The sequence below is a fragment of the Chromobacterium sp. Panama genome (genome assembly GCF_003052555.1).
Classification (GTDB): Bacteria; Pseudomonadota; Gammaproteobacteria; order Burkholderiales; family Chromobacteriaceae; genus Chromobacterium.
The window spans coordinates 2,487,564-2,544,318 of sequence record NZ_QARX01000001.1 but is presented as its reverse complement, the minus strand read 5'-3'; the positions used below and the strand labels follow the sequence as shown (position 1 = coordinate 2,544,318).

The window sequence follows — 56,755 nt, the reverse complement described above, 5'->3', positions numbered from 1 at the left end:
ACGGCGTGCCCTGGGCCTACGGCACCGACGGCCTGGGCTATAACCTGAACAAGGTCAAGGCGGCGCTGGGCAAGGACACGCCGCTGGACAGCTGGGACATCCTGTTCGATCCCAAATACGTGTCCAAGCTGAAAGGCTGCGGCGTGTCGGTGCTGGACCAGGCCAACGACGTGTTCGCCGTCGCCTTGCACCATCTGGGCAAGGACCCGAACAGCAAGAACCCCGCCGACTACCAGGCCGCCTTCGCCGCGCTGAAGAAAATCCGGCCCTACATCACCCAGTTCAACTCCTCGGGCTACATCAACGACCTGGCCAACGGCGACATCTGCCTGGCGCTGGGCTTCTCCGGCGACATCAATATCGCCAAGCACCGCGCCCGCGAGGCCAAGCGGCCTTACCAGCTGGCTTATGTAATCCCCAAGAGCGGCGCGCCGCTCTGGTTCGACGTGATGGTGGTGCCCAAGGACGCGCCGCATCCGGAGGCGGCGCACAAATGGATCAATTACATCCAGTCGCCGGAAGTCAACGCCGCGATCACCAATGAAGTGTTCTATCCCACCGCCAACGCCGCCGCGCGCAAATTCGTGAAGCCGGAAATCGCCAACGATCCGGCGGTGTATCCGCCGGAGGCGGTGGTGAAGACGCTGTTTCTGCTCAAGCCCTTGCCGGCGGACATCATGCGCCTGCAAAACCGGCTGTGGACACAGCTTAAGACCGGTCATTGACCACAAGACCGGACCTGACGAACCCATGCCGATCCGCCACCCCGGGCCCGCGCCGCGCGGCCCGCGGGCGGCCGCGTCCGGCGCAGCGTGGAGAATAGTCCCGGGCCATCCAGCCGTCGGCTGTGGGTGGCCTGGAGCCGGCTTTCCGGCCTAGCGAGCAGCGGGCCGGACCGGACTCCGAGGAGAGATCAAGAGGAAGCCGCCCAGTCACCGCCCGCGTCAGACGGGAGGGGCCGCCGGCAAAACAAGCAATGCAAGCCAAGCCGGAACGCGCCGGCCACGTGGTGCTGACATGAAAAGTTTAAAATTAAAACAATGGTTGCCCAGCGGACGGACCACCGTCATCGGCATCCCGTTCATCTTCCTGTTCGTGTTTTTCCTGCTGCCCTTCCTGCTGGTGGTGGGCATCAGTTTCTCGCAGCAGCAACTGGGCATCCCGCCCTACACCCCGCTCACCAAGCTGGAAGACGACGTCTTCTCCATCGCGCTGAACATCAGCCACTACAAGTTCATGTTGAGCGACGACTTGTACTTCGCCACCTACATCAGTTCGGTGAAGATGGCCTTCGTCTCCACGCTGCTCTGTCTGTTGATCGGCTATCCGATGGCTTATTACATCGCCCGGGCCTCAGACCGCGCGCGCGACACCCTGATGATGCTGGTGATTCTGCCGTTCTGGACCTCTTACCTGATCCGGGTTTACGCCTGGATTGGCATTTTGAAGAACGACGGCTTTCTTAATCAGTTCCTGTTGTGGCTGGGGGTGATCGACACGCCGCTGAGGCTGTATCACACCAATTGGGCGGTGTATATCGGCATGGTGTTCTCCTACCTGCCGTTCATGATCATGCCCTTGTACGCCCATCTGGTGAAAATGGACCTGCGCTTGCTGGAGGCGGCCTACGATCTGGGCGCCAAGCCGTGGAAGGCCTTTGTCCAGGTGACCTTGCCGCTGTCCAAGAACGGCATCATCGCCGGCAGCCTGCTGGTGTTCATTCCGGCGGTGGGCGAGTACGTGATTCCGGAGCTGCTGGGCGGTTCCGACACGCTGATGATAGGCCGCGTGATGTGGGATGAGTTCTTCAACAATATGGACTGGCCGATGGCGGCGACGGTGACTTGCGCGATGGTGCTGCTGTTGCTGGTGCCGATGGCGCTGTTCCAGCACTACCAGGTCAAGAATATGGAGGCCGCGAAATGATCAAGCCGAACAAGCCGCTGTCCTTCCTGGTGCTGGGCCTGGGCTACGCCTTTCTCTATCTGCCCATCGCGTTGCTGATTCTGTTCTCTTTCAACGAATCCAAGCTGGTGACGGTGTGGTCCGGGTTCTCCACCAAGTGGTACGCCGCGCTGCTGGAGGACGAGGAGTTGATCAACGCGGCCTGGCTCAGCGTCAAGATCGCCCTGATGACCGCCACCGCCTCGGTGGTGATCGGCACCTGGGCCGGTTTCGTGCTGGCGCGTTTTGGCCGCTTCCGCATGTTTCCCTTGTTCGCCGGCATGGTCAACGCGCCACTGGTGATTCCGGAGGTGATTCAGGGCATCTCGTTGTTGCTGCTCTTCGTCGCCATGGAGCAGGCTTTTGGCTGGCCGGAGGGCCGAGGGGTGTTCACCATCTGGATCGGTCATGTGATGTTGTGCGTGTCCTATGTCGCCATCGTGGTGCAGTCGCGGGTGAGAGAGCTCAATCTGTCGCTGGAAGAGGCGGCGATGGACTTGGGGGCGCGGCCTTTGAAGGTGTTCTTCGTGATCACACTGCCGCTGATCTCCCAGGCGCTGATTTCCGGCTGGCTGCTGTCGTTCACGCTGTCGCTGGACGATCTGGTGCTGACCGCCTTCCTGTCCGGCCCCGGCTCCACCACCTTGCCCATGGTGATCTTCTCGCGGGTGAGGCTGGGCTTGAACCCGGAAATGAACGCGCTGGCCACCTTGTTCATTCTCTTCGTCTCCGTCGGTGTCATCGCCGCCAACTTCTATATGCGCGCGGCGGAACGCAAGCGCGAGCGCGAAATGAAGCTGGCCTTCGCCCAAGGCTGACCGCGGGGGAGGCGGGCCGGCGCCGTCGGCGAGACGGCGGCGCCGGCCGTCTTTTGTTTTCCTCTTTCATCGGCGACAATGCCGGAATTCTTTCGGTATGGTGACGTCATGTCGCGATTGAAGTCCTGGCTGCAAGACCGCTGGCCGCTGCCCGTCTACCGGCCGGACCCGCGGCAGCCGCATCATCAGGCGGACGGCTACCGCAATCTGTTTCCGTTTCGGCAACCAAGCCTGGCCGACGTGTTGCGCTGGGAGTGGCAGCGCAGCCGCATGCCGGCGGTGAAGCACAGGCTGGAGCGCATCCCGCGCCAGGCGCCGGAGCTGGCCGCGCTGAACGCCAACCGGGACCGGCCGTCGCTGACCTGGGTCGCCCACGCCACCAGCTTCATCCAGCTGTGCGGCAAGAATATTCTGATCGACCCGATCTGGTCGCAACGCGCTTCTCCGTTTCAGTGGGCGGGGCCGGCGCGGCAGTCGCCGCCGCCGATGGCTTTGCGGGAGCTGCCGGCCATCGATCTGGTGCTGATCACCCACAACCATTACGATCATCTCGATTTCAACACCGTGCGCAGTCTGGCGCGCCAGCCGGCCGGCTGCCCGCAGTTCGCCGCGCCGCTGGGCGTGGGCGCGACCCTGCGGCGCGCCGGCGTGCCGGCGTCGCGGATTCAGGAGTTGGACTGGTGGCAGCGTTGCCGTCTGGGCGGCGTGGAGGCGGAACTGACGCCGGCTCATCATTGGAGCAAGCGCTGGATGATGGGCGATGAAAACCGCGCGCTGTGGGGCGGCTTTGCCGTGCGCGGCGACGGGCTTCAGTTCTGGTATCCGGGCGACACCGGTTATCAGGAGTCCTTGTTCCGGCTGATCGGCGAGCGCATCGGCGCCGCGGATCTTGCCTTGCTGCCGATAGGCGCTTACGAGCCGCGCTGGTTTCTTCATCCTCAGCATGTGAATCCGGAAGAGGCGGTGCGCATTCTGCTGGACACCGGCGCGCGCGCCGCCTGGGCGGTGCATTGGGGCAGCTTCATTCTGACCGACGAGCCGCTGGACCAACCACAGGACGATCTCGCCGCCGCGCTAGCGCAATGGAATATCCCCGCATCGAGGTTCCAACTGCCGGCCATGGGCGAAACCCGCTGGTTTTAAGCCCTATCTTGGCAGGAAATCCCAAACGCCGCCGTTTGAGGCTTATTTTACCGACGCGGCTTGGTTGCAAGCATTGCCCCTGATGGCAAGCGGGAATACAATCAACAAGTAGTTTTTTTCAGAAGCGAAGACTAATTTTCGTTTTCGCGGCAATTCTTGGGGCTCTAATGACTATTCTTCAACTCATCAATCAACGGGTGCAGGCCGCTCTGGCGGCAGCCGGCGCGCCGGACGCGCCCGCCGTGGTGCAGCCGGCGTCCAAGCCGGAATTCGGCGACTATCAGGCCAACGGCGTCATGAGCGCCGCCAAACTGCTGAAAACCAACCCGCGCGAACTGGCCCAGAAAGTGGTCGCCGCGCTGGATCTTGCCGGCATCGCCGACAAGGTGGAAATCGCCGGCCCGGGTTTCATCAATATTCATCTAGCCCCTGAATATCTTGCCCGACGAAGCGAAGCCGCCCTGAAAGACGACAAGCTTGGCATCAGCCGCGTTGCGCCGCAGCGCGTGATGGTGGAGTACTCCTCGCCCAACCTGGCCAAGGAAATGCACGTTGGCCATCTGCGTTCCAGCATCATCGGCGACGCGCTGGCCCGGGTGATGGAGTTTGTCGGCCACGACGTGGTGCGCGCCAACCACGTGGGCGACTGGGGCACCCAGTTCGGCATGCTGACCGCCTACCTGGTGGAAACCAGCCACGCCGGCGACGCCGAATTGCAGCTGTCTGACCTGGAAACCTTCTACCGTAACGCCAAAGTGCGTTTCGACGAAAGCGAAGACTTCGCCAACCGCGCCCGCGACTACGTGGTCAAGCTGCAAGGCGGTGACCAGGACGTGCTGAAACTGTGGGAGCAGTTCGTCGACGTGTCGCTGAAGCATTGCGAGGCGGTGTATCAGAAGCTCAACGTCGGTCTCAAGCGCGAGCACGTGCGCGGCGAGTCCTCGTACAACGACGACCTGCCGGTCATCGTCGACGAATTGCGCGCGGCCAGCCTGCTGAGCGAGGACGACGGCGCCCAAGTGGTGTTCCTGGAAGAGTTCCGCACCCAGGAAGACAAGCCCATGGGCGTGATCATCCAGAAAAAGGACGGCGGCTATCTGTACACCACCACCGATCTGGGCGCGGTGCGTTATCGCCATAAGACCCTGAACCTGGACCGCGTCATCTATGTGGTGGACGCGCGCCAGAGCCAGCATTTCGCCCAGATGTTCTCCATCTGCCGCAAGGCCGGCTTCGCGCCGGAGAGCATGAAGCTGGAGCACGTCGGATTCGGCGTGATGATGGGCGACGACGGCAAGCCGTTCAAGACCCGTTCCGGCGGCACGGTCAAGCTGATCGAGCTGTTGCAGGAAGCGGAAGAGCGCGCCTTCGCGCTGGTGACGGAGAAGAATCCGGATCTGCCGGAAGCGGAGCGCCGCGATATCGCCGCCGCCGTGGGCATCGGCGCGGTCAAGTACGCCGATCTGTCCAAGAACCGCATGAGCGACTACATCTTCAACTGGGACACCATGCTGGCCTTCGAGGGCAATACCGCGCCCTATCTGCAATACGCCTACACTCGCGTACAGAGCGTGTTCCGCAAGGCCGACGGTTACGACGCCAACGCCGCCATCGTCATCACCGAGCCGGCGGAGAAGCATCTGGCCGCCGCGCTGGCTCAGTTCGAAGACACTTTGCAGGCGGTGGTGGACGGTTGCTATCCGCACTACCTGTCCCAGTATCTGTACAACATCGCCACGCTGTTCTCGCGCTTCTACGAGGCTTGCCCCATTCTCAAGAGCGAGGGCGAAGTTCGCGCCAGCCGTCTGCAGCTGGCCGCTTTGACCGGCAAGACGCTGAAAACCGGTCTGGATCTGTTGGGCATCAAGGTGTTGGCCTCGATGTAAACCGGTCTTCCCGCTTCAAGCATGCCGCCCGCGCTTTGCGCCGGCGGCATTTTTCTTGCGCGTCGGGCGTTCAGCGCGCCGGGGGCGGTTCGCCGGTGCCGGCTTCCGCGTTTGCGTCCGCCACCGGCTCAGCCTCTTTGGCGCGCGTCGCGTCGCTGAGCATATCCAGTACCTTGGACAGGCCCGCCGGCAGGGGCGGGGTTGAGGTTTCAGGTTTGATCTGATATTTGGGCGGCGGCATTTGCTCTTTCATCTTCACATCCTTGGCGTTGGGGGTGGCGGGCGCGGTCAGCGCCGGGCGGAATCTCTTTGTCATGATTCGGCCGGGCCAATGGCTCACTTTTAATGCGATCCGTCCGTGGTGTCCAGCGCAACCTGGTTGCGGCCGTTGGCCTTGGCGCGGTACAGGGCCTGATCGGCGCGTTTGACCACCGTTTCAGGCTGGGCGTCGGCGGGCCGGGCCATGGCCAGGCCGATGCTGAGGGTGACCTTACCGGCGTCCGGCGCCGGCGAGTGTTCGACGGCGGCGCGGATTTTTTCGGCCAGAACCGCGGCGCCCTTGTCGTCGGTGTCGGGCAGCAGCAGCAGGAACTCTTCGCCGCCGTAGCGGGCGGTGAAGTCCGTGAGGCGGGCGGTGGCTTGCAGGAGTCGGGCGATGTGGCATAGCACGCGGTCGCCGGCGTCGTGTCCAAAATGATCGTTGACGCGCTTGAAGTGGTCGACGTCCAGCAACAACACCGAGTAGGGCGCGCCGCTGCGCCCGTAGCGCAGATGCTCTTCCCTGAGCTGTTCGTTGCAGGCCATGCGGTTGTTCAGTCCGGTGAGCGCGTCGCTGCGCGCCTGCTGCGCCAATCGCGTGGCGGTGCGCACCAGCTCGTGGTTGACCTCGCGCAGGGACTCGGTGCGCTCCTCCACGAGCTGCTCCAGCTTGGCGTTGATGTCGGTCAGTTCCTGTTTGCGGGCCAGCAGGGCGGTGGCCATGCTTCGCATCGCCTGCGACAGCTGGCGCAGTTCCTGAGCGCCGCTGGGCAGCGTCCAATCGGCGTGTTCCTCTCCCTGGCCGATGCGTCGGGCGATGCCGGCCAATTGTTCCAGCGGTGTGCTGAACAGGGCGGCCAGCCGATAAACGGCGACCATCAGCAGCAAGGTGGCGACCAGGCCCAGCAGGATCAGGCTGGCGCGCAACTGGTTCAAGGCCGCCAAGGCCTGCCCTTGCGGCTGCCGGACGACCACGCGCCAGTCCAGCCCGGCCTCGCGCACCCAGGCCTCGCTATACAGGTAATTCTTGCCGTCGGGCCAGACGCCGAGCTGAAAATCCCGGCCGGAAGGCAGGGGCGCGGGCGGGCGCTCCTTGCCTATCGCCTCGAAGGGCGACAGCGTATTGTCGCGCTTGTCGATGATGAAGACTTGCTGAGACGTCTTGGCGGGCAGGCGTTCCCGTATCGTTTCCTCCACCCAGGCCCAGAGCGCGTGCGTGGCCAGCACCCCGCGCAATTTGCCGGCGGGGTCGTAAATCGGCGAGGCGAAGTCGACGAAGCGCAGCGGCTCTCCATGATTCGCGGCGGAGGGCATGAGCTTGGCCAAGAGCACGGCCTGGTGTACGTCGCCGACAAAGGGAGCCTGGCGGCCGTGGATGAACCAGGGGCGCTTGGCCGCGCTCTGGCCCTGCAGCATGCCGCTGGTGGCGGAAACGATGTTGCCGTCCGGGTCGGTGATGCCAATCCAGGCGTAGTAGCGGTAGGCCCGCTTGGTGCGTTCCAGGCTTTGGCGCAGGTCGTCGCCGTCCAGCGGCGCGCGGACGTAGGCGGGCGTCTGCGCCAGCAGCAAGACTTCGCGATGGCGTTCCTGCAGATTGGTGGAGATGGCCTTGGCGATGTTGTCGGCCAGCGCATGCATGGCCACGCCCTGGTTCTGCACGATGCGGCTGCTCAGCACTTGATCCAGGAAGAGCGCGGCCAGCAGCGCCGAGGCGAGAAACAGCCCGCCGAACAGCGCGGTCAGCCGTAGCCGGAAACTGTCCGGCAAAGTGGGCAACAGGCGAGGCATGGTCGCTTTGCGGAGATGGGGATGACTGGATTATAGATGGGCGGCGGGGCGGGGGCCGCCTTGCCGAGGCTGAGGCGACAAAAAACCCCGAAAGCTTTGAGCTATCGGGGTTTCCGAGTCTTCATGACGGATCATGAAGCGGTGTGGTGGTGGAGGCGGCGGGAATCGAACCCGCGTCCGAAAGTCCTCTACAGTGAGTTCTACATACTTAGTCGTGTCATTTGGATTTAACCGCTGCCACGCCGACGGACAGGCTGGACTTTGGCGAGTTACCTATTGTTTCGCACTATGCCAAGTAACCCGACATAGCACTAGCAGATGTAAAGTGACACTACAGGGTTTTGACGCCCCCGGCCCATCTGCGAACCGTTGTAGTGTCTAGCTAGCCCTTAGGCTGCCAGAGCGTAAGTTTCGTCGTTTGCGACTAAATAAACTCAGTGTTTTACGGGGTGACTGAAATCCCGGTATGCCCTCATCTGCTTCGCAACCCTCGTCGAAACCAGGTCGCCCCCAGATAAGAATCCAGATTATATAGACAATGCGCGGCCAAGGCTAGTTCCGCGGCGCTTTTCGTACGAATTCAAGCGCCGTCGGGGGCCGGAGCCGGGCGCGGCGTCGGCGAGAGACGACGATTGTCATAGGGTTCCGCTTGAAACAGATTCAGGATTTCCCTTGCAAGCGTCGCCGCGCGGAAAGGGGGAAATCAGACTTTCGGGAATCAAGACCGTGGTCTAGATTGATAGATTTATCGATGCGCCTTTGAGCGGGGCGTCCCGGATTTTCACTTTTCGCTTTTCTGGGACGCGCCGGGTCTTCCGGGAAATTTCAGTTTTTAAGCGTTGTTCCTTCAAGCGTCGAATTCGGCCAGGGCCATTTCAAATTAATGGGCTTTTTACGCGTCAATATTTGCAACTTCAGTTGGATTGACTATGTTGACTTCATGACTGGCCGCAAATGCGTACTTCTCAGCGAGGAGGAAATATGATGGATAAAGAGGCGCTCAGGCAGGAAGCCATGAGATGGCGAAACTGGTTTAGCAAAGGTCAGCGGCTTTGGAGCTTCGCCCATCATACGGCCATTTTCGGATCGATTCTCTGCAGCGTGGTGGTGGGCGGCTTGCTGCAGGTGCAAGGGCATGACCTGAAGGGTTATTCCACGGTGTTGACCTCGATCGCCGCGGCCTTGTCCAGCCTGGCCGCCGCGGGCGGCTTCGAGCGCAAGTGGAAAAGCAACCGCATGAGCCGCAGCCGGGTGGACGGTTTGCTGATCGATATTGAAGCGGGCTCGTACAGCATGTCGGAATTGGCTTGCCAATTGAAGGAAATCATTTCCAAGCATGATCTGGACGTGACTAAAAGAGACAGTATGGAGCCCTTGCTGGTGGAGCATAAAACCAGCAGCACCGTTAAATCTCTGCTTTCCTAAACGGCGTCCCCGCAAATGAAAAAGCGCTGATGGCGGCCATGGCGCTTTGATTGGAATGTAAAAACAGCCTTCGCCGTTTATCCGGCGCGGGCTGTTTTTTTATTGCTGTTGCGGAATACGGCGCGGTCTTGGCGCGGTGCTTGGTTGGGAGGCGGTTCTTAGTCGGTATAGCGCAGGGCGATGGCGCGGAAGGTTTCCGTCATGCTCAGGAAGGCGGCGACGATGTCCGGGTCAAAATGCTTGCCGCTGCCTTCGCGGATGATGGCGACCGCCTGCTCATGGGGGAAGGGGGGCTTGTAGACGCGGCGGGATATCAGGGCGTCGTAGACGTCCGCCACCGCCATCAGCCGGGCGGACACCGGAATGTCGTCGCCGGTCAGGCCCTGGGGGTAGCCGCTGCCGTCCCATTTTTCCTGATGACTGTAGGCGATCTCCTTGGCGTGGCGCAGAAAGCTGCTGGGGGAGTCCAGCAGCCGCTCCGCCGCGGCGATGGTGTCGCGTCCCAGCGTGGTGTGGGTTTTCATGATTTCGAACTCTTCCGGCGTCAGCTTGCCCGGTTTGAGCAGGATGTCGTCCGGAATGCCCACCTTGCCGATATCGTGCAAGGGCGCGGATTTGAACAGTTCCTGGATGGTCTCCTCTTCCAGCACGGCCTGGAAGCGCGGGTGATTGCGCAGTTGGGTGCACAGGGCGAGCACGTAGTTCTGCGTCCGGCGCAGATGGTTGCCGGTTTCATGGTCGCGGGTTTCCGCCAGCGAGGCCAGCGCCAGGATGGTGACGTCCTGAACCACTTGCACTTCGTGGATGCGGCGTTCCACTTCGGTTTGCAGGAAGGCGGCCTTGTCTTCCAGAAAGTCGGCGGCGGCCTTGAGCCTCAGATGGGTTTTGACCCGGGCCAGCACGATGGGCGGCGAGATGGGCTTGATGATGTAATCCACCGCGCCGGCGTCGAAGCCGGCCTGTTCGTTCTCGTTCTCGCCCATCGCGGTCAGAAAGATCACCGGGATGCGCGCGGTGCGCGGGTTGGCCTTGACCTGGCGGCACGTCTCGAAGCCGCCGATGCCGGGCATCATCACATCCAAGAGCAGCAGGTCCGGCAGCGCGTCGCCTTCCAGCAGTTCCAGCGCGCGCTCGCCGCTGTTGGCGATTTGGGTCCGATAATGGTCTTTCAGCAAGCCATACAGCAAGGTGAGGTTTTCCGGGGTGTCGTCCACGATCAGAACGGTCTGACGCGGGGCCGCCGGGGCGGAGTCCGTCATCTTATGTCCTCCGGCAAGGGGATGCGCTGGGCGGCCGCGGCGTGGCGCAACAGTGTCAGCGCGTTGACGAAGTCAAAGTGGTTCAGCGCTTTTTCGAAGTCGGCGAATTCATCGGGGCCGAACAGGGCACGCAGCGCCGGCGTCTGTTGCAGGAACAGTTCCAGCGCGTCGCCGTCGCTGGCGGCCAGCAGGGCGGCCAGTTGTTGCAGCAGCGCCGGGCCGGCCGGCGCGTCCGCCGTCGGCGCGCCGGCGCCGGATAAGCGGTCTTCCGCTTCCAGACCGGCGCGCAGCGCCGTCATCACCTGTTCCAGCGCCTGTTCCAGCGGCGCCAGATGAATGGCGCCGCGCGCGCGCAAATCCCGCTCCAGCACGGTGGCCGCCTCCTGCAACTGCACGCAGCCCACATTGCCGCTGACGCCTTTGAGCGTGTGCACGGTGCGTTCGGCCTGGACGTAGTCGCCGATTTCCAGCGCCGCGGACAGCCGCGCGGCGGCGTCCGCTTCCTCGGCGATGAATTGGCGCAGCAGGTGCAGATACAGCTCGCGCTTGCCGGCCACGCGTTTCAAGCCGGCCTGTTGATCCAGGCCGGGGATGTCCGGCAGCGCCAGCGCGGACGAGGCGGCGCGGTGGATCTCCGCGCCCGGCGGTATCGGCTTCACCCAGCGCAGCAGGGTCTGGAACATCGTATGCGGGTCTATCGGCTTGGCGATGTAGTCGTCCATGCCGGCGCTCATGCAGTCCTCCCGCTCCTCAGACAGCGCGTCGGCCGTCATCGCCAGCACCGGCAAGGAGGCGAACTGGGGATCGGCCTTGATCTGCCGGGTGGCCGAGATGCCGTCCAGCACCGGCATCTGCACATCCATCAATACCGCGTCGAAGCCTTGCGGCCCCATCGCGGCCAGACGCGCCAGCGCTTCGCCGCCGTGATTGGCCAAGGTCACCAGCGCGCCCGCGTCGCCCAGTAGTTCCACGGCGATCTGCTGATTCACCAGATTGTCTTCCACCAAGAGCAGGCGCACGCCGTCCAGCCGCGGCAATTCCTCGGTTAGCGCCACCAGACCGTGGTCCCGCTGCGGTCCGAACATCGCCAGCACCACGTCGTAGAGCGAGGACAGGCTGACGGGCTTGATCAGGACCGCGTCGCAGCCGCTCAGCTCGCCCTGGGCGCGCACGTCGTCGCGGCCGAAGGCGGTGGCCAGCACCACCTTGATGCTGCGGCTGATGCTGCGAATCTGGGAGATGGTTTCCACCCCGTTCATGCCCGGCATCATCCAGTCCACGAAGACCGCGTCGAAAGGCCGGTCCAGATTGGCCTGGGCGATCGCCGCCACCGCCTTCGGCCCGGAGGCGCAAGCGTGGGCGTAGAAGCCCAGCGAGCGCAGCTGGTCGGACAGGATGTCCCGCGCCGAGGCGTTGTCGTCCACCACCAGCACGCGCAGGCCCTTGATCTCTCCGGGCAGGCCCTGGCGGCGGGTGTCCACGGCGGAGGACACGCCCAGCCAGGCGTTGAACATGAACAGGCTGCCCCAGCCGGGGGCGGATTCCACCCGGATGGAGCCGCCCATCAGCTCCACCAGCCGCTTGGCGATGGTCAGGCCCAGGCCGGTGCCGCCAAAACGGCGGGTGGTGGAGCCGTCCGCCTGGCTGAACGGCTGGAACAGCCGCGCCGCCTGTTCCTCGCTCATGCCGATGCCGGTGTCGTGCACGCAGAAACGCAGCTGGACCTTGTCGCCCACTTGTTCCAGCCGGCTGATGATGATGGCGACTTGGCCCTTTTCCGTGAACTTGATCGCGTTATTGCTCAAATTGATCAGCACCTGGCTGAGCCGCAGGGCGTCGCCCACCAGCCCCTTGGGCACGTCCGACCCCACTTCGAACAGCAATTCCAGCGATTTGTCCGTCGCCTTTTGCGCCACCAGCGAGGACACCGCCTCCAGCACATCGTCCAGCCAGAACGGTTCGGCCTCCATTTCCAGCTTGCCGGCCTCCACCTTGGAGAAGTCCAGGATGTCGTTGATGATGCCCAGCAGGGAGGTGCCGGCGTTGTGGATTTTGTTGACGTAGTCGCGCTGTTGCCCGCTCAGCTTGGTTTTAAGCGCCAGATAGGACATGCCGATGATGGCGTTCATCGGCGTGCGGATTTCATGGCTCATATTGGCCAGGAACATCGATTTGGCCTGGGTGGCGTCTTCCGCCTGCTGCTTGGCCACGCGCAATTGTCCGGCGGTGTCCGCCAGCCGCGCGTAAAGCAGGCCGTTTTCCAGCAGCAGGATGATCAGCACGAAGCTGGCGGACAAGAGGCCGTAGCCGCGGCCGGCGTAAAAGCCCAGGTCGAAGCGGCTGGCGTTGAGCATGGCGGACAGGGCGATGTCGCACAGCCAGGCCGTCATCACCACCGCCAGCCAGACATCCAGCAAGGTGCGCGTCCAGCGCCGCAGCAAGAGCAGCAGCGCCAGCGCGCTGAAGCCCCAAACCGCGGACACCACGCCGAACATGATGGGGGTGTAGCGGCTGCCTTGCATGATGGGGGGAAACCAGGGGTGGCCCAGCGTGGCCAGCGCCGTCAGCGCCGCCATCAGCGCCAGCGAGCCGGCGACGCAGCCCAGCACCGCCGGCAGCGCGCTGGCGAAGCGCTTGGGGCCGTCGTTGCGCTGGGCGAGCAGCGCGTAGGCCAGCACCATCAGCGGAAAGCCGCCGTGCCAGAACATATACATCCAGGCCGTGGTCTGCGGCCCGGCGCCCAGCAGGCCGCCCGGCGCGAACACGCCGGGGAAGGTCAGCGAATGCGCCATCGCCATCAGCGCGGTGAACAAATAGCCCGTCGCCAAGGCCAGCAAGGCGCGAGCGCGCAAGATCGCGTACTGGCCGAACAGCAGCGCCGCGGTGACCAGATCGCAGACCGCCATCGCCGCCTGATAGGCGGGAATGAAGGCGGGCACCTTGGGCAGGGGCAGCTTGGCGAAGGGCAGCGCGCAGACGAAGACCAGCATGGACACCACGATGGCGGCCAGGGCCAGCCGGCGCTGCGCGCGGCTGGGCGGCAGCGTGGACAGAAACTCGAAGGCGTCGTTGCCGGAGGCGGGAGTTTGCTGCATGCGCCAAAGCTCCATTGATCAACGGATTTGGTGTTTATGAATTAATCATATTTTGCTGTTTTATAGCATATGCACTCGTAAGCAGGGAGTGGAATGTCCATTGCGTATCCACGCATGCCGGAGACGCCGCGGGGACCGCGGGCATGGGGGCGCGCCGCCGGATCGGCGCTGTCGCGGAGCGCGGACTTTGAGCGGCGGGCTCAGGGCGCCAGCGGCGCCACGCCGGCGTAGACCTTGCGCAGCGCGGCGCGGACGTCGTCCAGCCGCTGCTCGCCCTTGGGCGTTTTGGCGGTTTGCATGCAGAGCCGTTTGGGCGCGCCGTCCACGGTCAGCGCGTCGCAATCGGCGCGGCCGGCCGCCGCCATCGCGTCGCTGTCGCCGTAAAGCAGCCGGCCGTCCACCAGTACCGCGGCCACGTCGCGCAGCCTGGCGTCCAGCAGCGCCTGGCCGGGGGCGGCGGCGCGGCTGGACAGGATGACGACGTCGGCTTTCAGGCCGGCGCGCAGTTCGCCGATGTAGTCGTCCAGGGCCAGCGCCCGCGCCGGGTGGCGGGTGATCATGGCCACCCAGTCCCGTTCCCGGATCGCGCTTTGGAATTGCTGGCGGTTGACGCTTTCCGCCACGCGCAGTTCGTCGAACAGATTGTCGCTGCCGGTGGGGTTCCAATCCACGCCCAGCGAGACCGGCACGCCGTGGCGCAAGGCGAGGTCGACGCGGGTGGTGCGGCCGTACAGGGCCAGATTGCTTTGCGGGGACCAGATCAGCTTGCTGCCCGCCGCGCCCATCTGGCGGAACTCCTCGTCGCCGAAGGCGGTGCCGTGGATGACGGCGGTGCCGGGGGCGAGCAGGCCCTTGGCCTTGAGCGTGGAGAATTCCGCCAGCGCGTCGGCGTCCACGCCTTCGGCGACGTGGATCAGGAAGGCGTCGGTCGCGTTCCAGTCGATCTTGGGCGCGCCGCCGACGTCCAGGATGAAGGTGCGGACGTGGGCGGAGGAGACCGGCAGGCCGGACTGGGGGTTCTCCGCATTGCGGATCAGCCCTTGCAGGCAGCGGCCGGCGGGCGAGCCCTGTATGGTGGTGACGCCGCTGATCAGCGCCTTGGCCTCGCCGTATTTCACCATTTCGCAGATCAGGCCGCTTTTCTTCAATTGATCGTAGGGGCGTTTGAAGGTTTTGTAGGCGGCGGCGCGCTGCCATTGCCCGCGGTTCTGGTAGAGCTTGGGCGGCGTCCACTTGGGCAGCGCGTTGTAGGCCACGTGATTGTGGGCGTCGATGAAGCCGGGAAAGACGTAGCCCTCGCTCACGTCCAGCACGGTGGCGCCGGGGGGCTCGGCGCAGTCCGCGCCGGCGCAGACGATGCGGTCGCCGGCCAGCACCAGCCGGCCGTCGCTCTCTTGTTCCGCCAGCACCAGGCGGCCGCGTATCACCAGATGTTCGTCGTCGCCCGGCGTCACCGTCACCCCGGCGTGGGCCGGCAACAGCGCGGCGGCGCACAGCAGCCATCCCAGGCTTTTCATTTGCTTCTCCCGCCGGTTCAGCCCTGGTCCGCCTGCGCCGTCCACAGAATGGAGGCGTTGGCGGCCGGGGTTTTCAGTTTGGCCTGGCCCTTGATCACCCGCGTGGCCATATCGCCCTGGCCCAGCCAGGCCGGCATGCCGAAGGGCAGGTCCGCGGCGGGAATCCGCGCCAGATCCTGCTCGCGAAAGCCCGTCAGCTCATAGGGGGTGGGGTCCGGCGCAAGGCCGGGGTCCGGGTTCAGCAAGGGCGCCAGCGCGGCCAGGGTCTGGTTCCAGGATTTGAGCAGCGCGCCGGGCGAGCGCGCGGTGGGATGCTGCGGCTGGAACAGCCGCTGCGCGGCCTTGAAGGACGCCGCGCCGGGCCAGTCGTCCAGCACCTTGGCCGCCGCCTTGCCAAAGCCGATCACCGCTTGCAGGCCGGGTTGCTTGAGCTGGTCCAGCAATTGATTGCGCCAGGCGCGCACCGCGGCCTGATCCATGAAGCCGGCCATCTCGGCGTCGAACTGGCCGTAAATGCTATACAGGCTGGCGTTGACGATCACGTAGGAACGGTCCAGGCCCAGCTTGCGCAAAAAGCCCTGCACCCGCTGGCCGGCGGTGCCGACCATGGCGCGGCGCGTCAGGTTTTCATCGGCGGACGGGTCCTGTCCCACGATCAGCACCTTGGCGCTGCCGTCCAGGCGGCCGCGGTAGTAGACGGGGCCCCATTCCAGGCGGAATTTGGCCGGGAGAGCCTGATAGCTTGCCAGCGGAGCGTGCTCGAACAGCGAGGAGAAAGGCGGGGGCGGCCCGGGGTCCCAGAGCATGTGCTTTCCTTTGAACCTGTTGGCGGAGCCCGTTGACTGCGGGCCGGCTCGGAGGGCCGCGCGGCGGGTGTTTGAGGTATATGCGATCAAGCGCGCGAATGAAATACGTAAAACCCGCTAGCGGGACATCCTGGCGTCATCTTGCCGCGGCAAGATCGGCGTTTTGACTGTCTTGATCAACACCGGAGAACGCCATGGATCGCCGCCGTTTTTTGAAAACCTCGCTTGCCGGAGGCGGCCTGTTGCTGGCCGGGCCGGCGCTGGCCGCGCCGGCCGTCGTCACCTCGGACCGTTTGCGCCCGTTGATGAATTCCGGCATCCAGATCGGCGACGCGAGCGCGGACCGCGCCATTGTCTGGGCGCGCTCCGACCGGACCGCGCGCCTGGTGGTGGAGTGGGACCGCAGCGAGCGCTTCGCCAGCCCGCGCCAGGTGCGGGGCCCCTGGGCGACCGAGGCCGGCGACTTCACCGCGCGCGTGGATCTGAGCGGCCTGCCGGCCGGCGAGCGGCTGTATGTGAGAGCGCGTTTTGAAGACGCGGTCCATCCGCGGGCCTGGTCCGAGCCGGTGACAGGGAGCTTTCGCACTGTGGCGGAAACGGCGCGCGATCTGCGCTTCGTCTGGTCCGGCGACACCGCCGGCCAGGGCTACGGCATCAATCCGGACTGGGGCGGCATGCGCATTTACGAAACCATGCGCCGGCAGCGGCCGGATTTCTTCGTGCATTGCGGCGACACCATTTACGCAGACGGCCCGATGGCGGCCGAGACGGCGGTGGAGGGCGGCAAGATCTGGCGCAATCTGCTGACGCCGGAAGTGAGCAAGGTGGCGGAGACGCTGGACGAATACCGCGGCCGCTACCGCTACAACCTGATGGACGCCAATGTGAGGCGCTTTGCCGCCGAGGTGCCGCAGATCTGGCAATGGGACGACCACGAGGTGGTCAACAACTGGTCCGACGGCAAGGACTTGTCCGCCGACCCGCGTTACCGCGAGAAAAACATAGGCGTGTTGCAGGCGCGCGCCACCCGCGCCTTTCTGGAGTACGCGCCGCTGCGGCTTCACGGCAACGGCGAGGACGAGTGGGTGTATCGCCATCTGCCGCAAGGGCCGTTGCTGGATGTCTTCGTGCTGGACATGCGCAGCTATCGCGACGCCAACGGCGCCAATCTGCAGCGGGAGAGCGAGCCGGGCGCGAACTTCATGGGCCGGGCGCAGCTGCAATGGCTGTTGGAAGGCTTGCAGGCTTCCAAGGGCGTCTGGAAGGCGGTGATGGCGGACATGCCGCTGGGCCTGCAGGTGGCCGACGGCAAGAACGCGGACGGCAGCGCGCGCTGGGAGGCGATGGCCAACGGCGACCACGGCCGGCCGCTGGGGCGCGAACTGGAGCTGGCCTGGCTGCTGGGCGAGATCAAGCGCCGCGATATCCGCAACGTGGTGTGGTTCACCGCCGACGTGCATTACACCGCCGCCCATCATTACCATCCGGAACGCGCCGCCTTCGCGGACTTCAATCCGTTCTGGGAGTTCGTCTCCGGTCCGTTGAACGCCGGCACCTTCGGTCCCAATCCGCTGGACATGACTTTCGGCCCCAAGGTGGTGTACCAGAAGGCGCCGGAGACGCAGAACCTGTCGCCGCTGGCCGGCATGCAGTTCTTCGGCCAGGTGGACATAGACGCCCGCAGCCGCGCGATGACGGTGAGGCTGAAGGACGTGGCCGGCCAGACCTTGTTCACTCAGGAGCTGGCGCCGGCCTAGTTGCGACGCCCATCGCGCGCTTGACGCTATTTCCTGGGATTCAATAGAATACATACGTATGTATTCAATGAACCGGGAGGCATCGTGAGCAAACCCAGATCCATCGATCGCAATCAGGTGTTGGACGCGGCGGAAGAGATCATAGAACGCAAGGGGGCGGCCGCCCTCACCATAGACGCCGTGGCCAAGGCCGTGGGCATCAGCAAGGGCGGGGTCCAGTCCTGTTTCGGCGCCAAGCGCAATCTGGTCAACGCCATGTTGGAGCGCTGGGGCAAGCACTACGACGCGTGTTTCGAGAAAACCGCGGGTGTCGCCGCCGAACAGCTGTCCAGCGTCGAGCAAGTCAAAACCCATGTCCGCATCACCGCGACGGAAGAGGCCTTGATCACCCGCGCCGCCTGCCATCTGAGCGCCATGCTGGAGTCCAAGGATCAGAAAGACTGGGTGCGGGCCTGGCATGCCGAGCGCTTGGGCAAGCTGGACGTGGCCACCGAGGAGGGCCGCCGCGCGCGCGTGGCCTATCTGGCGGTGGAAGGGGCGTTCATGCTGCGCTACTTCGGCCTGGCCGAGATGAGCGAGCAGGAGTGGCGGGACGCGTTCCAAGATATCGAGCGATTGGCGGAGCGCTGAAGACGTTCTTGGCGCGCTCATTATCAAGTGGGCCGCCGCAGGGTTTTTCCGTTCTTGCCCGAGGGTGCGTAAACAGGCTCCGGGCGTGTGCCGCGACGGCTGAACGGGCTTTGATGATTGAGTCGGGGAAGGGGCGTTTAAAGATGCTTAGCTGGGTGTTGTTGCTGTTTGCCAGCGGTTTGGAAGTACTGTGGGCCGCGGGTTTGAAGCGCTCGGAAAGCGTATTGGAATGGTTGGCGACCATTGTCTGCATCATCGGCAGTTTCTCCTTGCTGGTGCTGGCGACCAAGAGAATGGGCGCGTCGACCGCCTATGTGTTTTTCGTGATCTTCGGAACCGTAGGCGCTTATCTGTTGGATGTGGCCTTGTTCGGCAAGCCGTTCAGTCCGGTGGCGATGCTGGCGATTGCGGTGATCCTGTTTTCGGTGGTGCAACTCAAGCAAGTGAAAGACTGAAATGGACTGGCTTTATCTGTTGGCGGCGGGCGTGCTGGAAATTCTGGTGGTGGTGGGGATCCGGGACATCGCGCTGAAGCGGTATGTCAGGGGCTGCGCGCTGTATGCGACGGGCTTGAGCAGCTCCTTGTTTCTTCTCTACTGGGCGATGAAAACCATAGACATGTCTATTGCTTACGCCGCTTATACCGGGATTGGCGTGGTGGGCACGGTGGTGACCGGCATCCTGTTCTGGGGCGATAAAAAGAGCAATAAAAAGCTTGCCTATCTGTCGCTGCTGGTCGCGTCCATCGTTGTGCTCAAGACCGCCGGCTAGCGACGACGGCCGTGCAGGATCATGGTTGAGCGGCGGGCGCGAGTCCGCCGTCCAGCCGCGCCAGGATGCGGTAGGCGGCGCTCACTCGTTCGGCCAGCGGATAGGACTTGTTGGCCAAGAGCACGATGCCCAGTCGTTTTTCCGGGATATAGGCGGCGTAAGCCGAAAAGCCGTTGGTGGACCCGGTTTTGTTGATGAAGGCCCGCGTTTGCGGCGGCAGCGGCGGATCCAGGCGCTGCGCCGGCATGCCCTGATAGATATAGGCGGGGGCATTGCCGCTCAGCAGCCGCGGCAGGTCCACCGGATACGGGTATTGTTCCCAGATCAGGCCTTGGGTCAGCACCCCGGCGCGGTAGTAGCCGATATGGGTGTCCTCGAGCGCGGCCCGCAGCTTGGGCGCCATGGGCAGCAGGCCCATATTGGCGTTGAGGAAGCGCGCCAGGTCGGCGGCGCTGGTCCTGACGCCGTAGGCCTCGTCCGCCAGCAGGGCCGGAGTCAGCCGCGCGGGCCTGTCGTTCTTGTCGTAGCCCTGGGCGTAGTCGCGCATTCTCTGGGCGGGGACGTTGACGAAGCTGCTGTCCATGCCCAGCTTGGCGAAGATCCTGCCTTCCACCGCCGCCGCGTAGGGCATGCGCATGCTGGCGGCGGCGATCTGGCCCAGGACGCCGATGCCGATATTGGAATAGACCCGCTGCCCGCCCGCCGGCTGCCTGGGGCGCCAGCGCCGCATGAATCGCCGCAATGTGCCGGCGTTGTCGACGTCGTCCGGCACGAACAAGGGCAGGCCTGAGGTCTGAGTGCCCAGGTTCAGCAGCGTGACCCGTTCCAGGCCGCCGCCGGCCAGCGCCGGCAGGTGCTGGGTCACGGGGTCGGCCAGCGAGAGCCGGCCTTCGGCCTGGGCATAGCTGGCTAGCGCGGCGGTGAAGGTTTTGCTGAGCGAGCCGATCTCGAACAGCGTGGCGCGCGTTACCGGCCTATGGTCGGCCTTGGAGGCGACGCCGTAGTTGTAAACCTGAACGCCGCTGTCGACGGCGAGGCCCACCGCCATGCCGGGGATGCCGTGCTTGCGCATCAACGCCGGGATTTCCGCGTCGACGGCGGCTTGGGGCGAAGGCGCGGCGGCCAGGGCGTGGGCGGATAGCGCGGCGCAGGCCAGCAGCAGGACGCGGCGATTCATTGCGGGCATGACGATGCCTCCTTGTCGATGAGGATGTGGGAAAAGAAGGAGCGGCGCGAGTCATGGCGTCTGCGCGTCGCCAGGGCCGTTTGGCGTCTGTTCAAGGCCCCGCGAGCGAGGCGAGGCTTTGCGCCCGATCAAGCCGCATGCGCCTGGGCGATAGGGGGATTTCGAAGCGGCGTCTGCCGCATCGGGCCCCGCGACGCGCAGCGAATCGCAAGCGGCTTTCTTAGGAGCGGTTCAGCGCCAGCAGCAACTGGTTCACGCCGTCGCTCATCGCCTGGTAGCGGGTCTGCTTGCCGCGGGTCAGCGCCACCCATACCGCGGTCTGCCGCTGGGGATCGATGGCGACGTAGCTGAAAAAGCCGCCGCCGCCGGCGGTTTTTTGCAGGAAGGGCCGGGTGTCCGGCTGTTCGTGCATCGCCACCCAGCCCAGGCCCAGCGCGTCGGCCTTGCCGGGCACGTCCATGCCGGCGAGGCTGCGCAATTCGGCGCGCTGATAGCGCATCTGGAAGGTTTGCTGGTACAGGCGCTTGCGCTGCTCGTTTTGCGGCCGCACCAGGTCCTGCAGCCAGCGTTGCATGTCGGCGGCGGTGGAATAGACGCCGCCGCTGCCTATGGCCGCGCTGGTGTTGACGCAGGGACTGGCCTCCACGCCGCGCAGCAGGCGCGCGCATTGGGCGGGGCTGGGGCTGAAGGTGGTGTCGCGCATGGCCAGCGGCCCGGTGACGGTGTCGCGCAGCAGCGCCGGATAGGGCTTGCCGGCGGCGACGGCCAGCGCGTCGGCCAGATAGTCGTAAGCCAGATTGGAGTATTGCGCGCTCTGACCCGGCGCGAAGCGAGCCTTGGTCTTGGCCAGCCAGCGCCAGCGCTGCTGTTGATTGGGCCAGACGAAAACCGGCGTGTCGCGCGGCTTGACGCCCGGCAGTTCGCGCGGGAAGCCGCTGGTGTGGGTGGCCAGGTGGAGCAGGGTGATGGGCTGGCCGGCCAGGGCCTTGGACTGCGCGCTTCCCGCCGGCGCGAACTTCCGCAGCGGATCGTCCAGCTTGAGCTGTTGGTCCAGGACCATGGCCGCCAGCACTTCGCTGGTCATCAGCTTGCTGAGGCTGGCGATGCGCAGCAGCGAATTGGCGTCCGGCGTCTGGCGGCTGCCCGGGCGGGTTTCTCCGTAAAAGCGTTGCAGGCCGCCTTGTTTGTCGACGACCACCATCACCATGCCCACCGCCTGGCTATCCTTGAAAATCCGCTCGGCGTGCTGGTTCAGTTGGGCGATGGGCATGGCGGCCTGGCTCAAGGCCGGCAGGGCGGCCAGGGCCAGGCTGATGAATCCCTTTGTTCTCATTGATCTTGCTTTCCCTTGGATGAGGCGGCGCGCCGGCGGCGCCGTCAGATGGCGTGCATTTTAGGGGGGAGGCGGTGGGCGGCATAGCGCGCAATATGTAACGGCTGTAACCAGAGCCGCCGACCCAGTCCGAAAGTACAGGCACGCCCGGTTTTCAAGATGCTATTACTGGCTAGTCGAAGTCCCTATCGCCGCCATTATCGGCCCCGCCTCGTCCGCGCCAAGGCGCCCGCCCCTGATTGACGACTTAGTGGCTGTTTGTTCGCCCGCGCCGCCGCGCGGGGGAGGAGAGATCCATGCGCAATCACGCAATCATCATCTCAAGCCAGGGGTAGAACCGCTGGCAAAACCCGCTTGAACGCGCCAGCCCGCGCGCCGCGCCGGCGTCATGCCGTTTGCGCGGGTTTTGTCAGCTGCTGTTGCCGTAGGGAGGTCGCGGGCCTTGGGCCCGCGCCTGGGCAGCTGACTCACTTTGGAGGAAAGCGTCATGCCATCAGTCAATCAGTTCGCCTATGTGCCCAACACCAGCACGTATAAGTTCGCCTATGGCGGCTCCATTCCCAATATGTCGATCGCCAATATGCCCAGCGACACCAATTGGGCGCGCTGGACCATGCTCAACGACGGCGAGTATTACCGGATGTATTTCTTCAAGGGCAGCAGCGCGGACACCTTGTACCAGGCCGCGTTCAATCCGGCCACGTCCAAGTACGAGTTCGGCTTCCACTCCATCCCGGAGTTGAAGATCACCGGCGCGCCGCCGGACGCGGACGCCAGCAGCGTGTCCATGCTCTACGACAGCAGCACCAGCACCTATCGCTTGTATTTGCGGCGCCTGGGCGCGCCCACGGTGCTGTACCAGTTCGGTTTCAACCGCTCCACCAACCACTATGAGTACGGCTACAACTCCATTCCCACTCTGAACGTCACCGGCGCGCCGGGAGACACCGACTTCCACCGCTGGTCGATGTTGTTCGACGGCAGCACTTACCGCTTGTACGCCTTCAAGGTGGGCAGCGTGGACACCTTCTACCAGTTCGGCTACAACCCGCAGACCCAGGCCTACCAATACGGTCACGATTCCATTCCCATCCTGACCCTGGTGGGCACGCCGGCCAACAGCAATCTGACCAGCATGTCGATGTTGTTCGGCCAGGGCGATTACCGCTTCTACTTCCAGACCTTGTAAGCGCGCGGCGGGCAAGGGCGGCGGACGGCCGGGACGGTGGTCCGCCGGCGGCTTCAGTCCCGCAAATCCACGATGGGCGGCGTCTTGCTGGTGACGGGGTCCAGCCGCCATCGCGCCCGCGCGGCCAAGCCGAGCGCGAAGGCGCCGTCATCCGGCGCCAGGCCCAGCAAAGCCGCCAGGCGCGCGCGCAAGGCCGCTTCCGGGCCGGCGTCCAGATGTTCGGCCAAGAGCAGGGTCAGCCGCTCGCGGCCGGCCGGGTCGCGGTCCAGCTGGATCTGGAAAGCGTGCTCCGCGCCGGCCAGTTGCGCGAAATCGTCCAACTCGTACGTGGTTTCATTGAGGCGGAAGGACCGGCCGTCGCGGCCGCGCAATTCCAGCCAGCGTTCGCCGTCGCACTCCACCCAGCGGCCGATGTCGCCCAGGCAGTAACGGAACACCGGGAAGCGCCGCCGCCAGGCGTTGCTGACCGCGATGCGGCCGTAACCGGCGGCGTCCGGTTGCAGGACCTCCACCGCCACCCGAGGCAGCACCCGGAACAGGCCGGGGCGGCGGCTGGCGTCGCTCCAGGCCCAGATGCCGGTTTCCGCGCCGCCGTACAGCGACCAGAGCTGGGCCGCGCCCAGCGCGGCGCGCAGCCGCGCCAGCGTGGACGCGTGCAGGGTTTCGCCGGCGTACAGCAGCTGCGGAATCTCCAGCCGCTCGCCGGCGGCTGCCAGATGGGCGGCGAACAAGGCCAGCCGCGACGGGGTGCCCAGCACGTGGCTGGGGCGGAATCGTCGCGCCGCGGCCAGGATGTCGGCGTCGGCGGCGTGGGCGCTCATCGGCAGCGTGGTGGCCTGACAACGTTCCAGCACATCGTCGACGATGGCCGCGGTGCGGTAGAGATTGGCGTAGCCGAACAGGTTCAAGGCGATGCTGGCGGGACCGAACACCCCGTCGGCGCGCAGCCGGTCCGCCAGCGCCTGCCGCTGGGCCAGGTTTTCCGCAATGTCCACCGGGAAGATCAGCGCCGCCCGGGTGCTGCCGCCGGAGCGCACCAGATAGAGGCCGGACGCTTCCCGCTCCGGCGAAAACGTCTCCAGCGCGGCTTGCAGCGTCGCCTTCTCCAGCGGCGGCGCGTCTTCGGCGCAAGCCACGCCGCGGTAAAGCGTTCGATAGAAGGGGTGGGCGCGGGCCAGTTCGAAGCACTCGCGCAGCAAGGCCTGCTGGCGGGCCGGCGCGGGCGGCTGGGCGGGCGGCGCCTTCATGCCGGCAGCCTGGCCGTGTCCATCGGCGTCAGTCCCAGCTGGATCAGCAGCGGACGGTGGCGGCTCAGGAAGGCGCGCCGCTGCGCCGCGTCCGGCAGCGCTTCTTGCGCGTAGTCCAGCCAGCGCTGCGCCAGCATGCGAGCCAGGCGCAATTCGTCCGCGTCCTGGCTGCCCGCGTAGCGCAGCACCGTGGGCGGGGTGGCCAGCAGCCGCCAGTCCCGGCACGGCCGGTGCGACAGGCTGTCCGCCAGAATGCGGAAGCGGATCAGCGGCGCGGACAGCAGGCCGGCGCGTCCGCCGTGCGCGACGATCTCTTTCAGCACCCGGTACCAGAAATCGATGCCCTCGTTCAGCCGCGCGCCGGCCACATAGCGTTGCGTCAGCAGCCATTGCCGCCGCGCGGCCACATTGCTGGCCCGCCCCATGAAGAAGTCCGGGTGGCCGGCGGTGCGCAGCGGGCGGGGCAGCAGGAAGGCTTCGTCCTCCAAAGGCTCCAGTTCGGCGCGCAAGGCGTCCAGCTGCGGAAAGCGTTCCTCAGGCGGCGCGCTGTCGTAGCCCAGCACCGCCAGGTCCAGCCGGTGCTCGTTCATTTTCTGCTCCAGCAAGCGCAGGCAGTCCGGCCGGTAGCAGTCGTCGGCGTCCAGGAAGCTCACCAGTTCGCCGCCGGCCCGCGCCAGGCCGGCGTTGCGCGCCGCGCCGGGGCCGCTGTTGCGCGGCAGCCGCAGCAGCACGCTGCGGGTACGGCTCAAATCCTGGGCGTGGTGGCGCAAGGCCTGCTCCGCCGCCTCCGCGCCGTCGTCGGTGCTGGCGTCGTCGACGATGATGATCTCGTGCGGCGCCTTTTCCTGCGCCGCCAGCGAGGCGATGGTCTCGCCGATGTAGGCGCGTTTGTTGTACAGCGGAATAATGACGGAATGCCGCATGAAGCCCCCTGTGCGCGAAACCGGTTCAGGCCGTCGCGGCGGCGGAGTACAGCTTGCCGCGGCGCTGGTGCAGATTGATGATCAACTCGTCCGAGCCGCGAAACACGCCGGGGCCGTAGCTTTCCGCGTCGCGGCACAGCTGCATGCCCACCAGCCGGATGCGCTGCCGGCTTTCCGGGTCCACGAACTCGCTTTGCTCGATGTAGTCCTGGAACATGTATTGCGGCCATTGCCCCAGCACCAGTTCGCGCCAGGCGGTTTCGCCGCAGGCGGAGCGCACCAGCGAGCCCAGGCCGCGGCCGCCGCTGCTGGGTTTGGCGATGAAGTCGCCGGCGCGCGCCAGCAGGGCCTCGGCCTCGTCCCGCGAGGCCGGCGCGAAGGAGGGGATCAGAAAGGGGCGCAAGGCCGCGTAATCGTCGGCGTCCAGGCAGTCCCGCATGATGTCCTCGCGATTCAGGACCGCCAGCACCCGCTTGTCGTGCACCAGGATCAGCGTGCGGATGTCGTTGAAATACGCGCCGCCGTCCAGCAACTGGTCCAGCACCCGGTCCGGCAGCAGCGGCAGCTCGCTGCGATCCATTTCCAGGATGCAGCGGTTCACCGTCCGGCCGTCCAGCCGCAGCTTGCCGTCGCGGACGCTGAGCGCCTCCGGCCGGGCGGACAGAAAGTGGACGCCGTCGCGGCGCAGTGTTTCCGCCAGCAGGAAAATCTCGGTGCCGGGTTCGCGGGCGTGCGTCAGCGCCACCACGCAGCCGGGCGGATGCCATTGACGCAAGGTTTGCAAGAAGGCGTCGTCTCCGGCCGGCTGACCCAGCCAGCGGCTGATCATCCAGCCGTTCATCGGGTAGCGCGCGCCCACCTCGCAAATGCGCGGCTGGCCATGGCGGTCGTAGATGAAGTCCGGACGGTAGAAGCCCACGCGGTAAGGCCGGCCGTGCGCGCGCCGCAGCAGCGCTTCCATGGCCTTGGGCAGCTGATAGAGCGCCCGGATGCGTGGATCCAGAAAGTAGCGGCCGACAATGGCGCGGAAGGCGGCGTCCAGCAGCGCGCTCAGGCGCCGCAGGCTGCTCAGATAGTCGGCGGACACCTCCACGCGGGCGCGCGCCAACTGTTCCGGGGCGAACAGGGGCGGCGCGCCCGGCGGCCAGGGCGGCGGCGCGGCGGCCTGGTCCGCCAGCCGCAAAAGCGGAGGCCGCGGCCGGCTCACAGCGCCTCCGCGGCGGCGTCCCGCGGCACCGTCGCCAGCACCGCCGCCTTTTGCTCCAGATAGGCGCCGACGATGCCGTCCAGGCTGTAGCGCTCCAGGTCCAGCGCCATGGCCCGCGCGTAGTGGTTTAGGGCGTTCATGGCGTGGAAGAAGTGGTTTTTCTCGGTGGGGCCGCAGTGCACGCTGATCCAGCCCAGCGTGCGGGTGGCGTCTCGCTCGGCGAAGCCCAGCGTCCGGGTCAGCCAGCGGCGGAACAGCGGCAGGATGAATTCCACCTCGCCATGGGTGTAGATCTCGTGCGTCAGCGTGGTCAGCAGCGCGACGGCCAGGTCCGGCTCGCGCAGCGACTGATGATCCTTCCAGCTTTTGAAGGCCTTGGCGCTGGGGTGGAGATAGGCATGGGACAGCCACTGGTCATCTCCGACAATGCCCGTGGCCATGTTGTAGTACATCTGCGCGTGCAGCACCTTGTGCGTGACCGCCAAATCCTCGTCCACGATGCGGTTCAAACAGACGATGGCGGCGAACAAGGCCTCGCGGTCCGCCACCGGCTGGCCGGTGTGGACCCGCAGCGTCAGCCGGTTGCTGATGCCGGCCACCGTCATCGCGCTATTGTTGGTCTGGCTCCAGCTCTGGAAAAAGCGCCGCAGCGTTTCCGGGCTTTGCCGCCGCGCGGTCAGGCGCGCAAAGCCGGATTCGATCGCGTCGAAGTGGCTGCCGTGCCGTTCAAAGGCTTGCAGCAGCTCGCGCTTGAGGTGGGACGCGGGCAAATCCCGCAATACCGGCATGATGATCTGGCTGAGACGGTGCATGAACGGAACCCTTGCTTGCATTGAGCGCCGCGGCGGCCCGGGCGGAGCGGCCGCCGGCCCGGTTTCTTTTACGCTTGCGCAGACATCAATATGGTTTAAGGATCAGACTGCCGATATAGGTACTACCACCATATTGAAAATCCGCATGAATGATCTAGGAGCCAGTTCAAGGTCCGTCGCGCTTCGGCGACGCGGTGTTAAACACGTTTCTCTCTGTGCTTGCCGTCTAGGCGCGTTCTTGCTCGCGAGCCTTTGAGCAGGTCTTAAGAGCCATGCTCAAACGGCGCTTGTCGCGCGGCCATGTCTTAGTCATGATTTGCTTTTGTTTTTCATGCAAGGGAGAGCGTGCCGATGGAAACCCGAGTGACGACCGTCAAGCAGACGAAGTTGATCGAGTGCAGCGCCGGGGTGGCGAGCCTGGACCAGGCGCTGGATTTGGTGGCCTTGTGCGCGGAGCACGACGCGCCGCGCGTGCTGCTGGCGGAAGAGGCCTTACCGCCGGCTTTTTTCGACTTGAGCAGCCGCTTCGCCGGCGAGTTCGTTCAGAAGCTGGTCAACTACCGTCTTGCCGTGGCCGGGGTGTTCGTCGACGGCGCCGCCTACGGCGAACGTTTTGGCGAATACCTGAGCGAAGCACGCCGTGGCCGGCAGTTTCGCGTGTTCGACGATAGAGAGGCGGCTCTGGCCTGGCTGGCGGCGCAGCATTGAGCGCGTAGCGGCTCGGACAGCGTGAAGGCGGGGAAAGGACGCGGAGCAGCCCCTTGCGGGGCTGCTTGCGAGCGGAAGAGCGCGATCAGACCGCGTCTTTGCCGATGCTTACCTGGAAGGAACCGGAGTTGTTGCCGTAGGTGCTGGGCACATCGTTGTAGTACAGCGTGATCTGGCCTTGCGCGTTGGCCGGCGCTTTCCAGCGGAACAGGCCGGTGTTCACCGGGATGAAGCCGCCGGCGCCGATCTTCATCACCAGCGCGCCGCAGTAGGCGTCGCCGCAGATCAGGCCCTGATTGGGGTGGCTCTTGTCGCCCTGCGGGCCCCAGTTGGGCTGCGGGCCGTAGCCTGCCCAGCCCGACGCGACAATGGTGATCACATCGCCGGGATTGTAAGTGATGGTGGTGGGTTCCCCGTTGGGATTGTTCGCAGCGACAGTACCGGTCCAAGCCATGGTGAATCTCCAAAATGAAAGTGAGAGAAAGCAGATTCGACGTCGCGCCGACGGCGCGAGGAATATGCTTATTTCATTAAAGTTGGCGATGGGGGTTTTAGCCGCTGATCTTTCGGCGAGGTCGGCTAGGGGAACTTCGGATAGCTTGCCGGCGCTCAGCGGCCTTTATCCAGCTTGCAGGCCAGGCCGGTGCCGGCGAAGCCGCCGTAGAGCTTCATTTCATCCGGCAGCTTGCGCGTGATGAAAAAGCTGTCCGGCAGCGCCAGGCCGGCCTTGTCGCGCGGCCAGGTCAGCAGCCCGCGTTCGTCCATATAGCCCTGAAAACGCTGTTCGCCGCGAATCAGCTCCACCGTCTGGCTCTGGCGGCTGAAGTGGAAGCGGGTGGCGTCGGCGCAGTGGTAACTGGCCTGCATCGCCTGCGGCTTGCAGCCGGCCAGCAGAACGAGCAGGGCCGGCGCCAGGCTGGCGAAAAGGAAACGGGCGGGGACGGACATGGGCGGCGTTCGGGCTGAGGACGGAAGGCCGCCAATATAACAAGAGCGGCCGGCGGCGGCTAGCCGCGCTCCGGGCGAGGCTGGTTCATCGGCACGGCAACTGTTAACATGCCGATCGAATTTTAGGCCGCCTGTCTCGATGGCGGCCGCAAGGAGACCGATATGTTCCCGCGAAAACCTATGCTGTTTGTCCTTGGCGCGCTGACGCCGTTTGCCGCCATGGCGGCGGATATTTATATCGGCATGCTGAGCGCGCACGAGGGGAGCTTGCGGCTGACCCGCTGCAGCATCGGCAAACCTATCTATCAGTTGCTGAGCCAGGAAGGCCGGCCCTTGGCGGAATGGCCGGGCCTGTCGCCGCAGGCGCTGGAAGAACAGGCCAAAACCTCGGCCCGGATCCTGGGCGAATTCACGGAGCGGGACGGCAAGCCGGCCTTGCAAGTGGAGCGCATCGACGCGATCCGTTCCGGCGAGTCCTGTCATCTGGAGGATTGGCTGGACGAGCCGGTCAAAGCCGGGCCCGGACAGCAATGAAGCTGAGCAAGGGCAAGGTGGCGCTGACGCTGCTCGCGCTGCTGAGCGGCGCCTACTGGGCGGCCACGCATCTGAGCAGTAACTGGGGCCGCGCGGTGGGCGAGCCTGTGGACGTCTTCAACGGCGTCGCCGTGTATTACAACGGCGGCGTGCAGAATGTGGAAGGGCGCAATCTGGCGCCGGACGGCTACAATCTGGGCCTGCGCTATCAGTGCGTGGAGTTCGTCAAACGTTATTACTATCAGCGTTTTGGCCACAAGATGCCGCAAGACAAGGGCCATGCCCGGGATTTCTTTCAGTCCCGTCTGGCCAACGGCGCGCTCAATCCCGAGCGCGGCCTGCTGCAATACCGCAACGGCGGCGGCGACGCGCCGCGGGCGGAAGACCTGATCGTGTTCGCGCCCTGGGTGTTCAACCGCTATGGCCACGTCGCCATCGTCAGCCGGACCGGGCCGGATTTCATCGAGATCATCCAGCAGAACCCCGGCCCGTTCGGCGAGGCCCGCGAGCGGCTGCCCTTGCTCATGGAGCAGGGCGTCCCGCGGGTGGACCATCCGCGGGCGCTGGGTTGGCTGCGCCGCGCGCCGCAGGCCTCGGCGCCGGCGGGGGAAGGCTTGGAGCCGGCGGGCAAGGCCTGAGAGCCTGTTCAAGGTCTGCTGCGCTTCTTAGACAAGGCGCTCACCGTGGGGCGTCTTCACGATGCGCGGCGGATCGTGAACCGGGCCGGGCGCGCCTACTTCATCTTCCAGCTGGTGGCTTTCAGCACCGCGGCGTCGGCGTCTTTCAGATCGGTCTCGCTCTGGCTCAGCAGGCCGCTCCATTGTTTGACGCGATTCTTGCCATTGGGCGGCTGGTTGTATTCATTCGTGTCCACCACCTTGCTGCGCTCGGCGTGGAAACGGTTCATGAAGGTTTTTTCGTCGCCGCTGCCGCCGGAACGGGACAGCAGTCCCTGCAGCGTGTCGGAACCGCCGCTGGCGCCCTGGTTCAGCGCGGTGTCCACGAAGGAGCCTATCGTCAGCGCGCTGCCGAAACCGCGCTGGCGCGCCTGTTGCACGCTGTATTGGATGTAGACCTTGTAAAAGGTCTGCCACATCGCTTCGCGCCAGGCGGCGTTGTTTTGCAGCGCGGCTATCTTGCCGCAGAACACCTTCTCGCTGTCGCTGATCTTGAGCACCGGCCCTTGCATGCCGCCGCGCACCCCGGCGCGCGCCAGTCCGCCGGCAATAGAGGGATTGCCGGCGCCGCTGGCGGCGTCGAACTCCTTGAACAGCGTCGGGCCGTCCGGCCCCTGATCGCGCGGGCCGCCGGTGGTGGCGCCGAAAATGCCGATGGTGAAGCCGCGTTCGTCGTCGATGTCCTCGCAATAGCCGTAAAACTTGGGCCAATCCAGCGAGTCTTGCTCCGGCTTGTTCACCAACTTCATGATGTTGTTCCACTGCTCGCCGTCCAGCCCGGTGTTGGCTTTCAGGAATTTCAGCGTGCTGGGGGAGAAGTTGGCGTCCGGATTGGCCGCTTTGGCCTTGCCGGGCAGCGCGCAGCGCGCGCCGGCGGTCCAGGGCTGGCCGATTTCCGCTGCGCCGCTGCTGGCGTCCGGCGTGTTGCCCTGGGTCCAGTAAACGGCGGTGAAGTTGACGCCGTGATGGCTGGCCACGCTGCCGGCCGGATAGGGCGTGGCGGCCTTCCATGGCGCGGCGCAGACCGCCAGCCGCGCAGCCAGTCTAGGAGCGCTGCCGGCGGGGGAGGCTTGCGCCCAGGATGCGCCGGCGCAGGCCAGCCAGCCGGCGCCGGCCAGGGCCAGCATCGAGAGTGTGCGTTTCAAAACGTTCTCCGGTAGACAGAGGTAGGGCGGCGCGAGCCGGGAAAACGCACAAAATGCCATACGGATTTTATTGGTGAAAGAGGGGGGGACTGGCAAATGGAACGGGCGGCGCGGATGCGCGCAAGTAGATGGGCCTCCTGTCGGCGTTTCAGTGTTGGAAGAGGGAAATAGTGCTGCGCCGCGCGCAGCAAGCGCATTCTATGCGGATTGGCGCGCGGAAAATTCAGGCGATGAGGTTTGGAGCGGGCACTACTCCAGCCGCATCACATCGCTGCCCTTGTCCAGCGCAGGGTAGGCCAGCGCCAGGTAGTCTTGCGCAAAGCCGGCCAGGGCCTCGGCGGACGGCAGCGCGTATTCCCCGCTATTGGGATCGAAAAACCGGAATGTCCGCGCGGCATGATCCACCCTGGCCGCCAAGGCGTGGCCGACGCCTTGGGCGGGGCGGATGCCAATGTTGTACAGGCCGTCGCGCTCCAGCGCGATCTTGAAGCCCGGGCTTTCGCTGTGGCCGCGAGGGCTCAAGCCATAGACGGCGAAATAGTCGGCGATGGCGTCTACGCTTCGCCACACATAGCTGTTGACCGCCAGTTCCATCACCTCGTCCCGTCCGCCCTCAGTTTCGATGTCGCGGAAAAAGGCCTCGGCCTCGTTTGGCCAGCTGCGCTGGCTGGCCAACCATTTGACGACCAGCGGGAAGCAAACGCCTTGTTCGCCTATCGTCGACCCCTGGATGAACGCGGTTTGCCGGAAGGCGCGCGCCTGCTCGCCGCCATGCGCCTGCGCGCATTGGGTCCAGGCGTCCTCCGATGCGCGCGCCAGCGCGGCGAGCAGGCTTTTGACCTTGCCGGGCTTGGGCGCGGAGCTGAGATCGACCTTGCCCAGTTTTCTTTCCGCGACGGCGATCTGTTTCGGCCGGCCGCAGGCCTGGATGCCGGACAATAATTCGGCGTAGCTTGCCGGCGGACGCTCGAAAGCCACGCCCACCATCTTGAAACGGCGCAGCAGCGCCGGCGGCATGGCTTGCGGGAGCGGGGCGTCCGCCTTGGCCTCTGGCTGGGCGAGGCGTTGTTTGGCCCGCGTCACCACGCAGGCGCTGCGCAGCAGGCCCAGCTCTTCTCGAATCACGCGGACTTGCTGTTGCATCAGGCTGCGCAGCAGCAGGCCGGAGCTCCTGTCCCCAGCCGGCGGCGGAGCGTTGCGGGGCGCGACGACGGGCGGGCTCAGGCGCAATAAAGCGGACAGCCTGAGCGGGCCGGAGCCGACGACGGCTCCCCGGGCGCGGAGAAAGTCCCTGGCGCGCTGGGTTTGTTCCGGGTGCAGCAGATAGCTGCGGCCGGTGTACAGCACCAGCATGCCGTCTTTGCGCATGCCGACGCGGCTGTGTTCCTTGTGGTCTTGCAGGCGGGATAGGTCGTACTGCTACGCCCGCAGTTGGATGGCGGTTGGAATGGTGCTCATGGCGGTTTTCCCGGCGAGGTGCTGATTTGAAGCGGCGGCGTCTCGGCGCGCCGTCCGAAGCGGACGGCGACGGACGCCCTGGGGAGCGAATCCAGGTTGGCCACATGGTTATTTTATTGGGGCGCAGTGTGAAGGCAGAGCGGCTGGGAAGACTTTCAGAAAACGATTCCGGCCACGGGCCGATGGACGGCTGGCTCAAGTGTAAGAAAACGCCCTTGATCCGCGACCCATTTACCAGCCTTGACCCTGTGCGGCGACGATTCGCCTTGCCGTGTTTCGGCTCCGCGCGCTTGACTCAGAGCGCGCCCGGCCATTCACAAGGAAAAACCAGGGCTGTTATCATGCCCGCCGCCGCTGCATTGCGCGTATCGATTGGAAAAATATTGGGAATCAGAATGTTGAAAGTCATTGCCTGCGTTTTTATCTTGTTGTCTTCCATGGCCAGCGCCTCCAGCTGGGACTTCACCTATTTCAACCCCAGCGAGGGCGGCTTGTTGATCGATAGCGACAGCATCGCGCAATCGCCGCACGGCACCGTCAAATTCTGGACGCTGTGCGCGCCCAGATTCGAGGCGGACAAGCCGGTGACGGCTTACGCCTACAGCCAGTCCCTGTACGAGATCCATTGCCGGCAGCGCCTGATCATGATGCCGATGACGGTGGCTTTCGATGTGAACGGCGAATCGCGGGAAACCGAGTTCGAGCACGCCAAGATGGAGGACATCCAGCCGGACACGCAGGAGGATTTTCTGTGGACCTATATCTGCAAGCCGGACAAGCGGCCGGACATGGTGGTGGCGATGCGGCAGGGCATTCAGGGTTTCTTGCGGGAGCAGCGGCGTTACGCCCGCGAGCACCTGGCGTTTCTGCGCGGCAAGGGACACTGAGCGGTTGATCGCCAGCCCGCGTCAGCGGGCTCTTTGATGGCGTGGCGCAAGCCCTTGGCATGATCGTTTTGCGCAAGACCGTGCCATTGATGTTTGGCACTCTGTGCATCACTAAATCACGCACAGGAAATCACACGCCATGAGAATCGCTCCCGGTAAATTGTTTGTGCCCTGGAACAGAGCCCAGCGCGCAGAGCCTAGGCATGCGGAAGAAGCCTCCAAGTCGGAAGCCCCCAAGTTGAACACGCAGTTGTGGCAATTGCGGCACGATTCTGCCACGTTGTCGCGGGCGGACACGGTGGACTCCGGCGGCTTCTACAAGAAGGCGCTGTTCGCGCTGGCGCTGAAAAACCAGGCGGTGCAGGCCAAGACGCCGGCCGCGGCCGCCGGGGAGGGCAAGAGCCTGGGGCATATCCAGCGCCTGGTGGTGATAGGCGACAGCCTGTCGGACTCCGAAGGCCGCATGCTCAGCAAAACCCTGGGGGTGATGCCGTCCTCGCGCCAGTACTACGAAGGGCGTTTCACCAATGGCTTCGCCTGGCCGGACTTCCTGGCGTCCAGGGTTTTTCTGGGCAAGCCGGTGGTCAATTACGCCGAGGGCGGCGCGGTGGCCGGCAAGTACTCCAAGTGGAACCCGGCCTTCATGTTCATCTCCCATATGGAGCGCCAGATCAATAAGCACCACTTCCAGCCGGGCGATATGGCGGTGCTGGCCCTGGGGTCCAACGACTACATGACTTTCGGCAAGATCGACGTGGACAAGGTGATCCGCACCTACGAGCGGCAGATCGACCAGCTGGTGGCCAAGGGGGTCAAGGACATCCTGGTGGCCGGCGCGCCGGATCTGTCCAAAACCGTGAACGCGCGCAAACAGCCGCCGGCGGAGGCCGAAAAGCTGCACGACTTGTCTCAGCGGCATAACCGGCAGCTGAGCCAGGCGGTGGAGGCGTTGCAAGCCCGCTACCGCGACGCCGGGGTGACCCTCCGTTTCTTCGATATCGGCGCCAAGCTGGATTACCTGATGGAGCTGGCGGAAACAGTGGATTACGACACGATGCACAATAAGCACGAGGGCTATATCGACCTGCCGCGCGTGCTCGGCTTCGCCGGCGACGCGCGGCCGCTGGACAGCTCGCATCGCCACCTGTTCCACGACGAGGTGCACCCCAGCCAGGAGGTGCACCAGATCCTGGCCGCGCACATGACGGACTTCATCCACGAGCAGTACGGGCGGCCGGCCGACGCGTCTTAGAGCCTGCTCAAAGTCTCGCGAGCAAGCGCGAGACAAGGCGAAAACGAGCGAAAAAGCGGAATGCACACGTGGTACATGAGCATTTTGAGCTCGTACTCACCGTGCAAGGCTTCACGACGCGCAGCAGACTTTGAACAGGCTCTTAGCCGCTGGCCAGCCGCGCCAGGTAGCGCAGGCCGCCGATGCCGGGAAGGAAGCAATACGCGCCGCCGCGGGTGATGATCATCCGCGAGAAGCCCTGCAACACGGTGTTGTTCTTGCCCGAGCGGCCGGGCGCGGCCAGGGTGAAGCTGCTGTCCGCGGCGTCGTTGACGCCGAGGAAGACGTCTTCTCCGCTGATGTTGAACACCGCGTTGCCGGCGTCCGGATTGCCCGGTTCCGTGGCGGATTTGACGAAGTCGCTGAGCAGGTTCCACTGGCTGCTGAGAAATTCGAATTGATTGCTCAGGCTGGCGTTGATGAAGTAGCCGATCAGGCCGCGGGCCGCGGCCGAGGGGTGTTCGGGGTCGTAGGCCGGGCCGTAAGGCATGGCCCGGCGCACGATGCGGTGGTGGGCGCTGTCGGTGCCCACCACCGCGCCGTTGCGCGGATTGTTGCGGCGGATGTGGGAGCCTATCGGACATTTCAGGCCCAGGGTGTCGTCTTGGGACGGCTGGGCATTGACGTAGTTGAAGTCGTTCAATTGACTGGTCGGCAGCGTGGCGCCGGCCTCGTCCGGCCGCAGCGTCAGCGGGTTGCCGTTGCGCCAGCGTCCGCATACCTTGGCCGCCAGCAGTTCGGGATCGATGCCGGCCTTGGCCGCGTATTCGCTCAGGAACGCGTCGAAAGCGGCCACGTCCTGTTCCAGGATGCGGAAAGCGGCATAGCTGCTGTTGCGGCTGAGTTCGGGCGGTTGCACCGAGTACACGCCCTTGCCCTCGTTGGTGTAGCCGAGCAGGAATTCCCCGGTGGCGATGACGGCCTGATCGTCCGGCTCCGGGCGCTTGCGCGGCGGCGCGCCGGCGATGGTGGGCTGGGCGATGCTGTCGCGGTAACCGAAGTGAACCTGATTGTCAGGCAGCGCCTGGGCGTCATGGGCGGATAGTTCGCTGACGGCGCCGGCGAAGGCCTGACGCAGCCGCGCGCTGAGGCTTTCCAGCAGCGCCGGGTCCTTGGCCACCCACAAGCTGAGCACGATGTGCACCTGCTCGCCATTAGCCAGGCCGCCTATCCATTTTTCAGGCGCGCTGGCGCCGATGTCGCCAACGAGGCTGGCGGTGTCGCCATCGGTGGCGCCGCGCTGGAAGGTCGGTTCGAAACTGGCCAGCTGCTCGGCGCCGACGCCCAGCATGCGCAGCCCGGGACAGGTGAAGCCTATGTTCAGGAAGCTGTTCGGTTTTTGCAGCCAGCGCTTGGCGCTGGTGATGCTCGGCAGGCCGTCCCGGCCCTCCACCAGTTTCAGGATCAGCTCGCCGGCGGCGGCCTTGTCGCTAACGCTCAGAATGAAATGCCGGGCCAGGTCCACGCGGTAGCCGCGCAGAATCGTGCCTTGGATGTCGTCGTACGGGAGGTCGGGGCTGTTCATGGCATGCCTTTCAGCAATGGGACGGGTGTAAGAGGCTGTTCAAAGTCCGCTGCGCTTCGTGAAGCGCTGCTCGGCGAGTACCCGCTCATGTACCACGCGTACATTCCGCTTTTTCGCTCGTTTTCGCCTTGACTCGCGCTTGCTCGCGAGACTTTGAACAGGCTCTAAGGCGCAAGCGGGCGGGCCGCCTGCGCCTGGCGGGCGCGCTTCAGTCCAGCGCGGCGAGTATGGTCTGCACCGTGTACGGATAGGCCTGGTACAAGCCGTTGTCGTCCTTGCCGCCGCCGCCGTTGTTGGGAATATGCTGGGACGCGTCGTTCTGGGCGATGAAGGCCTGAAAGGCCGCCACATTATTGGCCACCGGGGTCAGCGCCTTGCCTCCCACCACGAATTGCAGCAGCGCGTCGAAGACGGTGCCCACCTGGGCGACGAAGTCGTTGATGTAGGCGTTGAAGCTGCCGTCGTACTCGGTGATGACCGCGATCACGTAGTTGTCGCTGCTTTTGCCGGTGGGCTGCAGATTGGAGGCGGAGCGGTCCAAGAGCAAGGTGCGCGCGTAATGGACGGTGCCGATCGAAGTCAGCGCTTGATGCAGGGTGGGTTCGTATTCCGCCAGAGTGGCGGCGATGGCTTCCAGGCTGGTGCCGGGAATGACCGGCATCAACAGGGTGAGCGGGCTGGCCATGGGGCTTCTCCCTAAGGGGTTTGGGAATTGAAGCCTAGCAGCGCGACCTTGACTGTCAATGCGATTTTATTCGTTTTGCAAATCAATGGCCGTGGTTTAGGTATTCGTACTAAGGGCTTGCCCGAGGACCGCGCCCGGCGGGGCGGGCGCGGCCGAACGCTCACTTGCGGTTGGTCAGGGACACGCCCGCCGCCGCCAGCGCGCCGCCCGCCAGCATGGACGCCAGGATGGGTTCGCCCAGCAGCCCCGCGGACAGCAGCACGCCGAAGGCGGGCACCAGATTGGTGAACACGGCGGCGCGCGAGGGGCCGATCTCCCGGATGCCCTGGTAATACCAGATGAAGCCCACCACGGTGCCTATGGCCCCCAGATAGAGCATGGACAGCCAGATCCGCCAGCCGAAGGAGGCCCAGGGAACGGAGCCGATCTCGCCGGCCGCGCCCAGAGACAGGAAGGCCAGACCCCACAGCGTGGCGTAGGTGGTGGCCGCGATCGGGCTCAGGGTTTCCATCGCCTTGCGCGAGCCCAGCGTATAGGCCGCCCAACTCAGCACCGCCAGGCTCATTAGGGCCTCGCCGGCGCCGAAGGACTGGCTGAAATCGTGAACCGTGCCGACAAGATCGCCGCGGGTGATGACCACCATGGCGCCCAGCAAGGCCACGGCGATGCCGGCCCAGCGGCGCAGGCCCAGACGCTCGCGGAAAATCAGGCTGGCGGCCAGCGCGGTCATGATGGGATTGAGGCTGACGAACAGGGCGGTGCGGCCGGCGGGAATACGCGCCAGCGCGCCGAAGAAACAGGCGTTGTAGAGAAAAATGCCGGTAAAGCCCAGAAACGCGGTGACGGCGATCTGCGAGCGGTTCAGCCGCGGCAGCCCGCCTTCCAGCCGGCAAGCCACCAGCACCAGCAGCAGGGCGGCCACCAGGAAGCGGCCGAAGGCGGCGGTCATCAGCGGCATGGATTGCGCCAGCACTCTGCCGGCGATGAAGGTGCCGCCCCAGAACAGCGCGGTCAGCGCCAGTTTCAGAGACAAGGCCGGCCTGAGCGCGGTTTGCGCGCGGGCGGGCTGCGCCGCGACGGCGAGGGTGCTTGAGTGATTCATGGTGGGCGCCGGGCGCGCCGCCCGGCCTCCTGATGCTATGTGGGTGTGTATATACTATTGATTGTTTGAATTCATGGAAAAATGAGCATTTGCTCATGGGTGGACGAGACGGTCATGACCTTTACGCAGCTGGAAATCTTTGCGCTGGTGGCGGAGCTGGGCGGTTTCACCGCGGCGGCGGACAAACTGGGCATCAGCCAATCCGCGGTGTCGCACGCGATCAGGCAATTGGAGAAGGAATGGGGGCTGACCCTGCTGACGCGCGGCCAGGCCGGCATCGAGGCCACCGAGGCCGGCAACAGCCTGCTGCTGCGCGTGCGCGAACTCTTGGGCGTGGCCGAGGCGATCCGTCAGGAGGCGTCGGCGGCGCGCGGCCTGAACCGCGGCGTGCTGCGCATCGGCTCCTTCGGCACTACCTCCTCGTTGCTGCTGTTGCCGCGCATCCTCGAGCAGTTCCGCGCCAGCTATCCGGAAATCGACGTGTTCGTGGAAGAGGGCGAGGACGACGAAGTGGCGCAATGGGTCAGCGAGCGCCGGGTGGACGTGGGCTTCGTGGTGCTGCCGGACGATCGTTTCGACACCTTGCCGCTGGTGGAGGACCAGTTCGTGGCCTTGATTCCGGCCGGCCATCCGCTGGCCGGCCAGCCGGCGGCGCGGCTGGCGGATTTGTGCGACATGCCCTTCATCATGACGCTGGCGGGCAATACCGTGCTGATTGAGAGATTGTTTGAAACCGCCGGCCTGCGGCCCATGGTCAAGCACCGCTACGCCCAGATTCTCACCATCGTCAAAATGGTGGAGAACGGCGCCGGGGTGTCCATCGTCGCCGATCTCGCGGTGCCGGCGCCCTTGCTGGCCTTATGCCCCGGCGTGGTGAAAAAGCCGCTGGCGCCCATGGTGCGGCGCGCGGTGGGCCTGGCGGTGCCCAGCCGGAAGCACGTCAGCCCGGCGGTGGCGGCTTTTCTCCACACCTGCAAAACCATGGCCAAGAGCCTGCGCGACGGTTCGCTGGGCGGTTTGTGAGCGGACGCGATGCGGACAGTCCACAAGCCTGTTCAAAGCCTCGCGTGCCAGGGCGAGACAAGGCGGGAGCCGCTGAGAAAGCGGAATGCGCAGGCGGCGCATGAGCATGTTTAAGCGGCGCCCGCCGCGCCACGCGTCGCGAAGCGCGGCAGGCTGTGAACAGCTTCTTAGGCCCGCGGCAGGTCAAACCGGGTTTGGCAGCGGCTCTCTATCAGCTGGCCGGCGCGCAGCACCGTGAGCTCGTCGAAAGGCCGGCCAATCAGCTGTACGCCGAACGGCAGCCCCGCCCGGTCCAGGCCGGCCGGCACCGTCAGCGCCGGCAGGCCCAGCACATTGGCGGGCGTGCTCAGCCGTATATAGGCGGAGACCACGCTCTCCTCGACGCCGTCCGGCCAGACGAAGCTGTCCTGGCCGTGCAGCGGCGCGGTGTGCGGCACGGTGGGGACCAAGAGCAGGTCGATGTCGGAGAAAAGCCGGCGCCAGGCGGCTTGTAGCGCGATCCGCGCGGCCTGGGCCTGGGCGTGTTCGTTCTGCGGCACCAGCATGCAGGCTTCCAGCAGCGTCCTCACCTCGTCGCCGTACAGCTGCGGCGCGCGGCGCAGCGCGTCCCGGTGATAGGCGGCGGCTTCCGGCGCTATCAGGCCCCATTGGATGGGCAGGATGAAATCGGTCAGCGGGATCTCGACCTCCACCAGCGTCGCGCCGGCGGCGGCGAGTTCGGCCTGCTGATCCTGGAGCGCGGCCTGGATGTCCGGCGCGATATGCTCGCAGAAATAATTGCCGGCCACGCCGACGCGCAGCCCGTCCACCCCCTGGCCCAGGCCCTGGCGGTAGCTGTCGGCCGATGGCGGCCGTCGCGTCGCGATGGCGTCCAATAAGGCCGCGGCGTCCGCCACGGTGCGGGTGATGGGGCCGACATGGTCCAGCGAGCCGGACAGCGGCACCACGCCTTGGCGGGACACCAGTTCGTAAGTGGGCTTCAGGCCCACCAGCCCGCACAAGGCGGCCGGCACCCGGATGGAGCCGCCGGTGTCGGTGCCCAGCGCCGCCAGCGCGCCGCCATAAGCCACCGCGGCGGCGGAACCGCCGCTGGAGCCGCCGGGGGAACGCTCCGGCGCCCAGGGATTGTTGGTTTGCGGCGTGGTCAAGCCAAAGGCGAATTCATGGGTATGGGTCTTGCCGGTCAAGATCATGCCCGCCTGTTTGAGCCGGGCGGCCACCTCGCTGTCGGCGGCGGCGAGGTGATGCCGGCGCACTTGCGAACTGGCGGTGGTGGGCAGGCCGGCCGCGTCTATCAGGTCTTTCAGCGCGTAGGGGATGCCGTGCAAGACGCCGCGGTATTCCTTGCGGCGGATTTCCTGCTCGGCCCGCCGCGCGGCGTCCATGGCCTGATCCGCGGCGAGCGTGACATAGGCGGACAGCTGGTCTTCTTTCTCTTGCGCCCGCTCCAGCACCGAGCGGGTCAGCTCCACCGGCGACAACTGGCCGTCCGCTATCTGCCGGGCCGCGTCCACAATGCTCAATTGATAGGCTTGCACGGCGTTTACCTCCAGTCCGGGTCGAAGGGGGGCGCTGAGCGCGCGTCGGCCGAGCTCAGCCGGTCCAGCTTGGCGATTTCCGCGCGGATGAAGGCCAGGGTGGCGGCGACGGCCTCCAGGCGATCGGGGGCGAGCTTGAGGCCGGCGGCTAGGGCCAGGGCGGCGACGGCCTCCGGCGAGAGGGTGGGAAGGGCCATGAGGAGCTCCTAGGTTGGGGACCTGTGCAAGGCCTGGCGCAAGGCATTGAGATTAAGGATTAGAGCAGCTTGTCGTCGGCGTTTCAAAGCCGCGTGGACGGGGACGCCCCACGGAGGCGGCGGATCGTTAAGCGGCGCCTCAGAGGAAGGTCCAGCCGAAGCCGCCGTCCCGGCGCGTCACCCGGCCGGCGGAGCTGTCGGCGAAGTGGGCGCTGAACACCATGGCGCGGCGCTCGGCGGCGAAGTCCAGCAGCCAGCGCCGGGATGCCCGCGCCGCGTCCTGCTCCCGGCAGAACACCGAATTCCATTCCGGCCGGTACACCTGCATCGGCGTATGCATCACATCGCCGCAGAACAGCGCCGTCTCGCCGCGCGAACTCAGCGAAATCGACATATGGCCGGCGCAATGGCCGGGCGTGGGGTGGAAGCGGAAACCGTCCTGGTAGTCGCCGCCGTCCAGGCCGATCACGCGCGCCTGACCGGAGGCGATCACCGGCGCCACGCTGTCGTCGAACACCATGCGCCGGCTGTCCGCTTCCGGCGTGGCGAAGAAATCCAGATCGCCTTGCGGCAAAGCATAGAGGGCCTTGGGAAAGGTGGGCGTCCACTGGCCGTTGATCAGCCGCGTGTTCCAGCCCACATGGTCCGCGTGCAAATGGGTCAGCAACACGTGGTCGACGTCCGCGGGCTGGATGCCCGCGCGGGCCAGGCGTTCCAGAAAGGGCGTTTGCAGCCGGTGGAACAGCGGGTTGAACGCGCGTTCCTTGTCATTGCCGACGCCGGTGTCGATCAGGAAAACCTGGCCGGCCCATTCCACCGCCCAGCTGTGCACGCTCAGGGTGAGGCGCGCGCCGTCGGCGTCCAGCAGACCGCGCAAGTCCGGCTCTTGCGCCAGCAGCATCTCGTTCCAGTCGCGGTAGAGGAAGGACGGGGCCAGGCCGTGCAGCAGGGTGTCCGTCACGCGGGTGATCTTGGCGTCGCCAAGTTGATAAGTGGGGCTGATGGTGTCCATTTGGGTCTCTGCGGCTAGGGTGCGCGCCGGCGCGGCCGGCGGCTTGACCGTCACTATCGCGGAAATTATCCATGCTTTCCAATGCGGAATTATTAATTCGTGATAACTTAAAGGCATAGCTAAGCCGAAAGACCCCGCATGGAATTGCGCCATCTTCGTTACTTCATCGCCGTGGCCGAGCACCAAAGCGTGCGCCTGGCCTCCGAGCATCTGCACATCACCCAGCCGGCGGTGTCGCGGCAGATCCAGGACCTGGAACAAGAGCTGGGCCTGCCGCTGTTTGAGCGTTCGCCGCGTGGCCTCAAGCTGACCGCGGCCGGCGCAAGCTATTTGCGCGAGGTGCGCAAAGCGATGGCCGCGCTGGACGACGCGGCCGAGAGCGCGCGGCGCGTGGCCGCCGGCCTTTTGGGCCGGCTGCGGCTGGGCTGCGTGGAGAACGCCGGTTGGGACGGCCTGGTGCCCCAGGCTTTCAGCCGCTTCCAGGCGGAGGCGCCGGAGGTGGCGCTGGAGCTGAGCGTGCTGAACACGCCGCAGCAATTGAGCGCGCTGGAGGAGGGCGCGCTGGACGGCGGCTTCATCTACCAATACGAAGACTTGCCGGAAAGCCTGGCCGGCCTGCCCTTGCTGGAGCACGACGTGGTGCTGGCGCTGCCGCGCTGCTGGGACACCGGCCATGACGAGAGCCGCCCCGTCGCGCTGCGCAGCCTGGCGGACCGGCCCTTCGTCACCATGCCGCGCGAGGCCTATCCCGGCTATTACGACCGCCTGATCAGCGCTTGCCGGCAACTGGGCGTGCGTCTTAGGGTGGCGCAGGAGGCCGGCACCGAAACGGCGATCTTGTCGCTGGTCTGCGCCGGCATCGGCGCCGCCATCGTCAACTCGGCCAATCTGGGCCGGCCGCCGGCCCAGGCGCGCTTCTTCCGGCTGCGGGATTTGTCCTTGCCGATGCCGCTGAGCTTCGTCAGCCGCAAGGACGCGGCCAACCCGGCGCTGAAGCGCTTTCTGGCCGCGCTGCCGGGCGCTTGAGACCGCCGGCTCAACGTTGCGCCGCCCAGCGTCGATAGCGGCGGGCGCGGCAGGCGGCGGCCAGCTGCTGCTGGATCAGCGCCCGCAGCGGCGACACCTGGGGCTTGGGCGTCTTGCCCTGGCTGAGCCGGCGCAGCTGAAACTTCACCGCGGCCATATTGGCGAGCGCCGCCAGCGGCTTGTTGCGCCAGGCGATGGGCGGCAGCGCCGGAGCGGTGTCCTTGCCCTGGCGCCAGTCGCTGGGCAGCCTGGGGTCCAGGGCCAGCGCGGTGGCGATGCCCGCCATGGCCACGCCGCTGGCCACCACCTGTTCGGCCACCGGCCGGCGGCGGATGCCGCCGGTGACCATCACCGGCATGGCGGCCACGGTTTGGAGCGCTTGGGCGAACGTCAGGAAATAGGCCTCGCGGGCCAGGGTGCGCCCGTCGCGGGCCTCGCCCTGCATCGCCGGCGCTTCGTAACTGCCGCCGGAAAGTTCGACCAGATCCACCGCCAGCTCATTGAGCCAGAGCACCACCTGGCGGGCGTCGTCGGCGCTGAAGCCGCCGCGTTGGAAATCGGCGGAATTGAGCTTGACCGCCACGGCGAAGCCCGGGGACACCTCCGCGCGCACCGCTTTGACGATCTCCAGCAGCAGGCGGGCCCGGTTTTCCAGCGGGCCGCCCCAGGCGTCCGTTCTTTGGTTGGACAGCGGGGACAGGAACTGGCTGAGCAGATAGCCGTGGGCCGCGTGGATTTCCACGCCGTCGAAACCGGCCTGCTCGGCGAGGCCCGCGCTGCGGGCGAAGCGCCGTATCACATCGGCGATCCCTTGCGGCGTCATCGCCTGCGGCAAGGCGAAATGCCTGGACATCTTGCCCAGGTCCAGCGGCACCGCGGACGGCGCCCAGGTGGCCTGGCCCAGATTGGCCGGCATCTGACGGCCGGGATGGTTGATCTGCAACCAGAACTGCGCGCCGCGGGAGCGGCCGATCCGGGCCCAGCGCCGGAAGCGCTCCATCTGGCGCTCGTCTTCCAGCACCACGCCGCCCGGCCCGGTCATCGCGCGGCCGTCCACCATCACGTTGCCGCTGATCAGCAGGCCGGCGCCGCCGTCCGCCCAGGCCTGGTAGAGCCTCATCAAGGCATCGGACGGGGCCTGGTCCGCGTCCGCCATGTTTTCTTCCATCGCCGCCTTGGCGATGCGGTTGGGCAGGCTGGAGCCGTTGGGAAGGGTCAAGGGGCTGAATAGGGTCATGAGCGCGCGCTCCGGGTTTGATCTTGGCTCAACCATAGGTTTAAAGTTAACTTTAATGTCAAGCCCCGATCGAGAACGCGGATGAAAATTGGAGAATTGGCGAAGCGCTGCGGCATGACCGCCTCCCGCATTCGCTTTTACGAAGCCAGCGGCCTGATCCGGGCGGTGGCGCGCGGGGCCAACGGCTACCGCGATTACGGCCCGGAAGCGCTGTGGATATTGGACATCATCGCCAGCGCCCAGAGCGCCGGCTTTTCCCTGGAGGAGATTCGCCGTCTGCTGCCGACGGAGCCTAAGGCCTGGCAGCATGAGGACCTGCTGGCGGGGCTCATGCGCAAAGTGGCCGAGATCGAACGCTTGCAGCAGCGGCTGGAGCAGAACAAGGCCCAGTTGCGGCGGGTGATCGCCAGCATGGAGAACGGGCCGGAAGGGCTGGCCTGCGACGAGCGGGCCCAATGGGTGTTGAACCGCCTGCGCGACGAGGACGGCGCGGCGGGCGGAGCGCCGGGAAGCGGGCAAGGCCCGCTCCCGGAAAAGTCGTAAACGGGCGCTTAGGCTCAGGTGAAATGCCTTGACCCTCAAGCGGACTTGAAGCTTAAGGTGGCGCAGGCCCGCCGCCGGAAACGGCCGACGCAAACCGTGTTCAAACCCCAGCGGCGCTTTGATGAGGAGAAGCCGTCATGAGCAAGCGCATTCTGCATGTGGTGAGCAATGTCGCTCACTACGCCGATCCGTCCGAAGCCACCGGTTTGTGGCTGTCTGAATTGAGCCACGCTTACGAGGTGTTCGCCGCGCAAGGCTGGGAGCAGCAGTTGATCAGCCCGCTGGGCGGCGCCTCTCCCTTGGAGCCGCGCTCGCTGAAATGGCCGAACGCCGACGCCTCGGCGCGGGCCTGGCTGGCCAGCGCCGATAAGCGGGCCTTGCTGGCGGATACCGCCAAGCCGGAAGACATCGCCCCGGCGGCGTTCGACGCGATCTATTTCACCGGCGGGCACGCGGTGATGTGGGATTTTCCGGAGCACGCTGGCCTGCAGCGGCTCGCCCGCGAGATCTACGAGCAGGGCGGCGTCGTTTCCTCGGTGTGCCACGGTTATTGCGGCCTGCTGAATATCCGCTTGTCCGACGGCGCGCTGCTGGTGGCCGGCCGTCGGCTGACCGGCTTTTCCTGGCGGGAGGAAGTGTTGGCCGGCGTGGCCGGCAAAGTGCCCTACAACGCCGAGGAGGAAATGAGGCGGCGCGGCGCCCGCTATGAAAAAGCCTGGCTGCCGTTCATGCCCAAGGTGGTGGTGGACGGCCGGCTGGTGACCGGGCAAAACCCGCAGTCGGCCAAGGCCACCGCCAAGCGAGTGGCCGCCTTGCTGTCGCGCTGAGGCAGGGAGCGCCGGCCTCGCGCGGCCGCGTCAAGCGCCTAGGCCGGCCAGCTCCCCGACGGCGACGCCCAGTGCTTCTTCGAAAGCCTGGAACAGCGCGTCCGCCGCGGCCTCGCCGCAATAAGCGGGATCGCCGCTCAGCCGGAATTCGGCGATGTCCGAGCCCTCGTCCAGATGGACGGCGATATTGACGGGGTAGTGGAAGCGATCCACGCCGTCCCAGTCCCGAAAATCCGCCGTTTTCGAATCCCGCGCCCGGAAATTCGTGAAGTTGAAGGTGTAAAGAAACTCCCGGCCGGGGCTGCGCGCATCGAAAATCGCGCTGAGCGGGTAGAGCGCGTATTTCTCCTGCAGCAGCTGGCGCTGGTGGATGGCCTCAGCCGTCTCCAGCGGACACGCCAAGGCCTGAAACGACAGCGGCTGCAAATTCCAGAACAGGCCCACCGCGTCCAGCGGATCGCTCAGTTCCGGCACCCGGCCGTTGACCACCATTCCGATCAAGATCTGGGGGTCCCGGGTCGCGCGCGCGATCGCTTGCCCGGCGGCGGCCAAATACAAGGATCGCGTCTGGATGCGCCGCGCGCGCGCGCAGTGGCCGACGCGGGCCACCAGCCGGGGCGCGATGCGTTTTTTGTGCTCCGTCATTCCGGCCGGCGGCGTTCTCCGTCGCTCAAGCGTCTGCGCGCCGGCAAACGGCGCTCGCCGCCAGTATTCAATCGCCGCCGGGTCCAGGGCCATGCGCTGCTGGAGGGCGACGTATTCGGAAAACACGTCCGCGCGCGCCGGCGGCGCGATGGCGTCATGGCGCTGATAGCGCTGGAATACCGCGTCGAAAAAGCGTTGCTGACCCCAGCCGTCGTCTATCGCGTGGTGGATGCTCAGGAAAACGACGCAGCGGCTGTCCTCGGTTTGGAAGAAGCGCAGCCGCGCCGTTTCGCTTGCCGCCTCGAAGGGCGCGAATGGCGCGTGGAGATCGGCGCGCGCGTATTCGGCAATCCGCGCCCGCCGCCGGGCAGGGGCGTCGCGCCGGAGGTCGACGGCGTCCAGGCGCACCCGTTCCCTGCCCGCGTCGGTGCGGAGAATCGCGTCGCCGTCGCGGACGAAGAGCGTGCGGAAAACGGGATGCCGGGAAAACTCCAAGCGGAAGGCCTCCATGAGCCGTCCGATGTCGAGCGCCGCGTCCACGCAGTCAAACCACTGCTGCACGTGATAGACGCCCAGCCCTGCCGGGGCCGCCTGATAGTGCTCCAGCATCAGGCGCTGCATGTCGGACGCGGCGTTCGCGCGTTTCGCCCGCGTCGGCGGCAAGCCGGTTTCGCCCCGCAGGCTGCGGTCGTTCAGGTCCCGGACATTGGGCGAGTGAAACACGTCTTCCACCGTGGCGGCCCAGCCGGCGCGATTCAGCGCCATGATCAGTTCCACGGCGCGGATGGAGTCCCCGCCCAAGGCGAAGAAATCATCGTTAGGACCAAGACGTTCCACGCCGAGGACCCGGCGCCAGATCGCCGTCATGTCGGCTTCGTCGGCCGAGGCCGGCGCGTCCGGCGGGCGTTCGTCGCTCAGGGCCCGCGCCATGTGCGGCAAACGGCTGCGATCGATCTTGCCGTGAGCGGTCAGCGGCAGGCTGTCGATGCAATGAAAGTGGTGCGGCATCATGAAGCCGGGCAGTTTTTCCGCCAGCGCCTGGCGGAGTTCCCGCAAGCTCATCGGCGCGGACGCGAAGCGGAGATAGGCCGACACCAGATCTCGCCCGTCCTCGGACGAGGCCTGGACCACCGCGTTGGCGACGCCGTCCAGCTCGCAGAGCGCGGATTCGATCTCGGCCAGCGAAACCCGGAAACCGCGGATCTTCAGGTAGCCGCCCTTGCGCGATTCGTAAACCAGCTCGCCGTGCGGATCGATCTTCGCCAGATCCTGGGTTTTATACATCCGCTGGCCTTCGCGGCCCGGGAAGGGGCAGGGAATGAAGGCCTCGGCGGTCAGGCCGGGCCGGCCGTGATAGCCGCGCGCCAGCCCCGGACCGGCGACATACAGCTCGCCGACCTCGCCGGCCGCCACCGGCTGCAAGTCCTCGTCGAGCAGGAATAGCGACAAGTCCGGCAAGGCCGAGCCGATGCCGGCGGACTTCCTATGCTTCGTCTCGTCGGCGTCGACCACGTGCAAGGTGACGTGCACGGTGGTCTCGGTGATGCCGTACATATTGACCAGCACCGGGCCCTCGTCGCCCATGGTCTTGAACCAGGGCTTGAGCTGTGTCAGGTCCAGCCGCTCGCCGCCAAACACCACGAAGGCCAGCGATTCCAGGGCCTCGCGCTGTTCCGGCTGTTCGCTCAGATACAGGGCCAGCTGATAGAAGAAGGACGGCGTCTGGTTGAGCACCGTCGCGCCATGCCGCCGCAAATACGCCAGCAGCGCGGAAGGGTCTCGAATGGTGGCCAGGTCCGGGACCAGCAAGGTTCCGCCATGCAAGAGCGCGCCGAAGATTTCCCAGACCGAAAAATCGAAGGCGTAGGAATGCAGCAAGGGCCAGACGTCCTCCGGCCCAAAGTCGTAATAAGGCTGGGACTCGGTAAACAGCCGCAGCACATTGCGGTGGGTGATCAGGCTGCCTTTGGGGCCTCCGGTCGAGCCCGAGGTATAGATGACGTAAGCCAGGTTGTCGCGATTCGGCGCGCCGCCGCCCACGGGCGTCTCGTCGCGCGATGGCGCAAAAGCGTCCAGATCAAGCTGCGGGATGTCCTTGGCGGACGCGGCGGCGGCCAGCCGTTCCCGCGATGCCGCATCCACGACGATGAGCTTGGGCCGGGCGTCGCCGACGAGGTAGTCCAGCCGCTCCGCCGGATACTCCGGGTCCAGCGGCAGGTAGGCGCCGCCGGCTTTCAGAATGGCCAGCATGGCGACGATCAGATCGGACGATCTGCGCACGGACAAGCCCACCAGGGTTTCGGCGGTCACGCCCATGGCGCGGAGGCGGCGGGCCAGGGCGTCCGCCCGCTGATCCAGTTGCCGGTAGCTGAGCGAAGCCGCCGCGCATTGCACGGCGATGCGGTCGGGAAAGCGCTGGACCGAGCGGGAGAAGGCCTCGGCAAGCGTTTGGCAGGCGCTGAGTTCTGTTGGATGAGTCATTGGTTTTGCATGTCCTGCCGGCTAGAGCGCTTTGCGCCCTCCGGCGGTTGGTCAGTTGTCGGCGCTTGACATGGGCTCAAGTCGCGTCCGCCGCCAAGCCGGCGTTCCCGGCGCCGGCCGGCTTGGGTTTTCTCAGCAGCTTGGGCGCGGCGCGCGGCACCTCCCCGGCGGCCGTCGCGCCGGCGGCCTGCCGCAGCGGCGCGTCGAAGCCCCGCACGCACTGGGACAGCAAGGCCGATAGTTCCGCGCCCATGGCTTCAATCGACGCCGGGTCGAACATATCGGTCGCGTACTCGATGCGGACGCAACTGCGCGCCAGATTGAAGCCGAAGGCCAGGTCGAACTTGGCGATAGGGTTGCTGCCCGGCAGCAAGGCCACGGTCAGGCCGTCCTGCGTCCAGCCGTCGAAGTCTTGATCGACGGTGACCACCGCCTGGAAGACCGGGTGTTGGCCGGGAACGCGCTCCAGGCCAAGCCGATCGACGAGGGAGGAGAACGGCACCCGGTAGCCGGCGTAGCTCGCCTGGGCGGTTTGGCGCACTTTTTCGATGATGTTGCGCGGGGTGTCGGCGATCTCTATCCGCACCGGCATGGCGAGCAAATTGACGAAATTGCCTATGGTGTCCTCGATCGCGCCGTCGCCGCGTCCGCCATGGGGGAAGCCCAGGCAGACGTCGGCCTGATTGCCGCGCGCGGACAGATAGGCGGCGAGCAGGGCGGCGACGGCCATGAACGGCGAGGCGCCAAGCTGGGCGGCGCGCTGGATGTGCTCGCCCAGCAGCGCCTGGGGCAAGGCGCATTCCAGGAAGGCCCCGGCGTAGTCGCGTCGCAGCGGGCGCGGGCGGTCCGGCCTGAGATTGAGCGGGGCCGCAGTTCCCGCCAGGCGGTCTAGCCAGCGGCTCAGCGCCTTCTGGTAGTCGCGGCTGCGCTGCCAGGCCCGCTCCTCGGCGGCGGCCTCTCTCACCGTCATCGCGGGCCCCACGGCGGGCAAGGCGCCGCCTCGCAGCAGGGTTCGCAGATCGCGCAGCCATATCTGCGCGGAATGGCCGTCAAACGCCATGTGGTGAAACACCATCAGCAACACCCAGTGTTCGCGGTCGCGGCGCGCCAGGCAAAAGCGGCATAGCCGGCCGGCGGCGAGGTCGAAGGGGGTCGAGCTGACATCCCGTTCCAGGCTGGCGAAGCCGGCGTCGCGGCGGTCCGGCGGCAGTTGGCTGAGATCCGCGGTTTCGAGTACGCGGGAGGGCGGCGCGCCGATGTCCTGCCGCAGGCCGGCCGGGGTTTCCACAAAGCGCGCGCGCAGGGCTTCATGGCGTTTCAGCAGCTGTTCCAGCGCCGCCTCCAGGCGGGCGGGGTCCAGCTGGCCGCGCATCTCCAGATGCAGCGGGACATTGTACAAGGCGCGGTCCGGGGCCAGTTTCTCAAAGAAATACAGGCTTTGCTGATTGCTGGACAGCTGGCCCAGCCGGGCGTCGGCCTGGGGCCGCGCCAACGCCGCGAGCGCGCCGGTGTCTCGCTCTTGTCCGCGGCTGGCGAGTTCTTGCCCATCAGCCGTCGGCAAGGCGTCCGGCCGGCGGGCGGGATCGGCCAGGCATTGCGCGGCGAAGCGGACCAGCCCGTTCAAGAGCCGCTGGGCGGCCGAGGCTTCGAACAAGGCGTCGGCGTACTCGAGCGTCAGCCAGAGGCCGTCGTCGCGTTCGTCCAGCACAAAGCTCAAGTCGCGCTTCGCGCGTCCGGCATGCGCCGCCTGCTCGGTCAGCCGCAGGCCGGCGAGACGCCAGAGCGGGCGCTTTCGCACCCGCGCGGCGACTTGAAACCCCGGCGGCTCCAAGGCGGCGGAGGGTTCAAACGCCATGTTCCGGTTCTCCGCGGCCTGCGTGCGGACCTGGTCCAGCATCTCCCGCATAGTGGGCTTGGCGTCCAGGCGCAAGCGCAGCGGGAGCGGGGTTTCGAACAGGCCGATGATGTCATTGGCTTCCGCGTGGCGTCGCCCCGGGACGGACGCGTCGATGAGGATTTCATCCCGGCCGCTTTCCGCGCCCAGGAAAAGACCGAGCAAGGATGAGAAAACGACCAGCAAGGCGTCTCCCGTTTCCTGTTGAAGCCGGCGCAATTGTTGTTCTTGCTCGGAGGGGAGCTTGAGCGCCCATTGAGCGCCGTCCGTCGATATCGTGGCCGGCAACGGATGGTCCGCGCTCAATCGTGAAGGCCGGGGCGCGCCGGCGCGCCATGGTTTGCGCTGCCAATGGGCGAAGTCCGCGTAATCGAGCGCATTGGGCGCGAGCTCGACGTCGCCGCCGTTCAAGGCGGCGGCATAAGCCGTGTCCAGGTCTGTAGCCAGGATGCCGGCCGACCAGGCGTCAAAAACAGCCTGATGGAACACCATGACCAGGCTCGCCTCATCATCCGCCGGCTGAAAGAGAGCAAAGCGAAATAAAGGCCCCGTCGCCAGATCGAAGGGGCGGTCGATGACTTCCCGGACGGCCGCGGCCAGGCCGGCGCTGTCCCCGCCCGCCGGTTCCAGGCGCGTCGGCTGGAGCAAGGGGCCGGACCAGGCGTGCCGCGTCGAGCAAAGCAGCTCGTCGCCGTCGAAGGCCATCGTCGTGCGCAAGGCCTCGTGTTTGGCCACGACCGCGGCCAGGGCCGTCTCCAATGCCGCGGCGTCCAGCGCGCCGCTTATCCGCAGCACGACGGGAAACGAGCATGAGGCGGCGTCCGGCGCCAGCGGCTCCAGGTGGAACAGTCGTTCCTGTTGCAAGGACGCAAGCCAGCCGTAGCCGGCATCGAGTGAAAATTTCATAAGCGAATACCTTGGGTCGGCAATCTGTCGACAAGAGCAAGCCTGTATTCAGCCCCGCGCCCCAAGCCGGCGACGGCTTCCTGGAAGCTTTTACGGCGCGCAGCAGACATTGAACAGGCTCTCAGCAACTGAAGCTGCTGCAGCCGTATAGCCGTTCCGCGCTCAGGCCCGCGGCGCGGCAGCGCTCGAGGAACTTGTTCGACTCGACGATCTGCTTGCTGTCGGCCGAATACTCCAGGCCGGTGACGAAGCGCATCCAGGGTTCTTGCCCCATCGCGTAGACGTAGATCTTCTTACAGTCGAACTCCTCGACGATGCTCCAGGCGTGCTCGCAGTCGGAACCGGACAAGGTGCGGGATTCGTCGTCGCGCCGGCTGAGCGGGCTGCCGGTATACGGACCGTACAGCCAGCTGAGCGGCGCGCCGTCGCACTCCATGCCGATGAACAGCGTGTCCGCCTTGCCCAGGCGCTCCACAATGCGGCGGTAGAGCGCGCGGTCCTTGCAGTCCGAGTCCGCCAGGAACAGGAAGCGGCGGTTTTTCAGCCGCAGGAACATGCCGTGCTTGCTTTCTATGTCTAGGTCGGCGTGCTCGCCGTAAAACGGCAGGCTGACGATTTCGCCGTCGTCGAAGCGCACGCTTTCCATCGGCTCGAGTTCGGACACGTTGCGGAAGCCGAGCGCGCGCAGCGTGAGCTTCATCGACGGATCGGCCAGGCTGCGGCTGTTGTGGCGCGGCACCAGCAGGCGGCCGATGCGGCCGCGCAATTGCAGCAGCAGTTCCGGGCTGAAGTGGTCCTGATGGTTGTGGGTGATGAACACGTAGTCGATATGGTCGGGCAGATCGTCGAAGGTCAGCCGCTGCGGTTCTCCGTCCCGGTCCCAGGTGACGAAGGGGTCGATCAGGACCGAGGTGGACGCCGTTTGCAACAAGACGCAGGCGTGGCCGAAGTAACGGATGCGCACGTCGCCGCCGTGATACTCGGGCTGGTCGCGCCGTGGCGCTTCGGTGTCGAAGAAGCCGCGGAAGCGGGCTTCCTGCTCCGCCGGCACCTTCAGCGCCTGCTTCAGTTCCGCGTAAGGGACGGCGCGTATCCGGCTGGCGGCGAGCGCTTCGTGATGAGGCGCGGCGAAGGGCAGCGGGAGCACCAGCCTGGCGTCGCCGTCCAGCCGGGGCGTGTTCAGAAAGAAATGGCGCTGTTCGTCGCGCTCGGTGCTGAAGGCCAGCGCCTGCCGGTCCGCGTCCGCGGCGGCCGGATAGCTCAGCAATGGGTCCAGCACGCGGAGGCCGGGGTGATGGTTGAGGTCGTAGCTGACTTCGACCAGGCCGGCCAGCGTGGGCGGCAATTCGGCGTAGACCGCGTCCAGGCTGTGGCCGCTGGCGGTTTGCTGCAGCTGGCGATTGAGCTTTTGCAGGTCTTCGGCGAAGCGGAGCAGCGGCGCCGCGTCCTTCAGCGTGTCCTGCAGCAGGCGGCGCACCGCGGGCAGATCGCTGGCCGGCAGTTCCAGGAAGGGGCCGCCCAGCATCTGGGGGTTTTTGGAGGCGGCGATGTGTACATTGGGGTTGGCGATGAAGGAGCGCAGCAGCGGAATCTGGCGGAAGGCCAGATTGATCGCCTGCTGAACCGGGGACACCAGATGACTCCAGGCGTACCAGCGGTGGAACAGCGGTTCCAGTTTGACGCCGCTTTTCAGGTAGACGGCCGTGTCGGGATGGGGAGTGTTCATGCTTGCTCCAATGTCGTGGAAGAGGGAGGGAAAGGGCGCGAAGCCGGCGTGCCGGAGGGGGCCGTCGCCTGGCTGAGTTCTGCGCGCGACGAGGCGTAATCCGCGTAGTCGGCGTATGGCCGCGGCAGCGGCGTCCAATCGGGGGCGCCGCCGTCGGCGCGGGCGGCATAAGCCTGGGCCAGTTCCCGCAGCAGCGGCGCGATCGGCGCGCCGGCGCCGCTGTCGGCGGCCTGGCGCAGCGCGGCGGGGAAGGCCAGGCCGTTGGCGGCCTTGATCGTTGCCCCTGTTTCGGCCGGCGCGTTCAGGGCGGCGTGACGGCGGCCCAGCTCGCGCAAGGCCTGGCGCAAGGCCGGCAGCTCCAGCTCGCCGTCGCAGCGCAGCGAGACCGGCGCGCCGTCTTGCCGGCGGACGGTCAGCCAGAACGAGCGGCCGCCGGCCGCCGACGACGGTTCGTCCGGGCGGCCAAACGCCGGGCGTCGCGCCAATTCGGCGACGCTGGGGGCGAGGAAGAGCTGTTCCATCGACAGCCTGACGCCCAGCTTGCCGCGGATGAGGGCGGCCAGCCGCATCGCCAGCAGCGAGTCGCCGCCCAATTCGAAGAAGCCGGCGTCCAGATCCACGGCCGGCAGCCGCAGCGTCTCCGCGAACAAGGCCGCCAGCGTCTGTTCAAGCGGCGTGGCCGGCAAGCGTTGCGGCGCGGCCGCGAAGACCGGCGCCGGCAGCGCGCCGCGGTCCAACTTGCCGTGGGCGTTCAAAGGCAGCGCGGGCAAGACCGTCACCGCGGCGGGCACCATGTAGTCGGGCAGGCCGGCGGCCAGCCCGGCGCGCAGCCGCGCACCGTCCAGGCTGGCGCCGGCGCGCGGGACGGCGTAGGCGACCAGACGCTTGCGGCCGTCGTCGTCGACAGGCAAGACCACGGCCTGGGCCACGCCGGTTTGCGAGCGCAGCGCGGCCTCGATCTCGCCCGGCTCGATGCGATAGCCGCGCAGCTTGATCTGCTGATCGAGCCGGCCCAGGAATTCCAGCTGGCCGTCCGCCAGGCGGCGCGCCTTGTCGCCGCTGCGGTAGAGCCGGCTGCCGGGCGCGCCGAAGGGATTGGCGACGAAACGCTCGGCGCTGAGCGCGGGGCGGTTAAGATAGCCGCGCGCCAGGCCGGCGCCGGCCACGTACAGCTCGCCGGCGACGCCGGCGGGCACCGGCTGCAAGGCCTCGTTCAGCAGATAGACCTGGCTGTTGAGCACCGGCCGGCCTATGGGCGGCGCGCCGTCGGTCAGGCGGTCGCTCAGGGTGGCGCAGATGGTGGATTCGGTGGGGCCGTAGGCGTTGATCATCCGGCGGCCGCGCGCCCATTTGGCCACCACCTCGGCGGGGCAGGCGTCGGCGCCGACCAGCAGCGCGCCGGGCAGCAGATCCGGCGCCGGTTCCAGCATGGCCAGCAGCGCCGGCGGCAGCAGCGCGTGGCTGACGCGCGCGGCGCGCAGCGTGCCCGGCAGGCTGTCGGCGTCCAGCTGCCTGGCGTTGGCGGGCACCAGGCAGGCGCCGCCGGCGAAGGCCATCAGCATTTCCAGCACCGAGGCGTCAAAGCCCGGCGAGGAGAATTGCAGCACGCGCGCGGACGCGTCCAGCGCGCAGCGCTCTTTCAGGTCTTGCGCCAGGCTGGCCAGTCCGGCGTGGCCGACCGCGACGCCTTTGGGCCGGCCGGTGGAGCCGGAGGTGTAGATCACGTAGGCCAGATCGTCCGCCGTCAGCGGGCGCAGCCTTTCTTGCTGGCCGATGTCGCCGTCCGCGAAGCTATCGTCGGCCTCCGGCGCCATCACCGGCCCGGCGGTTTGCGGCAGGCGGGCGGCGGAGCCGGCGTCGCTCAGCACCAGGGCCGGGCGGGCGTCGTCCAGCATCAGCGCCAGCCGCTCCGCCGGGTAGTTGAGGTCCAGCGGCAGATAGGCGGCGCCGGCTTTCAGCGCCGCCAGTTGCGCGACGAGCAGCGCCGCCGATTTGGGCAGCGCGACCGCCACCAGCCGGCCGGGTCCGACGCCCGCGGCGATCAGCCGCCGGCCCAGCCGGTTGGCCCGGCGGTTGAGCTCGGCGTAGCTCAAGGTTTCGCCGTCGCAGTCCAGCGCCGGCGCGTCCGGCGCGCGGCGGACTTGCCGCTCGAACAGCTCGCACAGCGGCAGCGGCGCGATGTCGCGGGCGCTGGCCTGGCCATCCAGCAGCAGGCGGCGCTCGTCCTTGTTCAGCAGGTCCAGACGGCGCACCGGGCCGTCGGGGCCGCCGGCCAGCTGCGCGAGCACGGCGGCGTAGCAGCGGGCGTAGCGCCGCAACGCGTCGGCGTCGTGGGCGTCGCGGTGGGCGGTCAGGCTGCCGGCGATGCGCGCGCCGTCGGGGCGGAAATTGATTTGCAGCGCGAAGCTGTTGTCCATCGCGCTGTCCTGCTGGCGCCAGTCGGCCAGCGCTTCCAGCGCCTGGAAATGCGTGTAATTGAAAATGGCCTCGCCGGCGTCGCGCAGGCCGGCGTCGCGCAGCATGGTGGCCAGCGGATAACGCCGGTGCGGCAGCAGCGCCCGTTCCGCGTCTATCACGCGGCTTATCAGCCGGGTCCAGGGTTCGCGCCGGATCTCCATGCGCAGCGGCACCGAGTTCAGGAACAGGCCCACCATATGCTCCGCGTCCGCGGTTTCCGGCCGGCCGTTGGTGACCAGCGCGGTGCAGGCGCCGCTTTTGCCCGTCAGCATGGCCAGCGCCGCCAGGTGGGCGGCCAGCAGCACCGATTTCAGCGGCGCGTTCAAGCGCCGCGCCAGCGCGGTCAGCGCCGTCGAAACCGGCTCGTCTATGGCGATATCGGCGTGGATCTGCAGCGGGCCGTCGGCCGCCAAGGCGGCGTTCTCCTCCCGCGCGAGCAGCGCGGCGGCGGCTTCGTAGCCGCGCAGCTGTTCCCGCCAGAAATCCCGGCTGGCCGGCGAGGCCATCGCCTCGCGTTCCAGCGCGATGTAGTCGCGGTAGCGGCTGGACAGCGCGGGCAGCCGGCAGGGCCGGCCGGCCAACTCGGCCTGGTAGAGCTGGGCGAGTTCGACGATGAAGACGGAGTCGCTCCAGCCGTCGAGGATGGCGTGGTGGATGCGCAGCGTCAGATGGAAGCGCCGTTCGCCCAGCCGGTGGGCGTGGGCGTGCAGCAGCGGCGCGGCGCCTGGATCGAAAGCTTGTTTGGACCAGGCGGCGATGAAGGCCGTAAGGGTTTCTTGCTGCGCGGCGGGCGGCAGCTGTCCGAGATCGCCTTCTCCCAGCGGAATGGCGGCCGTCGCCAATACCAGTTGCAAGGGTTCGAGATAGCCGTCCAGCGCGAAGCGGGTGCGCAGCAACTCATGCCGCCGGCACAGCGCGTCCAGCGCGCGACGCAGCGCGGCGGCGTCGTAAGGCAGGGACACCGCCAGCCCGACGATGTTGTGGTATAGGGTCGAGCCGTCGCGGAAGGCGCTGTGGAACAGCATGCCCTGCTGCAATTGGCTGAGCGGGTAGGCGTCCACCGCGTCCGGCGGCAACCGCCGGCGGTCGGCGGGGTCCAGCAGCGAGAACGGTTCGGCCGGCGCGGCGGCGGCGGCCGCCTGTTCCGCATGGGCGGCCAGCAGCGCCACGCTGTGGTGTTCGAACAGGCTGGCCAGTTCGAAGGAGACGCCGGCTTTGAGCGCCAGGCCTTTCAGCCGCAAGGCCAGCAGCGAATCGCCGCCGAGGTTGAAGAAGCTGTCGTCCAGTCC

The 56,755-nt window shown here is 66.3% G+C and carries 48 protein-coding genes and 1 other RNA gene (1 of these 49 running past the window's edge); 20 read left to right on the top strand and 29 right to left on the bottom strand.

What is annotated here, in order from left to right; translation table 11 throughout:
• The 5 genes from DB032_RS11365 to argS form a co-directional block, all read left to right on the top strand.
• Positions 1-725, top strand: partial view of a polyamine ABC transporter substrate-binding protein gene (locus DB032_RS11365; RefSeq protein ID WP_107799589.1) — the 3' portion only. 370 nt of this gene lie to the left of the window's left edge; 725 of the gene's 1,095 nt are visible here — the last part of the coding sequence; its start codon lies off the left edge, out of view; its stop codon occupies positions 723-725.
• Positions 726-1,017: 292 nt separating this feature from the next.
• Complete coding sequence (locus DB032_RS11360) at positions 1,018-1,926, top strand: ABC transporter permease subunit (RefSeq protein WP_107799588.1); 909 nt, start codon at positions 1,018-1,020, stop codon at positions 1,924-1,926.
• The gene (locus DB032_RS11355; protein ID WP_107799587.1) at positions 1,923-2,762 is read left to right on the top strand and encodes an ABC transporter permease subunit; all 840 of its coding nucleotides are present in this window, start codon (positions 1,923-1,925) and stop codon (positions 2,760-2,762) included. Before DB032_RS11360 ends, DB032_RS11355 begins: the two co-directional genes overlap by 4 nt.
• A 108-nt stretch (positions 2,763-2,870) precedes the next feature.
• Positions 2,871-3,905: an MBL fold metallo-hydrolase gene (locus tag DB032_RS11350; protein WP_158274293.1), complete on the top strand. Its 1,035-nt coding sequence runs from the start codon at positions 2,871-2,873 to the stop codon at positions 3,903-3,905.
• A gap of 167 nt (positions 3,906-4,072) precedes the next feature.
• A complete protein-coding gene (gene argS / locus DB032_RS11345; protein ID WP_107799585.1) occupies positions 4,073-5,791 on the top strand; it encodes an arginine--tRNA ligase in 1,719 nt (572 codons plus the stop codon).
• 70 nt (positions 5,792-5,861) lie between these two features.
• On the opposite strand, the gene DB032_RS11340 is transcribed toward argS, so the two are convergent.
• The 3 genes from DB032_RS11340 to ssrA all read right to left on the bottom strand — a co-directional run bounded on the left by DB032_RS11340 (position 5,862) and on the right by ssrA (position 8,349).
• Positions 5,862-6,107: a hypothetical protein gene (locus DB032_RS11340; RefSeq protein WP_107799584.1), complete on the bottom strand. Its 246-nt coding sequence runs from the start codon at positions 6,105-6,107 to the stop codon at positions 5,862-5,864.
• 26 nt (positions 6,108-6,133) lie between these two features.
• Positions 6,134-7,837, bottom strand: coding sequence for a sensor domain-containing diguanylate cyclase (locus DB032_RS11335; protein WP_107799583.1), 1,704 nt, complete (start codon positions 7,835-7,837; stop codon positions 6,134-6,136).
• A gap of 147 nt (positions 7,838-7,984) precedes the next feature.
• Positions 7,985-8,349: a transfer-messenger RNA gene (gene ssrA, locus DB032_RS11330) on the bottom strand.
• A 469-nt stretch (positions 8,350-8,818) separates the two neighbouring features.
• Here ssrA and DB032_RS11325 point away from each other — a divergent pair.
• The gene (locus DB032_RS11325; protein ID WP_146176650.1) at positions 8,819-9,262 is read left to right on the top strand and encodes a hypothetical protein; all 444 of its coding nucleotides are present in this window, start codon (positions 8,819-8,821) and stop codon (positions 9,260-9,262) included.
• 158 nt (positions 9,263-9,420) lie between these two features.
• Here the strand turns inward: DB032_RS11325 and DB032_RS11320 are convergent, their stop codons facing one another.
• The 4 genes from DB032_RS11320 to DB032_RS11305 form a co-directional block, all read right to left on the bottom strand.
• Positions 9,421-10,521 (bottom strand): two-component system response regulator, encoded by a 1,101-nt coding sequence (locus DB032_RS11320; RefSeq protein WP_107799581.1) that lies wholly within the window; start codon positions 10,519-10,521, stop codon positions 9,421-9,423.
• The gene (locus DB032_RS11315) at positions 10,518-13,616 is read right to left on the bottom strand and encodes a response regulator (RefSeq protein WP_158274292.1); all 3,099 of its coding nucleotides are present in this window, start codon (positions 13,614-13,616) and stop codon (positions 10,518-10,520) included. Before DB032_RS11315 ends, DB032_RS11320 begins: the two co-directional genes overlap by 4 nt.
• 200 nt (positions 13,617-13,816) lie before the next feature.
• Positions 13,817-15,133, bottom strand: a complete 1,317-nt coding sequence (locus DB032_RS11310; RefSeq protein WP_107799579.1) for an amidohydrolase family protein — start codon at positions 15,131-15,133, stop codon at positions 13,817-13,819.
• Positions 15,134-15,150: 17 nt separating this feature from the next.
• On the bottom strand, positions 15,151-15,939 hold the full coding sequence (locus DB032_RS11305; protein WP_107799578.1) for a uracil-DNA glycosylase family protein: 789 nt from the start codon (positions 15,937-15,939) through the stop codon (positions 15,151-15,153).
• 194 nt (positions 15,940-16,133) lie between these two features.
• On the opposite strand from DB032_RS11305, the gene DB032_RS11300 reads away from it, so the two are divergent.
• The 4 genes from DB032_RS11300 to DB032_RS11285 all read left to right on the top strand — a co-directional run bounded on the left by DB032_RS11300 (position 16,134) and on the right by DB032_RS11285 (position 19,097).
• Positions 16,134-17,696 carry an alkaline phosphatase gene (locus DB032_RS11300; protein WP_107799577.1) on the top strand — a complete coding sequence of 521 codons (1,563 nt, stop codon included), beginning with the start codon at positions 16,134-16,136 and terminating at the stop codon, positions 17,694-17,696.
• 84 nt (positions 17,697-17,780) lie between these two features.
• Entirely contained in the window at positions 17,781-18,326 is a 546-nt protein-coding gene (locus tag DB032_RS11295) for a TetR/AcrR family transcriptional regulator (protein WP_107799576.1), read from the top strand.
• 143 nt (positions 18,327-18,469) lie between these two features.
• The gene (locus DB032_RS11290; protein WP_107799575.1) at positions 18,470-18,781 is read left to right on the top strand and encodes a multidrug efflux SMR transporter; all 312 of its coding nucleotides are present in this window, start codon (positions 18,470-18,472) and stop codon (positions 18,779-18,781) included.
• Position 18,782: 1 nt separating this feature from the next.
• Positions 18,783-19,097, top strand: a complete 315-nt coding sequence (locus DB032_RS11285; protein ID WP_107799574.1) for a multidrug efflux SMR transporter — start codon at positions 18,783-18,785, stop codon at positions 19,095-19,097.
• A 19-nt stretch (positions 19,098-19,116) separates the two neighbouring features.
• Here DB032_RS11285 and ampC read toward each other — a convergent pair whose 3' ends face one another.
• Together ampC and ampH are read right to left on the bottom strand one after the other, a co-directional pair.
• The gene (gene ampC / locus DB032_RS11280) at positions 19,117-20,283 is read right to left on the bottom strand and encodes a class C beta-lactamase (protein WP_199225878.1); all 1,167 of its coding nucleotides are present in this window, start codon (positions 20,281-20,283) and stop codon (positions 19,117-19,119) included.
• Between the two features lie 220 nt (positions 20,284-20,503).
• Positions 20,504-21,616 (bottom strand): D-alanyl-D-alanine-carboxypeptidase/endopeptidase AmpH, encoded by a 1,113-nt coding sequence (gene ampH, locus DB032_RS11275; RefSeq protein WP_107799572.1) that lies wholly within the window; start codon positions 21,614-21,616, stop codon positions 20,504-20,506.
• Between the two features lie 487 nt (positions 21,617-22,103).
• Between ampH and DB032_RS11270 the strand changes: the two genes are divergently transcribed.
• The gene (locus DB032_RS11270) at positions 22,104-22,805 is read left to right on the top strand and encodes a hypothetical protein (RefSeq protein ID WP_107799571.1); all 702 of its coding nucleotides are present in this window, start codon (positions 22,104-22,106) and stop codon (positions 22,803-22,805) included.
• Positions 22,806-22,858: 53 nt separating this feature from the next.
• Here the strand turns inward: DB032_RS11270 and DB032_RS11265 are convergent, their stop codons facing one another.
• The 4 genes from DB032_RS11265 to DB032_RS11250 are packed head-to-tail and all read right to left on the bottom strand — an operon-like array spanning position 22,859 to position 26,994.
• Positions 22,859-24,052 (bottom strand): AMP-binding protein, encoded by a 1,194-nt coding sequence (locus DB032_RS11265; protein WP_146176649.1) that lies wholly within the window; start codon positions 24,050-24,052, stop codon positions 22,859-22,861.
• On the bottom strand, positions 24,049-24,975 hold the full coding sequence (locus DB032_RS11260) for a glycosyltransferase family 2 protein (RefSeq protein ID WP_107799569.1): 927 nt from the start codon (positions 24,973-24,975) through the stop codon (positions 24,049-24,051). Before DB032_RS11260 ends, DB032_RS11265 begins: the two co-directional genes overlap by 4 nt.
• A gap of 25 nt (positions 24,976-25,000) precedes the next feature.
• Positions 25,001-26,182 carry a hypothetical protein gene (locus DB032_RS11255; protein ID WP_146176648.1) on the bottom strand — a complete coding sequence of 394 codons (1,182 nt, stop codon included), beginning with the start codon at positions 26,180-26,182 and terminating at the stop codon, positions 25,001-25,003.
• Positions 26,179-26,994 (bottom strand): hypothetical protein, encoded by an 816-nt coding sequence (locus DB032_RS11250; RefSeq protein ID WP_107799567.1) that lies wholly within the window; start codon positions 26,992-26,994, stop codon positions 26,179-26,181. Before DB032_RS11250 ends, DB032_RS11255 begins: the two co-directional genes overlap by 4 nt.
• 351 nt (positions 26,995-27,345) lie before the next feature.
• On the opposite strand from DB032_RS11250, the gene DB032_RS11245 reads away from it, so the two are divergent.
• Positions 27,346-27,702, top strand: a complete 357-nt coding sequence (locus tag DB032_RS11245; protein WP_107799566.1) for a DUF4180 domain-containing protein — start codon at positions 27,346-27,348, stop codon at positions 27,700-27,702.
• 85 nt (positions 27,703-27,787) lie between these two features.
• On the opposite strand, the gene DB032_RS11240 is transcribed toward DB032_RS11245, so the two are convergent.
• Together DB032_RS11240 and DB032_RS11235 are read right to left on the bottom strand one after the other, a co-directional pair.
• Complete coding sequence (locus DB032_RS11240; protein ID WP_107799565.1) at positions 27,788-28,156, bottom strand: LecA/PA-IL family lectin; 369 nt, start codon at positions 28,154-28,156, stop codon at positions 27,788-27,790.
• A gap of 155 nt (positions 28,157-28,311) precedes the next feature.
• Positions 28,312-28,650 carry a hypothetical protein gene (locus tag DB032_RS11235; protein WP_107799564.1) on the bottom strand — a complete coding sequence of 113 codons (339 nt, stop codon included), beginning with the start codon at positions 28,648-28,650 and terminating at the stop codon, positions 28,312-28,314.
• A 180-nt stretch (positions 28,651-28,830) separates the two neighbouring features.
• Between DB032_RS11235 and DB032_RS11230 the strand changes: the two genes are divergently transcribed.
• Positions 28,831-29,184, top strand: a complete 354-nt coding sequence (locus DB032_RS11230) for a hypothetical protein (protein WP_107799563.1) — start codon at positions 28,831-28,833, stop codon at positions 29,182-29,184.
• Complete coding sequence (locus tag DB032_RS11225) at positions 29,181-29,822, top strand: CHAP domain-containing protein (protein WP_107799562.1); 642 nt, start codon at positions 29,181-29,183, stop codon at positions 29,820-29,822. Before DB032_RS11230 ends, DB032_RS11225 begins: the two co-directional genes overlap by 4 nt.
• Positions 29,823-29,917: 95 nt before the next feature.
• On the opposite strand, the gene DB032_RS11220 is transcribed toward DB032_RS11225, so the two are convergent.
• From DB032_RS11220 to DB032_RS24145, 3 genes are all read right to left on the bottom strand, one after another.
• Entirely contained in the window at positions 29,918-31,006 is a 1,089-nt protein-coding gene (locus tag DB032_RS11220) for a chitosanase (protein ID WP_233246688.1), read from the bottom strand.
• Between the two features lie 249 nt (positions 31,007-31,255).
• A complete protein-coding gene (locus tag DB032_RS11215) occupies positions 31,256-32,374 on the bottom strand; it encodes a hypothetical protein (protein WP_107799560.1) in 1,119 nt (372 codons plus the stop codon).
• 385 nt (positions 32,375-32,759) lie between these two features.
• Positions 32,760-32,903, bottom strand: coding sequence for a hypothetical protein (locus tag DB032_RS24145; protein WP_158274291.1), 144 nt, complete (start codon positions 32,901-32,903; stop codon positions 32,760-32,762).
• Between DB032_RS24145 and DB032_RS11210 the strand changes: the two genes are divergently transcribed.
• On the top strand, positions 32,902-33,351 hold the full coding sequence (locus DB032_RS11210; protein WP_107799559.1) for a surface-adhesin E family protein: 450 nt from the start codon (positions 32,902-32,904) through the stop codon (positions 33,349-33,351). The genes DB032_RS24145 and DB032_RS11210 overlap by 2 nt on opposite strands.
• Positions 33,352-33,589: 238 nt before the next feature.
• Positions 33,590-34,603 (top strand): SGNH/GDSL hydrolase family protein, encoded by a 1,014-nt coding sequence (locus DB032_RS11205; RefSeq protein WP_233246687.1) that lies wholly within the window; start codon positions 33,590-33,592, stop codon positions 34,601-34,603.
• Between the two features lie 142 nt (positions 34,604-34,745).
• Here DB032_RS11205 and DB032_RS11200 read toward each other — a convergent pair whose 3' ends face one another.
• The 3 genes from DB032_RS11200 to DB032_RS11190 form a co-directional block, all read right to left on the bottom strand.
• Entirely contained in the window at positions 34,746-36,167 is a 1,422-nt protein-coding gene (locus DB032_RS11200; protein ID WP_107799557.1) for a peroxidase, read from the bottom strand.
• Between the two features lie 208 nt (positions 36,168-36,375).
• Positions 36,376-36,852 carry a hypothetical protein gene (locus DB032_RS11195; protein WP_107799556.1) on the bottom strand — a complete coding sequence of 159 codons (477 nt, stop codon included), beginning with the start codon at positions 36,850-36,852 and terminating at the stop codon, positions 36,376-36,378.
• 160 nt (positions 36,853-37,012) lie between these two features.
• Complete coding sequence (locus tag DB032_RS11190; RefSeq protein WP_107799555.1) at positions 37,013-37,954, bottom strand: DMT family transporter; 942 nt, start codon at positions 37,952-37,954, stop codon at positions 37,013-37,015.
• Between the two features lie 114 nt (positions 37,955-38,068).
• Here DB032_RS11190 and DB032_RS11185 point away from each other — a divergent pair, with 114 nt between their 5' ends.
• Positions 38,069-38,977, top strand: coding sequence for a LysR family transcriptional regulator (locus DB032_RS11185; RefSeq protein ID WP_107799554.1), 909 nt, complete (start codon positions 38,069-38,071; stop codon positions 38,975-38,977).
• A gap of 167 nt (positions 38,978-39,144) precedes the next feature.
• Here the strand turns inward: DB032_RS11185 and DB032_RS11180 are convergent, their stop codons facing one another.
• From DB032_RS11180 to DB032_RS11170, 3 genes are all read right to left on the bottom strand, one after another.
• Positions 39,145-40,515 (bottom strand): amidase, encoded by a 1,371-nt coding sequence (locus DB032_RS11180; RefSeq protein ID WP_107799553.1) that lies wholly within the window; start codon positions 40,513-40,515, stop codon positions 39,145-39,147.
• A gap of 5 nt (positions 40,516-40,520) precedes the next feature.
• Entirely contained in the window at positions 40,521-40,712 is a 192-nt protein-coding gene (locus DB032_RS11175) for a hypothetical protein (protein WP_107799552.1), read from the bottom strand.
• A gap of 139 nt (positions 40,713-40,851) precedes the next feature.
• Entirely contained in the window at positions 40,852-41,724 is an 873-nt protein-coding gene (locus DB032_RS11170) for an MBL fold metallo-hydrolase (protein WP_107801824.1), read from the bottom strand.
• 138 nt (positions 41,725-41,862) lie between these two features.
• Here DB032_RS11170 and DB032_RS11165 point away from each other — a divergent pair, with 138 nt between their 5' ends.
• Positions 41,863-42,750 carry a LysR family transcriptional regulator gene (locus DB032_RS11165; protein WP_107799551.1) on the top strand — a complete coding sequence of 296 codons (888 nt, stop codon included), beginning with the start codon at positions 41,863-41,865 and terminating at the stop codon, positions 42,748-42,750.
• A gap of 10 nt (positions 42,751-42,760) precedes the next feature.
• On the opposite strand, the gene DB032_RS11160 is transcribed toward DB032_RS11165, so the two are convergent.
• The gene (locus DB032_RS11160) at positions 42,761-43,987 is read right to left on the bottom strand and encodes an NADH:flavin oxidoreductase/NADH oxidase family protein (protein ID WP_107799550.1); all 1,227 of its coding nucleotides are present in this window, start codon (positions 43,985-43,987) and stop codon (positions 42,761-42,763) included.
• Between the two features lie 81 nt (positions 43,988-44,068).
• On the opposite strand from DB032_RS11160, the gene DB032_RS11155 reads away from it, so the two are divergent.
• Positions 44,069-44,530, top strand: a complete 462-nt coding sequence (locus DB032_RS11155) for a MerR family transcriptional regulator (RefSeq protein WP_107799549.1) — start codon at positions 44,069-44,071, stop codon at positions 44,528-44,530.
• A 137-nt stretch (positions 44,531-44,667) separates the two neighbouring features.
• Positions 44,668-45,357 (top strand): type 1 glutamine amidotransferase domain-containing protein, encoded by a 690-nt coding sequence (locus DB032_RS11150; protein WP_107799548.1) that lies wholly within the window; start codon positions 44,668-44,670, stop codon positions 45,355-45,357.
• Between the two features lie 30 nt (positions 45,358-45,387).
• Here the strand turns inward: DB032_RS11150 and DB032_RS11145 are convergent, their stop codons facing one another.
• The 4 genes from DB032_RS11145 to DB032_RS11130 all read right to left on the bottom strand — a co-directional run.
• Complete coding sequence (locus DB032_RS11145; protein ID WP_107799547.1) at positions 45,388-48,483, bottom strand: amino acid adenylation domain-containing protein; 3,096 nt, start codon at positions 48,481-48,483, stop codon at positions 45,388-45,390.
• 76 nt (positions 48,484-48,559) lie between these two features.
• Entirely contained in the window at positions 48,560-51,283 is a 2,724-nt protein-coding gene (locus DB032_RS11140; protein WP_107799546.1) for a condensation domain-containing protein, read from the bottom strand.
• Positions 51,284-51,404: 121 nt separating this feature from the next.
• A complete protein-coding gene (locus tag DB032_RS11135) occupies positions 51,405-53,009 on the bottom strand; it encodes an MBL fold metallo-hydrolase (RefSeq protein ID WP_107799545.1) in 1,605 nt (534 codons plus the stop codon).
• A partial coding sequence (locus DB032_RS11130; RefSeq protein WP_146176647.1) for a non-ribosomal peptide synthetase occupies positions 53,006-56,755 on the bottom strand: 3,750 nt, incomplete at its 5' end. The genes DB032_RS11130 and DB032_RS11135, both read right to left, overlap by 4 nt.

Coding starts and splice junctions, on each gene's coding strand:
- argS (WP_107799585.1), top strand. CDS start 4,073: ATGACTATTCTTCAACTCATCAATCAACGGGTGCAGGCCGCTCTGGCG.
- DB032_RS11150 (WP_107799548.1), top strand. CDS start 44,668: ATGAGCAAGCGCATTCTGCATGTGGTGAGCAATGTCGCTCACTACGCC.
- DB032_RS11305 (WP_107799578.1), bottom strand. CDS start 15,939: ATGCTCTGGGACCCCGGGCCGCCCCCGCCTTTCTCCTCGCTGTTCGAG.
- DB032_RS11165 (WP_107799551.1), top strand. CDS start 41,863: ATGGAATTGCGCCATCTTCGTTACTTCATCGCCGTGGCCGAGCACCAA.
- ampH (WP_107799572.1), bottom strand. CDS start 21,616: ATGAGAACAAAGGGATTCATCAGCCTGGCCCTGGCCGCCCTGCCGGCC.
- DB032_RS11170 (WP_107801824.1), bottom strand. CDS start 41,724: ATGGACACCATCAGCCCCACTTATCAACTTGGCGACGCCAAGATCACC.
- DB032_RS11290 (WP_107799575.1), top strand. CDS start 18,470: ATGCTTAGCTGGGTGTTGTTGCTGTTTGCCAGCGGTTTGGAAGTACTG.
- DB032_RS11230 (WP_107799563.1), top strand. CDS start 28,831: ATGCTGTTTGTCCTTGGCGCGCTGACGCCGTTTGCCGCCATGGCGGCG.
- DB032_RS11315 (WP_158274292.1), bottom strand. CDS start 13,616: ATGCAGCAAACTCCCGCCTCCGGCAACGACGCCTTCGAGTTTCTGTCC.
- DB032_RS11200 (WP_107799557.1), bottom strand. CDS start 36,167: ATGAACAGCCCCGACCTCCCGTACGACGACATCCAAGGCACGATTCTG.
- DB032_RS11245 (WP_107799566.1), top strand. CDS start 27,346: ATGGAAACCCGAGTGACGACCGTCAAGCAGACGAAGTTGATCGAGTGC.
- DB032_RS11300 (WP_107799577.1), top strand. CDS start 16,134: ATGGATCGCCGCCGTTTTTTGAAAACCTCGCTTGCCGGAGGCGGCCTG.
- DB032_RS11335 (WP_107799583.1), bottom strand. CDS start 7,837: ATGCCTCGCCTGTTGCCCACTTTGCCGGACAGTTTCCGGCTACGGCTG.
- DB032_RS11355 (WP_107799587.1), top strand. CDS start 1,923: ATGATCAAGCCGAACAAGCCGCTGTCCTTCCTGGTGCTGGGCCTGGGC.
- DB032_RS11210 (WP_107799559.1), top strand. CDS start 32,902: ATGGCCAGCGCCTCCAGCTGGGACTTCACCTATTTCAACCCCAGCGAG.
- DB032_RS11265 (WP_146176649.1), bottom strand. CDS start 24,052: ATGAAGGCGCCGCCCGCCCAGCCGCCCGCGCCGGCCCGCCAGCAGGCC.
- DB032_RS11320 (WP_107799581.1), bottom strand. CDS start 10,521: ATGACGGACTCCGCCCCGGCGGCCCCGCGTCAGACCGTTCTGATCGTG.
- DB032_RS11140 (WP_107799546.1), bottom strand. CDS start 51,283: ATGAAATTTTCACTCGATGCCGGCTACGGCTGGCTTGCGTCCTTGCAA.
- DB032_RS11135 (WP_107799545.1), bottom strand. CDS start 53,009: ATGAACACTCCCCATCCCGACACGGCCGTCTACCTGAAAAGCGGCGTC.
- ampC (WP_199225878.1), bottom strand. CDS start 20,283: ATGCCCGCAATGAATCGCCGCGTCCTGCTGCTGGCCTGCGCCGCGCTA.
- DB032_RS11360 (WP_107799588.1), top strand. CDS start 1,018: ATGAAAAGTTTAAAATTAAAACAATGGTTGCCCAGCGGACGGACCACC.
- DB032_RS11285 (WP_107799574.1), top strand. CDS start 18,783: ATGGACTGGCTTTATCTGTTGGCGGCGGGCGTGCTGGAAATTCTGGTG.
- DB032_RS11270 (WP_107799571.1), top strand. CDS start 22,104: ATGCCATCAGTCAATCAGTTCGCCTATGTGCCCAACACCAGCACGTAT.
- DB032_RS11250 (WP_107799567.1), bottom strand. CDS start 26,994: ATGCACCGTCTCAGCCAGATCATCATGCCGGTATTGCGGGATTTGCCC.
- DB032_RS11160 (WP_107799550.1), bottom strand. CDS start 43,987: ATGACCCTATTCAGCCCCTTGACCCTTCCCAACGGCTCCAGCCTGCCC.
- DB032_RS24145 (WP_158274291.1), bottom strand. CDS start 32,903: ATGGAAGACAACAAGATAAAAACGCAGGCAATGACTTTCAACATTCTG.
- DB032_RS11145 (WP_107799547.1), bottom strand. CDS start 48,483: ATGACTCATCCAACAGAACTCAGCGCCTGCCAAACGCTTGCCGAGGCC.
- DB032_RS11195 (WP_107799556.1), bottom strand. CDS start 36,852: ATGGCCAGCCCGCTCACCCTGTTGATGCCGGTCATTCCCGGCACCAGC.
- DB032_RS11185 (WP_107799554.1), top strand. CDS start 38,069: ATGACCTTTACGCAGCTGGAAATCTTTGCGCTGGTGGCGGAGCTGGGC.
- DB032_RS11175 (WP_107799552.1), bottom strand. CDS start 40,712: ATGGCCCTTCCCACCCTCTCGCCGGAGGCCGTCGCCGCCCTGGCCCTA.
- DB032_RS11240 (WP_107799565.1), bottom strand. CDS start 28,156: ATGGCTTGGACCGGTACTGTCGCTGCGAACAATCCCAACGGGGAACCC.
- DB032_RS11260 (WP_107799569.1), bottom strand. CDS start 24,975: ATGCGGCATTCCGTCATTATTCCGCTGTACAACAAACGCGCCTACATC.
- DB032_RS11215 (WP_107799560.1), bottom strand. CDS start 32,374: ATGCGCAAAGACGGCATGCTGGTGCTGTACACCGGCCGCAGCTATCTG.
- DB032_RS11325 (WP_146176650.1), top strand. CDS start 8,819: ATGATGGATAAAGAGGCGCTCAGGCAGGAAGCCATGAGATGGCGAAAC.
- DB032_RS11155 (WP_107799549.1), top strand. CDS start 44,069: ATGAAAATTGGAGAATTGGCGAAGCGCTGCGGCATGACCGCCTCCCGC.
- DB032_RS11190 (WP_107799555.1), bottom strand. CDS start 37,954: ATGAATCACTCAAGCACCCTCGCCGTCGCGGCGCAGCCCGCCCGCGCG.
- DB032_RS11350 (WP_158274293.1), top strand. CDS start 2,871: ATGTCGCGATTGAAGTCCTGGCTGCAAGACCGCTGGCCGCTGCCCGTC.
- DB032_RS11235 (WP_107799564.1), bottom strand. CDS start 28,650: ATGTCCGTCCCCGCCCGTTTCCTTTTCGCCAGCCTGGCGCCGGCCCTG.
- DB032_RS11310 (WP_107799579.1), bottom strand. CDS start 15,133: ATGAAAAGCCTGGGATGGCTGCTGTGCGCCGCCGCGCTGTTGCCGGCC.
- DB032_RS11340 (WP_107799584.1), bottom strand. CDS start 6,107: ATGACAAAGAGATTCCGCCCGGCGCTGACCGCGCCCGCCACCCCCAAC.
- DB032_RS11225 (WP_107799562.1), top strand. CDS start 29,181: ATGAAGCTGAGCAAGGGCAAGGTGGCGCTGACGCTGCTCGCGCTGCTG.